Source organism: Rhizobacter sp. P2_D12, assembly GCF_056404395.1.
Window position 1 is genome coordinate 1 of sequence record NZ_JBFUEB010000054.1, and the last position, 43,758, is coordinate 43,758.

General features: G+C 71.3%; 35 protein-coding genes, 1 tRNA gene and 1 pseudogene. 22 read left to right on the forward strand and 15 right to left on the reverse strand.

The annotated features are described in order from the left end of the window. Positions 1-460, forward strand: a 460-nt coding sequence (locus AC1DYN_RS18315; RefSeq protein WP_477962116.1) for a hypothetical protein, incomplete at its 5' end; no start/stop codon positions are given. 7 nt (positions 461-467) lie between these two features. Here AC1DYN_RS18315 and AC1DYN_RS18320 read toward each other — a convergent pair. The 5 genes from AC1DYN_RS18320 to AC1DYN_RS18340 form a co-directional block, all read right to left on the reverse strand. Beyond that, complete coding sequence (locus AC1DYN_RS18320; protein ID WP_477962118.1) at positions 468-833, reverse strand: hypothetical protein; 366 nt, start codon at positions 831-833, stop codon at positions 468-470. A gap of 78 nt (positions 834-911) precedes the next feature. Then, the gene (locus AC1DYN_RS18325; protein ID WP_477962120.1) at positions 912-1,280 is read right to left on the reverse strand and encodes a hypothetical protein; all 369 of its coding nucleotides are present in this window, start codon (positions 1,278-1,280) and stop codon (positions 912-914) included. Then, positions 1,277-3,427: a TIR domain-containing protein gene (locus AC1DYN_RS18330; RefSeq protein ID WP_477962122.1), complete on the reverse strand. Its 2,151-nt coding sequence runs from the start codon at positions 3,425-3,427 to the stop codon at positions 1,277-1,279. The genes AC1DYN_RS18325 and AC1DYN_RS18330 overlap by 4 nt, the downstream gene beginning before the upstream one ends. After that, positions 3,424-3,999, reverse strand: coding sequence for a hypothetical protein (locus tag AC1DYN_RS18335; RefSeq protein WP_477962124.1), 576 nt, complete (start codon positions 3,997-3,999; stop codon positions 3,424-3,426). Before AC1DYN_RS18335 ends, AC1DYN_RS18330 begins: the two co-directional genes overlap by 4 nt. A gap of 102 nt (positions 4,000-4,101) precedes the next feature. Beyond that, on the reverse strand, positions 4,102-4,344 hold the full coding sequence (locus AC1DYN_RS18340) for a hypothetical protein (RefSeq protein WP_477962126.1): 243 nt from the start codon (positions 4,342-4,344) through the stop codon (positions 4,102-4,104). Positions 4,345-4,459: 115 nt separating this feature from the next. Between AC1DYN_RS18340 and AC1DYN_RS18345 the strand changes: the two genes are divergently transcribed. Beyond that, positions 4,460-5,386 (forward strand): alpha/beta fold hydrolase, encoded by a 927-nt coding sequence (locus AC1DYN_RS18345; protein ID WP_477962128.1) that lies wholly within the window; start codon positions 4,460-4,462, stop codon positions 5,384-5,386. A gap of 12 nt (positions 5,387-5,398) precedes the next feature. On the opposite strand, the gene AC1DYN_RS18350 is transcribed toward AC1DYN_RS18345, so the two are convergent. Both AC1DYN_RS18350 and AC1DYN_RS18355 read right to left on the reverse strand, forming a co-directional pair. Next, positions 5,399-6,157, reverse strand: coding sequence for a substrate-binding periplasmic protein (locus AC1DYN_RS18350; RefSeq protein WP_477962130.1), 759 nt, complete (start codon positions 6,155-6,157; stop codon positions 5,399-5,401). 38 nt (positions 6,158-6,195) lie between these two features. Further along, positions 6,196-7,734 carry a methyl-accepting chemotaxis protein gene (locus AC1DYN_RS18355; RefSeq protein ID WP_477962132.1) on the reverse strand — a complete coding sequence of 513 codons (1,539 nt, stop codon included), beginning with the start codon at positions 7,732-7,734 and terminating at the stop codon, positions 6,196-6,198. Between the two features lie 149 nt (positions 7,735-7,883). Between AC1DYN_RS18355 and prfB the strand changes: the two genes are divergently transcribed. The 9 genes from prfB to AC1DYN_RS18400 all read left to right on the forward strand — a co-directional run bounded on the left by prfB (position 7,884) and on the right by AC1DYN_RS18400 (position 19,865). Continuing rightward, positions 7,884-8,988, forward strand: a protein-coding gene (gene prfB / locus AC1DYN_RS18360; protein ID WP_477962134.1) for a peptide chain release factor 2 whose coding sequence is annotated in 2 segments (ribosomal slippage) — positions 7,884-7,964 and positions 7,966-8,988 — 1,104 coding nt in all. Because the reading frame shifts where the segments join, the coding sequence is not laid out codon by codon here. After that, on the forward strand, positions 8,988-9,650 hold the full coding sequence (locus tag AC1DYN_RS18365) for an HAD family hydrolase (RefSeq protein ID WP_477962136.1): 663 nt from the start codon (positions 8,988-8,990) through the stop codon (positions 9,648-9,650). The genes prfB and AC1DYN_RS18365 overlap by 1 nt, the downstream gene beginning before the upstream one ends. 18 nt (positions 9,651-9,668) lie before the next feature. Further along, on the forward strand, positions 9,669-12,365 hold the full coding sequence (gene pepN, locus AC1DYN_RS18370) for an aminopeptidase N (RefSeq protein WP_477962180.1): 2,697 nt from the start codon (positions 9,669-9,671) through the stop codon (positions 12,363-12,365). After that, positions 12,362-13,387 (forward strand): class 1 fructose-bisphosphatase, encoded by a 1,026-nt coding sequence (locus AC1DYN_RS18375; RefSeq protein WP_477962138.1) that lies wholly within the window; start codon positions 12,362-12,364, stop codon positions 13,385-13,387. Before pepN ends, AC1DYN_RS18375 begins: the two co-directional genes overlap by 4 nt. Before the next feature lie 27 nt (positions 13,388-13,414). Further along, positions 13,415-13,490, forward strand: a tRNA-Thr gene (locus tag AC1DYN_RS18380). 109 nt (positions 13,491-13,599) lie between these two features. Next, positions 13,600-14,721 (forward strand): AAA family ATPase, encoded by a 1,122-nt coding sequence (locus AC1DYN_RS18385; protein ID WP_477962140.1) that lies wholly within the window; start codon positions 13,600-13,602, stop codon positions 14,719-14,721. Then, on the forward strand, positions 14,718-15,164 hold the full coding sequence (locus AC1DYN_RS18390) for a bpX5 domain-containing protein (RefSeq protein WP_477962141.1): 447 nt from the start codon (positions 14,718-14,720) through the stop codon (positions 15,162-15,164). Before AC1DYN_RS18385 ends, AC1DYN_RS18390 begins: the two co-directional genes overlap by 4 nt. Beyond that, positions 15,161-17,023 carry a hypothetical protein gene (locus AC1DYN_RS18395; protein WP_477962143.1) on the forward strand — a complete coding sequence of 621 codons (1,863 nt, stop codon included), beginning with the start codon at positions 15,161-15,163 and terminating at the stop codon, positions 17,021-17,023. Before AC1DYN_RS18390 ends, AC1DYN_RS18395 begins: the two co-directional genes overlap by 4 nt. Beyond that, positions 17,010-19,865: a bpX6 domain-containing protein gene (locus AC1DYN_RS18400; RefSeq protein ID WP_477962145.1), complete on the forward strand. Its 2,856-nt coding sequence runs from the start codon at positions 17,010-17,012 to the stop codon at positions 19,863-19,865. Before AC1DYN_RS18395 ends, AC1DYN_RS18400 begins: the two co-directional genes overlap by 14 nt. Positions 19,866-19,874: 9 nt before the next feature. Here the strand turns inward: AC1DYN_RS18400 and AC1DYN_RS18405 are convergent, their stop codons facing one another. The 3 genes from AC1DYN_RS18405 to AC1DYN_RS18415 form a co-directional block, all read right to left on the reverse strand. Beyond that, the gene (locus tag AC1DYN_RS18405) at positions 19,875-21,443 is read right to left on the reverse strand and encodes a methyl-accepting chemotaxis protein (RefSeq protein WP_477962147.1); all 1,569 of its coding nucleotides are present in this window, start codon (positions 21,441-21,443) and stop codon (positions 19,875-19,877) included. A 128-nt stretch (positions 21,444-21,571) separates the two neighbouring features. Continuing rightward, positions 21,572-21,988: a hypothetical protein gene (locus AC1DYN_RS18410; protein WP_477962149.1), complete on the reverse strand. Its 417-nt coding sequence runs from the start codon at positions 21,986-21,988 to the stop codon at positions 21,572-21,574. 412 nt (positions 21,989-22,400) lie between these two features. Next, complete coding sequence (locus AC1DYN_RS18415) at positions 22,401-23,120, reverse strand: SDR family NAD(P)-dependent oxidoreductase (RefSeq protein ID WP_477962150.1); 720 nt, start codon at positions 23,118-23,120, stop codon at positions 22,401-22,403. Positions 23,121-23,374: 254 nt separating this feature from the next. Between AC1DYN_RS18415 and AC1DYN_RS18420 the strand changes: the two genes are divergently transcribed. The 4 genes and pseudogenes from AC1DYN_RS18420 to AC1DYN_RS18435 all read left to right on the forward strand — a co-directional run. Then, on the forward strand, positions 23,375-25,129 hold the full coding sequence (locus tag AC1DYN_RS18420) for a beta-1,3-glucanase family protein (RefSeq protein WP_477962152.1): 1,755 nt from the start codon (positions 23,375-23,377) through the stop codon (positions 25,127-25,129). A 115-nt stretch (positions 25,130-25,244) separates the two neighbouring features. Next, entirely contained in the window at positions 25,245-27,197 is a 1,953-nt protein-coding gene (locus tag AC1DYN_RS18425; RefSeq protein ID WP_477962154.1) for a TonB-dependent receptor plug domain-containing protein, read from the forward strand. Positions 27,198-27,201: 4 nt separating this feature from the next. Beyond that, positions 27,202-27,699, forward strand: a complete 498-nt coding sequence (locus AC1DYN_RS18430) for a YfiR family protein (RefSeq protein ID WP_477962156.1) — start codon at positions 27,202-27,204, stop codon at positions 27,697-27,699. A gap of 155 nt (positions 27,700-27,854) precedes the next feature. Beyond that, a pseudogene (locus AC1DYN_RS18435) lies at positions 27,855-29,486 on the forward strand (putative bifunctional diguanylate cyclase/phosphodiesterase); the annotation flags it as partial. Between the two features lie 47 nt (positions 29,487-29,533). Here the strand turns inward: AC1DYN_RS18435 and bla are convergent. Continuing rightward, positions 29,534-30,454 (reverse strand): class A beta-lactamase, encoded by a 921-nt coding sequence (gene bla, locus AC1DYN_RS18440; RefSeq protein WP_477962158.1) that lies wholly within the window; start codon positions 30,452-30,454, stop codon positions 29,534-29,536. A gap of 116 nt (positions 30,455-30,570) precedes the next feature. Between bla and AC1DYN_RS18445 the strand changes: the two genes are divergently transcribed. Next, complete coding sequence (locus AC1DYN_RS18445; RefSeq protein ID WP_477962182.1) at positions 30,571-31,434, forward strand: LysR family transcriptional regulator; 864 nt, start codon at positions 30,571-30,573, stop codon at positions 31,432-31,434. A 2-nt stretch (positions 31,435-31,436) separates the two neighbouring features. Here AC1DYN_RS18445 and AC1DYN_RS18450 read toward each other — a convergent pair whose 3' ends face one another. Continuing rightward, complete coding sequence (locus AC1DYN_RS18450) at positions 31,437-31,811, reverse strand: hypothetical protein (protein WP_477962160.1); 375 nt, start codon at positions 31,809-31,811, stop codon at positions 31,437-31,439. Between the two features lie 116 nt (positions 31,812-31,927). Between AC1DYN_RS18450 and AC1DYN_RS18455 the strand changes: the two genes are divergently transcribed. Both AC1DYN_RS18455 and AC1DYN_RS18460 read left to right on the forward strand, forming a co-directional pair. After that, entirely contained in the window at positions 31,928-32,416 is a 489-nt protein-coding gene (locus AC1DYN_RS18455; protein WP_477962162.1) for a hypothetical protein, read from the forward strand. A gap of 71 nt (positions 32,417-32,487) precedes the next feature. Then, positions 32,488-33,732, forward strand: a complete 1,245-nt coding sequence (locus AC1DYN_RS18460; RefSeq protein ID WP_477962164.1) for an MFS transporter — start codon at positions 32,488-32,490, stop codon at positions 33,730-33,732. Between the two features lies 1 nt (position 33,733). On the opposite strand, the gene AC1DYN_RS18465 is transcribed toward AC1DYN_RS18460, so the two are convergent. After that, on the reverse strand, positions 33,734-34,618 hold the full coding sequence (locus AC1DYN_RS18465) for an MBL fold metallo-hydrolase (RefSeq protein WP_477962166.1): 885 nt from the start codon (positions 34,616-34,618) through the stop codon (positions 33,734-33,736). Between the two features lie 102 nt (positions 34,619-34,720). Between AC1DYN_RS18465 and AC1DYN_RS18470 the strand changes: the two genes are divergently transcribed. The 4 genes from AC1DYN_RS18470 to AC1DYN_RS18485 all read left to right on the forward strand — a co-directional run bounded on the left by AC1DYN_RS18470 (position 34,721) and on the right by AC1DYN_RS18485 (position 42,289). Continuing rightward, the gene (locus AC1DYN_RS18470) at positions 34,721-35,680 is read left to right on the forward strand and encodes a LysR family transcriptional regulator (RefSeq protein WP_477962168.1); all 960 of its coding nucleotides are present in this window, start codon (positions 34,721-34,723) and stop codon (positions 35,678-35,680) included. Continuing rightward, entirely contained in the window at positions 35,677-36,834 is a 1,158-nt protein-coding gene (locus AC1DYN_RS18475; RefSeq protein ID WP_477962170.1) for an HD-GYP domain-containing protein, read from the forward strand. Before AC1DYN_RS18470 ends, AC1DYN_RS18475 begins: the two co-directional genes overlap by 4 nt. A gap of 167 nt (positions 36,835-37,001) precedes the next feature. Continuing rightward, positions 37,002-39,086 carry a LamG-like jellyroll fold domain-containing protein gene (locus AC1DYN_RS18480; protein WP_477962172.1) on the forward strand — a complete coding sequence of 695 codons (2,085 nt, stop codon included), beginning with the start codon at positions 37,002-37,004 and terminating at the stop codon, positions 39,084-39,086. 131 nt (positions 39,087-39,217) lie between these two features. After that, complete coding sequence (locus AC1DYN_RS18485; RefSeq protein ID WP_477962174.1) at positions 39,218-42,289, forward strand: response regulator; 3,072 nt, start codon at positions 39,218-39,220, stop codon at positions 42,287-42,289. Here AC1DYN_RS18485 and AC1DYN_RS18490 read toward each other — a convergent pair whose 3' ends face one another. Together AC1DYN_RS18490 and AC1DYN_RS18495 are read right to left on the reverse strand one after the other, a co-directional pair. Continuing rightward, positions 42,290-43,147 (reverse strand): substrate-binding periplasmic protein, encoded by an 858-nt coding sequence (locus AC1DYN_RS18490; protein WP_477962176.1) that lies wholly within the window; start codon positions 43,145-43,147, stop codon positions 42,290-42,292. Positions 43,148-43,213: 66 nt separating this feature from the next. Continuing rightward, positions 43,214-43,758, reverse strand: a 545-nt coding sequence (locus AC1DYN_RS18495; protein ID WP_477962178.1) for a hypothetical protein, incomplete at its 5' end; no start/stop codon positions are given.

Here is a 43,758-nt window from a genome sequence, read left to right on the forward strand (position 1 = left end):
CGGCGCGCTGCGGGCGCGTTCACACCTCGCCGACCTGGCGCTTGCGATGGGTGAAGTGGGCGAGGCCGTGCGGCAGGGCCAGGACCTCGTGCGAGACCTGCGCGGTCGCCGCTCGCCGACCACGCTGTGCGGCGCCTTGCTGAACCTGATGCATGCGCAGCTGGTGCGCGGGTCGATCGACGATGCAGCCGCGCTCGCCCATGAAGTGGCGCAACTGGCGAGCGATTGCGGGCTGCTGTGGCAGGCGGTCGATACTCTGGCATGGCTGGCAGCGTGCCGCGGTCGTGTCGAGCTCTCGGCACGGCTGGCTGCGTGGTCTGACAACGCCTACCGGAGCCGCGACGAGCCGCGCACCGGGCCGCGCGCGCATGCGCGGCAACAGGTGCAGCAGGTGCTGGGGGCGCTGCCGCAGGCCGTTGCCCCCCTCGGCGACGACGAGGTCGTCGCCGCTTTCCTCTAGCGCCTCATCACTTCCCTTCGTTCTGCACCAGCGGATCGACGGTGGCAAACAGCCCGGTCGCCTGGCTCTGCGTCTTGACGGTGTAGGGATAGGCCAGCCCGTCCTCGTTCTGGTTCAGCACCCACGCCGTGCGACCGTCCGGGGACACCATCACCGGCCCGAAGCTCGACTCGGCCGCCGGGTCGAAGACGATCGCGCCCGTCGGCGGAAAGATGTAGCCCACGGTGTCGAGCCGCCAGGTGATCACCTGGTCGCCGTTCGGGTAGTTGGTCATGTCGAGCACTTCGGGGGACACCCGCGTCTCGTGGCCTTCAACCCCGGGTCGCGTGAAGGCGACGACCTTGACCAGGGGGTAGGTGATGGAATTGCTCATGGTTTTACTCCTCGGTTGACAACAAGATTTCTTCCAGCGGGTCCGGCGGGTCCGGGGATCGGCCGCCACGTCGCGCGATCACTTGCCTTCGTTCTGCACCAAGGGATCGACACTGCTGACATGGCCCGTTTTCGGGTCCTTCACGAAGACCGTATAGGTGTATGCAAGCCCGTCGTTGTTCTGGCTCAGCACCGACGCCGTGCGGCCGTCATCGGACACCAGGGCCTTGCTGAAGACCTTGGCCGCGCACGATTGGAAGACGATCGGGTCATCCCGGAAGACATAGCCCTCGGTCTTGAGCTGCCAGGTGAGCACCTGGACCCCGTCGAAGTGGGTCATGTCGAGCACCTCGGGGGAAACCTTCGTCTCGTGCGGCTCCTCGGCATTCGACGGATCCTTCTTGCAGGCGAAGACGTTCACGACGGAGGTGGGGTTGGTGGTGCTCATGGTTTTGCTCCTGGGTTGTTGACAAGGGTCTTGCTGCCGCCGCCACGGGCGGCCTTCAGCTGGTTCAGCAGCTCGGCGTATGCGGGATGCCGGTACGAGGTGCTGCCGACACGCTCGGCGAGGGCTTGCGCCGCCGCCGCGTCGCCCAATTGCAGGCGCGCACGCGCCAGGGGCGTGAGGATGGCGCCGTCGTGCATGTCGGCATAGGGTCCGAGTTCGGACACCACGAATTCCCGGTTCCTGCGCGCTGCGGCGTCGTCCCGACCGCGCTGCAGCCCCGCCAGCGCGAGGGCGGCGTTGGACAGCTCCACCGCCAGCTTGGCCCGATCCGGCGTGTTCGCGACCAGCTGCGGCGCGTGCACGTCCAGGAACTGCCGCAGGCTGCGCTGCAGCTCGCTCGCCTGTGCGTCGGTCGACAGCGCCGCCGCCAGGCCGAGCCGCCGCCCCGTCAACCGGATCGCGTAGCGCATTCCGAGCGAACCGGCGGCGTTCAGCTCGTCGACGCAGGCCGCGACCCGGCCCAGGCCGGCGGCGGCACGATCGCGCTCCCCCTGCGCCAATTCGATCTCGACCAGCCGGATGCGGCTGAAGCACGCATCGCCGCGCCAGAAGAGGTTGTCGGGATCGACCTGGACCAGCCGTTCGGCGATGTCCAGCCCCTCGCGCACGCTCGCCAGGGCCTGCGGCAGCTGGCCCATCGCGAGTTCGTACTGGCTGATGGCGTTCCAGGCACTGAGGATGCCGCGCTGCGCTGCGCGGTTCTTCGCCGACTCGGGCACGCTGCGGAAGATCTCCATCTTGCGCCGCTGCTCGGCCAGTGCCGCCGGGTAGTCGCCCAGCAGCTCATAGGCATCGGCCTGCCAGCCGTGGCTGTGCGCGAGCTCCAGCGCCAGCTCCGGCCGCGCTGCCGCCAGCTCGGCCAGCAAGGCGCCCGAATTGCGCAGCGAGCGCAGGGCCTCGCTCGCCTGGCCGGTGGCGAGCTGCACCATGCCGACGTTGCCGTGGGCGAAGGCCACTTCGGCGCGCCAGTCCAGGTTCTTCGGGTCGAGGCGCACCAGGCGCTGGCTCAAGGCCAGGTACTCGTTGAACTGGGCACTCGCCGTGGCCGCATCGGCGCGCTTCCAGGCCGCGTAGCCGACCCAGTAGACGCTCTGCGAGTGGTCGAAGATGCGCTGGCCGTCCTGCGGCGATTGCGCCACCAGCCGGGCCGTCGTGGCAGCCGCCTGCTCGAACGCGGCCTGGGCCTGGGCCGGGTTGCCGCGCAAATCGCGGATCTCGCCGATCAGGTGCATGGCGCGCGAGCGGTGCCCGAGCGCCGTCGCATCCAGGCGCTGCGACGCCTGCGAGGCGTAGTACGCCAGCGCCTTCTCCCCCACCGAGTCCAGCACCTCCAGCCGCCCAACCGGCTCCAGCTTCTTGCGCAGGTCGCCCAGCATGAACTCGATCAGCCCTTCGGCCTGCGCGCGCTGGTGCTGCGCCTCGTTGCGCGCCTGCACCGCCAGCACCGCGAGCAGCGCGAACACCACCACGCCCACCACCGAGGCCCCGGCGATGCCGGCCAGCCAGCGCAACCGGCGCTGCGTGTCGCGCTGCACCAGGTCGTCGAAGCCGACGCCGATCATGCCGGCCAGCAGCTTCAGCGCCGCGCGCCGCGGTCCGTCGCCCTCGGCCCGCATGTCGGCCGCGATCGGCTCCAGCGGCTCGCCTTCGGCCAGCCCCTCGGGCGTCAGCGCGAAACGCAATGCCGGCGGGAAGCACTCGCTCGCCTCGCGGCCCGGCGTGTTGCTGGCGAACGGTTCGCCCGACGCGATCAGCGCCAGCACGCGGCCCTCGCCATGCAGGCGCTTGAACTCGACGATCTCGCGGTTGACCCACGGCGAGCGCGCGGCATCCGGCGTGCAGACGACGATCAGCCAGCGGCTGGCCGCCAGCGCCTCCTGCACGCTCGCCTTCAGGTCGGCGCCGGCGTTCAGCTCGTCGCGGTCGCGGAACAGCGGCGACAGCCGGGCCGGCACCGGCCCCTGCGGCGTCGCGCGGCCGACCAGCCGGCGCGGCACGCGGTAGGTCTCCAATTGGCGCTGCAGCCGCCGCGCCACCGCCTTGTCGTGGTGGCTGTAGCTGACGAAGGCCCAGTAGCGGGGGTTCATCGGCGCGCGCCCGCCAGCCGCGACAGCAGCGCATCGATGCGCCGCGCGTCGCAGCGGCGCCGGCGCAGCCCGGCCGGCTGCAGCCAGATCATCTGCGGGCCGCGCCGCGGGTTGGGCGACAAGTGGATCACCGGGACGCCGCGGCGGCAGGCCTCTTCGACCACCTCCGCCGTGCCACCGGTGCCGCGCGATGGTGCACCGTCCCACAGCGCCAGCAGCAGGTCGGCCTGGTCGAGCATCGCGTGCCCCGCGCGCAGGTAGTCGCGCCCGGCCAGCCCGGCGTGGCCATCCAGCTCGGTCACGCGGGCCGCGTCGGCCAGCAGCGCGCGGAACTGGCGCCGCGACGCCGGGTTCGCGAACTCGCGCGCATAGTCGTCGCGCGGACGCGGCAGCACCGCGTGCAGCGTGTAGCCGACGTGCAGGCCCAGCGCGGCCAGGTGGCGGTCGCTGCCTTCGGCCAGGTTGGACAGCAGCACCGGCTCGATGCAATGCGATGCGCGCGCCAGCCGGGCGAGCAAGGGCGCCACCTGCGGCGTGATCTGGTTCAGCTGATGCTGGGAGATTCGGTTCAAGCGATGCCCCGTGACGCCCACGTGCAGGCCACGTGGCGCCCTCCTCGGCGACACGCATCCCCCCCCGGGCAACACCACTTCGTTACTGCGGAACAACACGGGTCAGTCCAGCTTTTCCTTCACGGTGGACAGTCCCTCGTCCCCGAGCATAGGGCGTGAAGACCCCGTCCCCGATGACGGGGTGGTGCGGGCATTGCCGGCGGAGGTCGGAAGTGCGCAGGAAATCACGAGCGGCGCCGGGCGCGCCAAGGCGTGGAAGCCCGCGAACAAGGCGGCCATCGCCAGGACGGCGCCGGCGATGCGAACGTTCGAAGTGTTGATGAGGGTCTCCCGGATCGACTGCATGGGTCGCATCGTCCCGCCCGATGGGCCCCGCCGTCCTGAAGCCGGCCTGAATCGTCCTGAAGCGCTGTCCCTGCCTCGACAGACAGGCCCGGCGGGGGCTTCTAAGATCCCCTTCATGACCGACACCCCCTACTCCCCGCGCCGCCCCGGCCGCAGCCGCTTCGTCGACCTGCGCGGCCTGCGCTACCACCTGCACGAATGGGGCGACGCCAGCCAGGCCGGCCCCGGGCGGCCGACGCTCGTGATGCTGCACGGCTGGATGGACGTCGGCGCCTCGTTCCAGTTCGCGGTCGACGCGCTGGCCGCGATCGAGGGCGAAGTGCGCCACGTGATCGCGCCCGACTGGCGCGGCTTCGGCCTCAGCGATTCACCCGGCAGCGACTGCTACTGGTTTCCCGACTACCTGGGCGACCTCGATGCGCTGCTCGACACGCTGCCCGGCGCACCGCAGCCGATCGACCTGCTCGGCCACAGCATGGGCGGCAACGTCGCGATGGTGTACGCCGGCGTGCGGCCCGAGCGCATCCGCCGCCTGGTCAACCTGGAAGGCTTCGGCCTGCCCGAGACCCGGCCGGCCCAGGCGCCCAAGCGCTACCTGCAATGGCTGGACGAGCTGAAGCAGCCGATGGAGCTGCGCCCCTACGACAGCCTGGACGCGGTGGCCGAGCGGCTGCGCAAGACCAACCCGCTGCTGCGCCCGGACCGCGCGGCCTGGCTGGCCGGCCACTGGTCGCGCCCGGACGCCGACGGCCGCTGGCGCATCCTCGGCGACCCGGCGCACAAGCGCGCCAACCCGGTGCTCTATCAAAGGGCCGAGGTGCTGGCCTGCTGGCAGCGCATCGCCGCCCCGCTGCTGTGGGTGGAAGGCGACCAGACCGACGTCGCCAAGTGGTGGGGCGACCGCTACCCGCGCAGCGATTTCGAGGCCCGCCTCGCGCTGGTGCCGCAGGCCGAGCGCCAGCTGTTGTCGCCGGCCGGGCACATGCTGCACCACGACCAGCCGGAGGCGCTCGCAGCGCACCTGGCGCGCTTCCTGGGCTGAGAGCGTCCTGGGCTAGAGCTTCCAGCCGTACCTGGCCGCGATGTCCTTCCAGGCCGGGTCGGCCGGCATCTTCGCGACCACCGCGTCCAGCTCCTTGGCCAGTTCGGGCTGCTCCTTCGAGACGAACATGTGGCGCGTGAAGCTCGCGTGGTACTTGCCCGAGACGTGCAGCTTGTCGAGCCCGAAGCGCGCGTTGCTCGAGGTCTTCAGGTAGTAGCGGAAGATGCTCTCGGGCAGCAGGGTCACGTCGATCGTGCCGCTGGCCACGTTCTTCAGGTTGCTCAGCTCCGCCGAGGTGTCGGCGCTGCGCGGCAAGGCCTCCAGCCCGGCATAGCGGTTGCCGGTGACGCCGCCGAAGCGCAGGCCCCTCAGCGAGTCGGGGCCGTCGTACTCCACCTTGCGCGCCGGGTTCGACACGATCAGGTTGTTGTCGGTCATCAGCGGCGCGCTCCACAGGAACTTCTTCTTCTCGGCGTCGCCGACGAAGGGCGGCGCGAGGAACAGCGACACGCCGTCGAAGCGCGGCCCGGCCAGCATCTGGTTGAACTGGTCGCGCGGCAGCACCTCCAGCTTGAAGACGTACTTGCCGGCCAGCTTCGCGTTCAGGTAGTCCACCAGGTCGGCGGCCAGCCCGCCCTCGCCGCCCACCTGGAACGGCACCGACTGGTAGGTGTTGTAGGCGGTGACCGCCTTCTGCGCCTGGGCGGCGTGGCAGGCGAAGGCGGCGCCGGCGACGAACAGGGCGCTGGCGATGAGTTGACGTCGTGACATGGGGGACTCCGTGGGTTGGGACAGGGAAAACAGGGAGGTCAGGCCGCCTCGGGCAGCCTGAAGCGGCACACGACGCGCGCCAGCCGGCCGGCCTGGTCCTTCAGGACCTCGGACGCGGCCGCCGACTGCTCGGCCATCGCGGCGTTCTGCTGCGTCGCGCTTTCGAGGGCGCTCATCGACGCGCGCAGCTCGCCGAGCCGGCCGGTCTGCTCGGACGACACCTCGCTGACCTGTCGGATCAGCGCATGCACGCTGCTCACCGAGCCGACGATGTCGCGCATCGAGGCACCGGCATCGCTGACCAGGCGCGCACCGTTGCCGATCTGCTGCACCGATTCCTGGATCAGCTGCTTGATCTCGCGAGCCGCCGCGGCACTGCGCTGCGCGAGGCCGCGCACCTCGCCGGCCACGACCGCGAAGCCGCGGCCCTGCTCGCCGGCCCGCGCCGCCTCCACCGCGGCATTCAGCGCGAGGATGTTGGTCTGGAACGCGATCGCGTCGATCACGCCGGTGATGTCGGACACCTTGCGCGAGAAGGCGTCGATCTGCTGCATCGTGTGCACCGCCTCGGCGGCCACGGCGCCGCCGCGCCGCGCCACCTCGCAGGCCTGCAATGCCGAGTGGCTCGCCTGGCCGGCGGCCTGCGCGCTGCGCTCGATCGAATCGCCCAGCTGCAGCAGCGACCCGGCGGTCTGCTCCAGGCTGGCCGATGCATGCTCGGCCCGGGTCGACAGGTCCTGGCTGCCTTCGGCGATCTCGGTCGAGGCCTGGCGCACGCCGTCGCTCGACGCGCGGATCTCGCGCACCGACGCCGCCAGCTGGCCGACCGTGTCGCCCAGCGACGCCAGCAGCCGGCCGACCTCGTCCGCCCGGGCCGCCGGCACGCGCACGTCGAGGTGGCCGTCGGCCAGCGCGCGGCTGATGCCGAGCGCGATCGAGATGCGGGCCACGACGTCGCGCACCGACCATGCCGCCACGCCGATGGCAGCGGCGGCCGCGGCCAGCGTCAGCAGCACCATCGAGGTGTTGGCGCGGCGCGCGGTCGACTGCACGGCGGTCGCCGCCAGCGCGGCCTGGGCATCGCTGGTGGCCGCCACCTCGGCGACCGCCCGGGCGGCGGTGTTGAATTCACGGCCGGCCTGGGCCAGCAGGGACTGCGAGGTGCCCGGGTTGGCCGCCGCCGCCGCGACCGCGCGGGCCGCCAGGTCGCCGTAGCGCTGCAAGGCCTTCGCGGCGGCCTCGGCCCGGGCCGCATCGGCGGCGTCCAGCAGCGGCGCCAGCGCGCCGAAATCGGCCGCGATCGCGGTGGCCTGCGCCTGCACCTGCTGCCCGGCCGCCGCGATGCCGGCGGCGTCCAGGCTGTCGATGGTCACGATGCTGCGGTACATCGCCCCGTCGGCGCTCGCCAGGCGCTGCGACAGCTGCCCGAGCGAGGCCGCCACCTTCAGCTGGCGCGCCTGCAGGTCGGCAAAGCGGGCTTCGAGGGTGCCGATCGACGAGACGGCCACGCCGCCCGCCACCACCAGCATCAGCACGGCCAGCGACGGAGCGATCAGGATGCGGTGGAGCAGTTTCATGGAGCGCGAACCTCGGACGGACATGGCCAGGGATATCGGAGCCATCCGTCCATCACCCCCCGGGACAACCGCACTACCCGGTACACCCGTACCGGCCTGCGCTCCACCATGCGAAAATCCCGCGATTCACCAGATCACGGAACTGCACCATGGACGTCGAACACATCAATGCCATCGGCAACACCCTGGCCGACCTGACCCAGCGCACGGTCGGCCTCCGGGGGTATCTTTGACTACGATCGCAAAGCACTGCGACTGAACGAGGTCAACGCCGCGCTCGAGAACCCCAAGGTCTGGGACGAGCCGAAGCGCGCGCAGGAACTGGGGCGCGAGAAGCGCACGCTGGAGCAGGTCGTCGAGACCATCGACCACCTCACCGGCAACCTGGCCGACAACACCGAGCTGTACGAGATGTCGAAGGCCGAGGGCGACTTCGACGGGCTGCAGGCGATCGAGGCCGAGACGGCCAAGCTCGCCGAGATCGTCGACGGCCTCGAGTTCCGCCGCATGTTCAACAACCCGGCCGACCCGAGCAACTGCTTCCTCGACATCCAGGCCGGCGCCGGCGGCACCGAGGCCTGCGACTGGGCCTCGATGCTGCTGCGCCAGTACCTGAAGTACGCCGAGCGCAAGGGCTTCAAGGCGACGCTGGAGGACGAGTCCGAGGGCGACATCGCCGGCATCAAGAGCGCGACCATCAAGATCGAGGGCGAGTACGCGTTCGGCCTGCTGCGCACCGAGACCGGCGTGCACCGCCTGGTGCGCAAGAGCCCGTTCGACTCGGCCGGCGGGCGCCACACCAGCTTCGCGAGCGTGTTCGTSTACCCCGARGTCGACGAYWCSATCGAGATCGAMATCAAYCCGKCSGACGTGCGSAYCGAYACCTWCCGCGCGWSCGGCGCCGGYGGYCAGCACATCAACAAGACCGACTCGGCGGTGCGGCTCACGCACATCCCGACCGGCATCGTCGTGCAATGCCAGGACGGGCGCAGCCAGCACAGCAACCGCGACGTGGCCTGGAAGCGCCTGCGCTCGCGCCTGTACGACCACGAGATGCGCAAGCGCATGGAAGAGCAGCAGAAGCTCGARGACWCCAAGACCGACGTCGGCTGGGGCCACCAGATCCGCAGCTACGTGCTCGACCAGAGCCGCATCAAGGACCTGCGCACCAACGTCGAGATCTCCAACACCCAGAAGGTGCTGGACGGCGACCTCGACCAGTTCATCACCGCCAGCCTGAAGCAGGGCATCTGATGACGCAGCTGAAGGCCCTGCTCTTCGACCTGGACGGCACGCTGATCGACAGCATGCCGCACCACCACGATGCCTGGGTCGAGTGGCACAAGCGCCGCTCGCTCACCATCGACGCCGAGCGCTTCTTCGTCGAGACGGCCGGGCGCACCAATGCGGAGATCCTGGCCGACATGCTGCCCGGGCAGTCGCACGAGGCGCTGGCGGCACTGGCCGACGAGAAGGAAGCGATCTACCGCGACATCGCGTCGACCCGGCTGGCACTCATCGCCGGCACGCTGGAGCTGCTCGATCGGGCCGCTGAGCGCGGGCTGAAGCTGGCGGTGTGCACCGCGTCGACGCCGAAGAACATCGCGCTGGCCTACCAGCGCTTCGGCATCGGCGACAAGGTGCAGACCACCGTCAGCCCGGCCGACGGCCTGCGCGGCAAGCCGCACCCGGACATCTTCCTCGAGGCCGCCCGGCGCCTCGGCGTGGACCCCGCCGAATGCCTGGTGTTCGAGGACGCGCCGCTGGGCGTCGAGGCCGCGCGCCGCGCCGGCATGAAGGCCGTCGCGCTGACGACGACGATGGGCGCCGATGCATTCGCGGCGTTCGGCAACGTCGTGGCCGTCGTGGCCGACCTGCAGGACATCGAGTTGTCCCTCCCGTCCCATCATTCCTGACGAAAGAAGAACACCATGATGCGTGAAGGCACTGCACCGCTGATCCGCCGCGAGGACTATTCCGCGCCCGCGTTCTGGATCCGAAGCGTCGACCTGACGTTCGACCTCGACCCGGCCAAGACGCTGGTCATCAACCGCATGCAGATGGAGCGCAACACGCGGCTGCCGCCGCAGCCGCTGCGCCTGCACGGCGAAGAGCTGACGCTGACGCGCGTGCTGGTGAACGGCGAGTCGGTGGCATTCCGCCACGAGGACGGCATGCTGGTGATCGACAGCCTGTCGGACGTGCCCGAGGGCATGTTCACGCTGGAGATCCGCAACACCTGCGCGCCCGAGAAGAACACACAGCTGTCCGGGCTGTACACCTCGGGCGGCGGCTTCTTCACGCAGTGCGAGGCCGAGGGCTTCCGCCGCATCGCCTACTTCCTGGACCGCCCGGACGTGATGGCGGTCTACACCGTCACGCTGAAGGCCAGCAAGAAGGCCTACCCGGTGCTGCTGTCCAACGGCAACCTGGTCGAGCAGGGCGAGCTGGACAACGGCCGCCACTTCGCGAAATGGCACGACCCGTTCCCGAAGCCGAGCTACCTGTTCGCGCTGGTGGCCGCCGACCTGGTGGCGCGCGAGCAGCACATCCGCACGCGCTCGGGCAAGGACCACCTGCTGCAGGTGTACGTGCGCCGCGGCGACCTCGAGAAGACCGAGCACGCGATGAACTCGCTGATCGCGAGCGTGGTGTGGGACGAGGCGCGCTTCAAGCTGCCGCTCGACCTGGAGCGCTTCATGATCGTCGCGGTGGGCGACTTCAACATGGGCGCGATGGAGAACAAGGGCCTGAACATCTTCAACACGAAGTACGTTCTCGCCAACCCGGCCACCGCGACCGACGTCGACTACGCCGGCATCGAGAGCGTGGTCGGCCACGAGTACTTCCACAACTGGACCGGCAACCGCATCACCTGCCGCGACTGGTTCCAGCTGAGCCTGAAGGAGGGCCTGACGGTCTTCCGCGACCAGGAATTCAGCATGGACATGGCCGGCAGCCCGACCGCGCGCGCCGTCAAGCGCATCGAGGACGTGCGCCAGCTGCGCCAGATCCAGTTCCCCGAGGATGCCGGCTCGATGGCCCACCCGGTGCGCCCGGACAGCTACGTCGAGATCAACAACTTCTACACCGCGACGATCTACGAGAAGGGTTCCGAGGTCGTGCGCATGATGCAGACGCTGGTGGGCCGCGAAGGCTTCGCGCGCGGCATCACGCTCTACTTCGACCGCCACGACGGCCAGGCCGTCACCTGCGACGATTTCGCGCAGGCGATCGCCGATGCCAACCCCGACAGCGAGCTGGCCAAGCAGCTGGGGCAGTTCAAGCGCTGGTACAGCCAGGCCGGCACGCCGCGCCTGAGCGCGCGCGGCCGCTACGACGCGCCCACCCGCACCTACACGCTGGGCATCGAGCAGAGCTGCCCGCCGTCGCCGGGCCAGCCGGCCAAGGAGTCGTACGTGATCCCGGTCGCGATGGGCCTGGTGGGCCGCGACGGCCAGGCGCTGCCGCTGCAGCTCGAGGACGAGCCGGCCGCCGGTGCCACCGAGCGCGTGCTGGTGCTCAACGAGTCGCGCAGCTTCTTCACCTTCGTCAACGTCGACGTCGAGCCGGTGCCGTCGCTGCTGCGCGGCTTCTCGGCGCCGGTGATGCTGGCCGACCACCTGAGCGACGAAGACCTGCTGGTGCTGCTGAAGCACGACCCCGATCCGTTCAACCGCTGGGAGGCCGGGCAGCGCCTGGCGCTGAACCGGCTGCTGGCGGCGGTGTCGGGCGACGCCCCGGCGACCCTCGACGGCGCCTTCATCGAGGCGATGCGCGCGGTGCTGCGCCACCCGGAGCTCGACGCCGCCTTCAAGGAACTGGCGCTGACGCTGCCGAGCGAGACCTACGTCGCCGAACAGCTGGGCGTGGTCGACCCGCAGCGCATCCATGCCGCGCGCGAATCGATGAAGCGCCAGCTGGCCGAGGCGCTGCGCGACGACTGGCAGTGGGCCTTCGACGAGCACCAGGTGCGCGGCGGCTACTCGCCCGACCCGGTGTCGTCGGGCAGGCGCGCGCTGGCCAACCTGGCGCTGGCGATGCTGTGCCTGGATTCGACCCGCCGCGGCGACGCCGTGTGGCCGGGCCGCGCGTTCCAGCGCTTCAAGGACGCCGGCAACATGACCGACCGGCTGGGTGCGCTGACCGCGCTGGTGCATGCGCACGCCGAGCTGGCCGAGCCGGCGCTGCAGCGCTTCCACGAGATCTTCAAGGGCGAGCCGCTGGTGATCGACAAGTGGTTCGCGCTGCAGGCCGGTGCGCCCGAGAAGGACGGCCGCGTGTTCGCACGCGCCCGCCAGCTGCTGCAGCACCCGGATTTCTCGCTGAAGAACCCGAACCGCGCGCGCAGCCTGATCACCAGCCTGTGCATGGCGAACCCGGCCGCCTTCCACCGCGCCGATGCGGCGGGCTACGTGTTCTGGGCCGACCGGATGATCGAGCTGGACAGCCTGAACCCGCAACTGGCCGCGCGCGTCGCACGCGTGATGGACCGCTGGAGCAACCTGGCCGAGCCCTACCGCACGGCGGCCTGCGAGGCGCTCAAGCGCGTCGCCGCCAAGCCCGACCTGTCGAGCGACGTGCGCGAGATCGTCGGGCGCGCGCTGCAAGCCGGCGAGGTGGCGGCATGACGGAGCGCAGCACGCGGCAACGCATCAGCCTGACCCAATACCTCGTCGAGCAGCAGCGCCAGCACGGCCACATCCCGGCGCAGCTGCGCTTGCTGATCGAGGTGGTGGCGCGCGCCTGCAAGCGCATCAGCATCAGCGTCAACAAGGGGGCGCTGGGCGGCGTGCTCGGCAGCGCCGAGACCGAGAACGTGCAGGGCGAGATGCAGAAGAAGCTGGACATCATCGCCAACGAGGTGCTGATCGAGGCCAACGAATGGGGCGGCCACCTGGCGGCCATGGCCAGCGAGGAGATGGAAGGCATCTACGTGGTGCCCAACCGCTTCCCGCAGGGCGAGTACATGCTGCTGTTCGACCCGCTCGACGGCTCGAGCAACATCGACGTCAACGTCAGCATCGGCACCATCTTCTCGGTGCTGAAGAAGCCGGGCAGCCAGGAAGGCGTCAGCGAGAGCGATTTCCTGCAGCCGGGCTCGCAGCAGGCGGCCGCCGGCTACTGCGTGTACGGCCCGCAGACCATGCTGGTGCTGACGGTGGGCGACGGCGTCGCGATCTTCACGCTCGACCGCGAGGAAGGCGCCTGGCTGCTGACGCAGGACGGCGCGAAGATCCCCGAGGACACGAAGGAGTTCGCGATCAACATGAGCAACATGCGGCACTGGGCGCCGCCGATGCAGCGCTACGTCGAGGAATGCCTGGCCGGCAAGACCGGGCCGCGCGGCAAGGACTTCAACATGCGCTGGATCGCCAGCATGGTGGCCGACGTGCACCGCATCCTGACGCGCGGCGGCGTGTTCATGTACCCGTGGGACCAGCGCGAGCCGCACAAGGCCGGCAAGCTGCGGCTGATGTACGAGGCCAACCCGATGGCCTTCATCGTCGAGCAGGCGGGCGGAGCGGCGACCAACGCGAAGCAGCGCATCCTCGACCTGCAGCCCACGGCGCTGCACGAGCGGGTCAGCGTGATCCTGGGGTCGAAGAACGAAGTTGAACGCGTGACGGCCTACCACCGCGAAAACGCCTGATTCCCGGGCTATACTCTGCGGCTTCACGCCGGTGTAGCTCAGTTGGTAGAGCAGCGCATTCGTAATGCGAAGGTCGGGAGTTCGACTCTTCTCACCGGCACCAGATCGACGAAAGGGCCCGGCACACGCCGGGCCCTTTTCGTTTTGGCGTTTTCGTTTCGGCATCGACTCCTGGCAGACTTGCGCCTTCGCTTGCGCGCACGCCCCCGACCATGAGCCTCTCCCTGCACGAATCCGCCGTCCACGTCCGTGACGGCATCCGCAGCGCCACCGCGGGCCTGGTCGGCCGCGAGCAACTGGCCGAGCTGATCGTGCTGGCCGCCGTCGCGCAGGAGCACCTGCTGGTCATCGGCCCGCCGGGCACCGGCAAGAGCGCCGTGGTGCGCCGCGTCGCGCAGGCGCTGGGCGGACGCTACTTCGAATACCTGCTCGGCCGCTTCACCGAACCGTCCGAGCTGTTCGGCGCGGTCGACCTGAAGAAGCTGCGCGAAGGCACCGTCGAGACCGACGTCAGCGGCATGCTGCCCGAGGCCGAGGTGGCCTTCCTCGACGAGGTCTTCCTCGGCTCGACCGCCATCCTGAACACCTTGCTCGGCGTGCTGAACGAACGGCGCTTTCGCCGCGGCCACACGCAGATCGACTGCCCGCTGCGGGTGTGCGTCGGCGCCGCCAATGCACTGCCGGACGACGAGGCGCTCGCGGCCTTCGGCGACCGCTTCCTGCTGCACGCCTTCATCGATCCGCTGCCCGACCACCAGCTCGAGGCGATGCTGGCCGCCGGCTGGCAGTCCGACCGCCAGCCGGTGCAGCCGCAGGGCGCGATGGCCCACCTCGACGTGCTGTGCCGCGCGCTGCCGCTGGCGCAGCTCGAGCTCGCCCGGCCGGCGCTGGCCAACGCGATCCGCCAGCTGCGCCAGGCCGGCATCCAGCTGAGCGACCGCCGCATCGTGCGCGCACAGCGCCTGATCGCCGCCGCCGCGGTGCTGGCCGGCCGGCTGCAGGCGACGCCGGCCGACCTGTGGCCGCTGCTCTACGTGCTGCCGACGCGCGAGTCGCAGCACGCGGCGCGCGAGACGCTGCGCGAGCTGTTCGCGAACGCCACCCACCCCCACCTGCTGAGCGCGGTCGAGCAGGCCACGCTGCAGCCGATGTCGCGCCTGGGCCGGCTGCTCGAATCGGCCCAGTCGTGCATCGCGCGCAGCGACGCCGGCCGTGCACAGGTTGCCGAGGCGCTGCTGCGCGAGATCGACGCCAACTTCGCCGCCGAGGCGATGCCGGCCGACCTGGCCCTGTGGCGCGCGCGGCTGGTCGAAGCCCTGGTCGTCGCGGCGTGAGCCTGGCGCACAGCCTGGACTGGCACTGGCGCGCGCGCGCCGAACCGGTGGCGCCGCGTGCACTCGTCGCCTGGGGCGATGCGGCACGCCGCCTGCACGCGCGGCTGGTCGCGCGCGACACCGATGCCGGCGCAGCGCTGCAGGCGACGGCCAGCGGCGACATCCTGGTCGTCGGCGGCGACGCTGCCGCGCTGCCCTGGGTCGACGGCGGCCAGTACGCTGCGCCGTGCGCCGACGCGCCCGGGCTGTGGCTGCCGACGCTGTGGGAACCCGACGCGCCGCACGACCTGCTGGCGCGCGCGCTGCAACGCCGCCACGCCCGCCAGCCGCTGCTGCTGTGGCGCGAGCCGGCGGCGGTGGTGCCGCTCGACCGGCTGCTGCCGCTGACGCCGGCGCTGCTGGCGCGCATCGCCGCCCACTGGCACGCGTCGCCGGTGCCATGAGCCGGGGCACCGCACTGCCGGCCCCGCTGCAGCCGTGGGCCGACTGGCTGGGCTGGTTCGGCGCGCCGCTCGCGCCCGTCGTCGCCGAGCTGCTGCAGCGCATGCAGCCGCTGCTCGGGCCGACGCGCGGCCAGCAGCAGGCCGGCGCGCCCGAACCCGACGGCGTCGACGACCTGCGCCGCCGCGGCCCCTACGAGCGCCTGCTGGCCAGCGAATGGCTGCTGGCCGGCGAACTGCCCGACGAATTCATCCGGCGCGCCGCCACCGGCGAGCACCTGTTCCTCGCGCCACGTCCGCGCGCGCGGCGCAGCGGGCACCTGATCGTCGCGCTGTTCGACGCCGGGCCGTGGCAGCTGGGCGCACCGCGCCTGGCGCACCTGGCCTGGTGGATCCTGCTGGCGCGGCGTGCCCAGGCCGCGGGCGGCAGCCTGCGCTGGGGCGTGCTGCAGCAACCGGGCCAGTGGCATGCGGCCGACGACGTGAACGACCTGCGCCGGCTGCTGGTGGCGCGCCGCTTCGACAGCGTCGAGCCCGCGCACCGCGAGCAATGGGCCGCCTGGCTGGCCGCGCAGGTGCCGGAGCTGGGCGAATGCTGGCTCGTCGGCGGAGAGCTGCAGCAACTGCCCGCGCCGCTTGCCGGCGCCGCCCAGGCGATGGCCTTGCGCGCCGACGGGGGCGGCGACGCGTTGCAGGTGACCGTGCGCAGCGGCGCCCGGCTGCGCGGGTTGCAGCTGCCGCTGCCGGCGCCACGGCCGGCGGCCCAGTTGCTGAAGGGCGAATTCGACGAGCGCCCGACGGCCTCGCCGAAACTGCACACCCAGCATGCCCAGCGCCTGTCGCTGAAGTTCGCGCCGGTCATCGCGGACAGCGGCACGCGGGTCGCCGTGCCGCTGCTCGACGGGCACGGCGCGATGATCTTCCACGTGCCGCGTGCCGGCGACCGCCAGCCCGGCCGCCCGAAGCTCGTCCGCTGGGAGCGCGCCGGCCAGCCGCTGGCCGCGGGCTTCGTCGGCAAGTCGCTCGGCGTGCTGCTCAGCGTGCGCGACGCGCTGCTGTTCTGGCAGGTGCCGGGCCTGGGCACGCAGGCCCGGCCGCCGCGCGAACAGTTCGAGGCCACGGCCGGCAGCGCGACGCTGCTGCCCTGCATCTGGCACCGCAACGGCGGACAGACCCGCGCCTATGCGCTCGATGCGGCGCGGCGCCTCGTCTACTGGGTGCCCGAGCCCGGCGGCCGGCCGCGCGGTCCGATGCTGCTGAACGAGGACGTGCTGGCGATGGCACCGGCCGCGGAGCAGAGCATCGTCTTCGTCTACCAGCTCGCCGGGTGGATGTGGCTGCGCAGGGCGGGCCCGTCGGGCCGCGACGAGACCGCCCTGCAGCTGCCGGGCAGCGGCGCGGCCGACAAGGTGCTGCTGAGCGGCGGCCCCGCGTGGGCCCGGCAGCTCGGTGCGTGCGCGCTGCGCCTGAAGAATCACGGGCCCGACGATGCCGGCGAGAGCTGGCACGTGCTGCCCGCGCCGCTGCTGCCGCCCGCTGACGACACCGAACCCTGGACGGTGCACCTGCCGGCGGGCGCGCGTGCCATCGGCCTCGTGCGCACGATGCGCTGCACGCAGGCGCGGCTGGTGGTGCGGCCGGCGCACGGCACCGGCATCGCGCTGTACGGCAAGCTCGGCGCCGAAGCCACCTACGGCGTCCAGCAACCGATCGTGCGCGCCAGCGTCTGCCCGACCAGCGGCCTGGTCGCGCTGCTGACGAAGGGGCGCGAACTGCACGTCTATTCGGTGCCCGACAACGCGGCCCGGCTGGTCGCCCATGACAGCGCCGACACCCCGGCGAGCGACGATGCAAGCGCCTGAACGCCCGAACGCCCCGCCGGCCGCGGTGCACGCCCCGCTGCTGCAAGGCCGCCAATGGGTGGGCGCGCTGTGGTTCCCGGCCGCCGACTTCCCTGCCGCCGAGCGCGCGCGCCGCCTGCTTGCGCAATGGCACGCCGGCGCGTCGGCGCTGCGCTTCGCGCAAGGCGAGCTGCTGCTCTATGCGGCACCGCGCGAACAGCACTGCGAGGCGTTGGGCGGCTGGGCGCTGTGCCGGCAGGGCCGCGGGCTGTGCTCGGCGCCGCTGAGCCCGCACGAAGCCGCCGCGCTGCCGGCCGCCGACGTCTGGCTGGTGCAGGGCGGCGCGGTGATCGGCCTGGACCTGCGCGACGGCCAGCCGCTGGACCCGGCCGACTGGCTGCGGGTGGACGGCGCCGCGCTGCACGACACCCACGATTGCCGCGAGGCGCTGCCGCAGGCCGTGGTGCTGCTGCCGCAGGAAGCGCGCGAACTGCGCGAGGTGCTGGGCGACCGCGTCGGCCCGCCGAGCGAATCGCAGCGCGAGTTCCTGCAGGCGATGGCCGGACGGGCGCGCGATGGCGTCGCGCCCGGTGCGCCGGGCCGCCGCGGCGGCGGGGCCCTGCCGCGCTGGCTGCTGCTGTTCGTGCCGGTCGGCATCTTTGCGCTGATGGGCTGGCTGTCGACGCTCTCCGGCACATCGGACCTGGCCGCCCTGCTGGGATGGGCCATCGTGCTGGCGATCGCCATCGCACTGTTGCGCTCGCTGCGCGGCTCGGCCGGCGCGGCCGGACGGGCGGTCCCGGCCCGGCCCGCCGCGCCAGCGCCCGCAGCGCTGCCCGAACGCGCACGCCACGGCATCAGGCCCCACGCCTGGCGGCAATGGCTTGCGCGCCTGGCCATCGTCTCGCGGCTGTCGAAGGCCATCGGGCGGCGCCAGGCCGCCTACATCGGCAAGATGCTCGACATGTTCGACTCGGGCCGCCTCGACGAGGCCCTGCGCCATGCGATCCCGCTGGGCGGTGCCGCCGACACGTCGGTCGGCCAGGCCTTCGGTACGCCGGGCGCACGCAGCGACCTGTCGCTCAGCCGCGGGCCCACCGCGTCGACCCGCATCGAACTCGGCGACGAGCTCGACCGCCACCTGCGCAGCCTGTACCGGCGCGCCTTCGAGCAGCTGGACCGCGCCGGGCGCATCGACGAGGCGGTGTTCGTGCTGGCCGAGCTGCTGCATGCGCGGCAGGAGGCGCTGGACTACCTCGAGCGCCATGCCCGCCACGCACAGGCGGCCGAACTGGCGCTGGCCTGGGACCAGCCGCCCGCGGTGATCGTGCGCCTGCACTGCCTGGCCGGCGACTGGCGCCGCGCGATCGCCGTCGCGCGGCGCGACGATGCCTTCCAGGACGCGGTGCTGCAGCTCGGCGCCAAGTGGCCGCAGGCGGCGGCGCGGCTGCGCGAGGAATGGGCGCGCTCGCTCGCCGCGAAGGGCGAGTGGCTGGCCGCCGTCGACGCGCTGTGGCCGCTCGAGAACCAGCGCGCCCTCGCCGTCGACTGGTTGCTGCAGGCCGAAGCCGAGGGCGGCACGCTGGGCGCGCGCGCCCTCGTCAAGCGGGCGGTGCTGCTGCCGGACACCCTCTCCCGCTGCGCCGAGCCGCTCGACGCGCTGGCGCGCGACGCGGGCCTGCAGCACGAGCGCGAAGGCTTCGTCGATGCGCTGCTCGCGCTGAAGCAGCACCCGGCACCGCTGCCGCAGCTGGCCCGGCGGGTGCTGCCTGCCGTGCTGGCCGACCAGGGCGCGGGCCGCGGCCGCCTCGCGCGCAACGTGGTGCAGCGGCTGGTGACGCTCGCGAACGATCCGTGGCTCAACGCCGACCTGCCGCCGGGGCCGCTGCCGTCGCCGACCCTGCAGGCGCTGCGCGACCGTGCCGGCATGCTGCAGGGGCAGGTGCCGGCCGGCGGCGGCCTGCCGCTGCTCGACGCGGTGGTGCTGGACGACGGGCGCTACCTGGTCGCGCTCGGCGAGGCCGGCGCGGCCGTCGTCGATGGCCACGGCCGCGTCGTGTCGCGCTTCGCGGTGCCGGCCGAGCGGCTGGTGATCGCGCACAACCGCCGCGTGGCACTGTGCCTCGCGCAGCGCGACGGCCTGTGGCGCGTGAGCCGGCTCGACATCGGGCTGCGCCGCGCCACCGACCTCGGGCTGGGGGCGTTCGACGTGATGGCCGATGCGTTCGACGGCATCGCGTGGACGGTGGCGCGCGAGCGGCGCATCAGCGTGCTCGACACGCAGCGCTCGCTGCACGAGGCACTGTGGCAGGTGACCGACCTGCCGGGCGACGCACGCGCAATGTCCAGCGAGGGGAGCACCGAGCAGTTCGCGCTGGTCGACGGCCGCGGCCACGCCGAGCTGTGGCGCTACGTGCTGCCGCAGCGCCGGCTCGGCGCGCGCGGCGAAGCGATCCCGGCGCGGACGGTGCCGGGTGCCCGGCAGCTGCTGCACGGCAACGGCGGCGTCGTCGAGTTGTGGGTGCAGGACGAGGCCGGCACGCCCACGTTCGGCTTCAACCTGCATGGCCGCACGGGCTCGATCCCGCTGCCGCCGTGGAACGGCGTGCGGCTGGACGAACCGGCCAGCACGGCCGGTGGCTGGCTGCTGGCGCCGCTGAGCGACGATGCGTCCACGCACTGGCAGCTGGTGTCGCTGGGCACCGCACGGCTGCATGCCGGCGTGGCGGACTGGCCGCGCGCGTCGCTGCCGCGCGGCCGGTTGCAGGCGGGGCACGTGCTGTTGTTCGACCAGGCCGGCCGGCTGTGGCACCTGGACACGGCCAGCAGCGCGGTGCAGGCGCTGACCGTGCGCGTCTCCTAGAGCGGCCGCTCAGGCGGGCGCCAGCGCGTCCCCGCGCAGCTTGAACACCGCCACCGCCTCCACCAGCATCCGCGCCTGCTGCCTCAGGCTCTCGGCCGCCGCGGCGCCCTCTTCGACCAGCGCGGCGTTCTGCTGCGTGGTCTGGTCCATCTGCGACACCGCGTCGCCGACTTGCGTGACGCCCGAACTCTGCTCGACCGCCGCGGCGCTGATCTCGCCGACGATGTCGCTGACGCGTCCGATCGCCGCGACGATCTGCTGCATCGAGTGCCCGGCCTGGTCGACCAGCACCGTGCCCTGCTCCACTTGCTGCACGCTGTGGCCGATGAGCGACTTGATCTCGCGCGCCGCCTGCGCGCTGCGCTGGGCCAGGCTGCGCACCTCGCTCGCGACCACCGCGAAGCCGCGGCCCTGCTCGCCGGCACGCGCCGCCTCGACGGCCGCATTGAGCGCCAGGATGTTGGTCTGGAACGCGATGCCGTCGATCACGCCGATGATGTCGCCGATCTTCTTCGACGAGTCGTTGATGCCGCGCATGGTGTCGACCACGCGGCCCACCACCTGGCCGCCATCCTGGGCGGCGCTCGCGGCGCTGAGCGCCAGCTGGTTGGCCTGGCGCGCGTTGTCGGCGTTGCTGCGCACCGTGGAGCTCAGCTCCTCCATCGTCGCCGCGGTCTRCTGCAATGCGCTCGCCTGCTCTTCGGTGCGCTGGCTCAGGTCGAGGTTGCCCTGCGCGATCTGCGCGCTGGCGGTCGCGACGCTCTCGGCATTGCCGCGCACGCTGCCGACGATCTGCACCAGGCTGTTGCGCATGCGCTGCAGCGCACCGAGCAGCTGGCCGGTCTCGTCGCTGGATTCGACCTTCACCGACGCCGTCAGGTCGCCTTCGCTGACCTGGTCGGCGACCGCGGCGGCCTGCTTCAGCGGGCGCACGATGGAGCGCGTGACGGCCCAGGCGATGGCCGCGCCGAACAGCGCCGCGAGGCCGGCCAGGCCGAGCATCAGCACGCTGTCGGCACGCGCGGCGCCCTGGATGTCGCTCGCCACCCGGCGCATCTCCTGCTGCTGCGATTCGACCAGCGCATCGACCGCCTTGAAGTAGGCGTTCTGCACCGGCCGCACCTCGGTCAGCAGCATCGTGGTCGCGGCGGCATCGTCGTCGCCCAGGCCGAGCGCGATCGCCTTGTCGAGGGCCTGCTCGTACGGCGGCAGCGTGGCCGACACCGCCTTCAGCAGCTCGCGGCCGGCGCTGCTGCGCAGGCTGGCGTCGAGGGCGGCGATGATCTCGGCGTTCTTCGCGCGCATCTCGTCGATGCGCTTCTTCTCGGCCTGCATCGCCGCCGCGTCGGACAGCAGCACGATGTTGCGCACGCCGCGCGCGACGACGTTCTGGTTGTCCTTCATCTGCGACAGCTGCAGCACCTTGGCCATCTCGTGCTGGGTCAGGTCGCCCACCTGCTGGCTGATGGTGGCCATCTGCTGCCGGGCCGACAAGGCCATGGCCACCGCCACCGCGATCGTGATCAGGAAACCGGTGCCGAGTCGCTTGCCGATCGTGAAATTTCCGAGGAATGCCATGGCCGTCGTCCGCGGTACGCCGTGGCGGAAGCCACTTCCAGCGTACTCATCGCGGTATCGACGGCCCATGCACGCGCCTGAAGCGGGCAGATGTCAGCCAATGTGAACATCTCCCGCCCCGGTGGGACTTACTGCGCGTTGTGCGTCGCAGCGCGTTGCGCGCTCAGGCGGTTGCTGGTCTCGACGTTGTAACCGGCCAGTTCGCCTTGCTGCACGGTGCGGCCGATCAGCTTCATGCGCTGCTCGAACTGCTGCTGCGCGCTGCCGGCGAAGGTGCTGTCCGCCGGGGTGACCGAGGTTTCGCCGTAGGCGGCGGTGCGGCCGATCAGGGCCATGCGGGCCGCGTGTTGCTGGCGCTGTTCGGCGGCGCTCAGCAGCTTGCCGCTGTTGCTGTCCACATACTGGGCCGGGGCTTGTTCGCCGGCTTGGGCGGTGCGGCCGATCAGGCGCATTCTTTCGGCGTACGACGAACCGGTGTCGGCGAACACCGCGCCGGAGGCGGCGGCAAGGGCGAGGGAGACGGCGATGAGAAGCTTGCTGTTCATGATGAGTTCCTTGAGCAATGGTGGCAATGGGGCTGGGTTTCTTGCGGGTCGCCACGCTTGCTTCGCGTGTCCGGCTCGTTCGAACTCGACGGGTCGTCTGGGGAGACAAAGCATCGATGGGGTGAACTCTAGTGGTTAACCCTGGATTGATCGATGGCGGTTTGGCGAATTGATCATTGCTGAAAGGAGAACAATCAGCCCCTTGAACTCACTTCGAGGAGATCCCGCTGCACAACGAGGATGGCGAGGCCGGCGTGCCGGCACCGTGGAAGGCGTTCCGCGAGTGCGTGGCGCGCGCCGACGCGGTCAGCTGCTCGCCGGGTGCGATTGGCGGCTTCGGCAGCAACCACTACCTGCGGCAGTGCTGCAGAAGTTCGAGGCCTGGATCCAGCGCAACCGGCGCGCCGGCTGATCAGGCGCCGCCGCGCACCGGGATGGCCGCGCCGTGGATGGCGCGGGCCGCGTCGCTGCACAGGAAGACGATGACGCGCGCGATGTCGTGCGGCGAGGTCCACTGGCCGAAATCGGCCTTCGGCATCGCCGCACGGTTGGCCGGCGTGTCGATCGTGCCGGGCAGCACCGAGTTGGCGCGCACGCCGCTGCCGCGCAGTTCTTCGGCCAGCGCGGCCATCAAGGCCAGCACGGCGGCCTTCGAGGCCGCGTAGACGGCCGCGCCGGCCGCCGGCGCGACACCCGCCATCGCCGCCACGTTGACCAGCGAGCCCGCGCCGCGCGCCTGCATCGCCGGCACCACCGCGCGCAGCAGCGCATGCGTGGCGCGCAGGTTCATGTCGATCATCTGGTCGAAGGCGGCCGCATCCTGCTGCCACAACGGCATGCCACCAGCCCAGCCGCCGATCGCGTTGACCATCGCGTCGAGCCGGCCATGGCGTGCCAGGATCTGCGCGACGCTCGCGCGCACGGCCGCCTCGTCGGTCGCATCGAGCTCGATGCCCTGCACCGGCACGGCGCCGACACGCAGCTGCTTCTGCAGCTCGTCGAACGAACGGCGCTGCCGGTAGCTCACCAGCACGGTCGCGCCGGCATCGACGAAGGCCTGCGTCACGGCGCCGCCGAGCGCGCCGGTGCCGCCGGCCACGAGCACCACGGGGGAAGGCTGGGGTGGGGTCATGCGGGATTCCTCCAAAGAGGAGCGGATTCTGCCCCGGGATCGGGGTTGCAACGGGATGTAGCCCGCGATGGATGCCCCTGCGATCCCCGACAGGACCAACCGGATACCTGTGGGCCACGGCATGCCATGCCGGCACGCCCGCCTTGAAAGCGCTTTCGCACTTTGTTGCAAGCCGCCCGGGCGCAGCGGCGGGCGCCCTCCCAGAATCGCCCCCGAACGTCCGGCGCGGCCGGYGACCACACGAGGGAGCAGGGATGATGCGCATCGGCAAGGGATTCTGGGGATGGCTGCTGGCCGCACTGGCGGCGACGGCCTTGTTCGCCGCACCGGCGGCGGCGGCCGACTTCACGCAGGGCGTGACCAGTTCGGGCAGCAACGCGACGATCTGGTTCAAGTCCAGCGTCGCGACCACCTGGGTCGATGTGCACTACCAGGTCAACGGCGGCCCGCAGCAGAACCTGCGCATGCCGTACAACAGCGGCGCGGCCCGCCACGAGCAGCCCGTCACCGGCCTGGCCGCCGGCAACACGCTGAGCTACTTCTTCACCTACAACAACGGCGCACCCGCCTACGACACGCCGCGCTACAGCGCGACCATCGGCGGCGGCACCACGCCGCCGCCGGCCAGCGGTGCGATCTGCTTCTTCGAGCACGTCGACTACCAGGGCGCATCGTTCTGCGCCGATGCCGACAACGCCTGGGTCGGCAGCACCTGGAACGACCGCATCTCGTCGGTCAAGGTCAGGAGCGGCTACCAGGTCGACCTGTTCGACGACATCAACTTCGGCGGCCGCTCGCTGGCGCTCGGTGCCGACACGCCCAACCTGGTCGGCGTCAACTTCAACGACATCGCGTCGTCGTTCCGCGTGCGCCAGGGCGGCGGCGGCGTCGACCTGCCGGTGGGCAACGGCGTGATGACGATCAAGCTGGTCAACGCCACCAACGGCGCGTTCGCCGATTCGCAGGTGTACTGGTCCATCATCGGCTACGACCCGGTGACGCGCGTGCTGTCGCACGTCGACAGCAGCGGCCGGCTGATCCCGTCGGCGCTGGCCGACAACGACGCCGGCAACCGCGTGGTCAAGAACGGCCAGAACTACGCGAACTACTTCAACAAGCTGAGCGACGCCGGCTGGGTGTCGATCCCGAAGATCGATTCGGGCCGCATGTTCATCAGCCTCGGCTCGCCGATGTTCATCAAGATCAACACCGCCGGCGACGGCCGCCTGGGTTTCGCCGGCCCCGACCTGAACAACCCCGGCGACCCGAACCAGGACGTGAACTTCGAATGGATCGAGTTCACCGTCGACAACAGCGGCTACCACGGCAACACCACGCGCGTGGACCAGTTCGGCTTCCCGCTGAAGACGCGCCTGCTCGGCGAGGACGGCTACGACCGCACGCTCGGCGAGAACCAGTCGCGTGCGCAGATCTTCGCCGACTTCGAGGCGCTGCCGCAGGCCGAATTCCGCGCCCTGGTGCAACGGCCCTACCGCATCATCGCGCCGGCCAAGTCGGTGTTCGGCGCCGGCCGCGCGCAGGGCAACTACTTCCAGTCCTATGTCGACCAGGTCTGGAGCCGCTACGCCGGCACCGACCTCGTCTTCAGCGCCGAGGCCGGCACCTTCCGCGGCCGCGTGATCGGCAACGACTTCGTGTTCTCGAAGGACGGCGGCCCGCAGAACCTCTACATCCGCGGCAAGCCGACCACGCAGGGCATCCTCGAGGCCTCGGGCAACCTGGCCAGCGGCAACTCGCAGGAGCTGGTGGTGCAGGCGCAGATCGCCGCCGCCTTCAACCGCCACCTGCTGATCAGCGTCGACCCGTCGCAGTGGAGCAACTCGGCCGCCTACTACCCGGCGGGACCTGCCAACTACTACGCGAAGTTCTGGCATGACCACAGCATCGACGGCCTGGCCTACGGCTTCGCCTACGACGACGTGCGCAGCAAGAGCACGCTGCTGGAGCACCCGAACCCGCGCGGCATGATCGTCACGGTGGGCTGGTAGCCCGGCGGTACGCCTGTCCGCCCGGCCTGCGCTCAAGCGCGGGAGCCCGGGGCCGATAAGTGCAAGAGCGCCGCCCGCATGTCGCGGGCGGTGCTCTTTGCACATCTGACAGACCGTGAAACGCCGTTCCGCTTCGCGCCCGCCGATCGGCCTTGCCGCGCTGCTTGCCTTTGCCGCCACCTGCAGTGCGGCGCAGGACCTGGCCTCGATCCCGCTCGACCAGTTGCTCGACCTGGAGGTCTCCGGCGCGTCGAAGATGCCGTCGCGCCTGAGCCAGTCGGCCTCGTCGGCCACCGTCGTCTCGGCCGACGAGATCCGCGCGCTCGGCTACCGCACGCTCGGCGAGGTGCTGCAGTCGGTGCGCGGCCTGCTGGTGTCGTCGGACCGCACCTACGCCTACGTCAGCGTGCGCGGCGTCGCCCCGGCCGGCGACTACAACACCCGCATCCTGCTGCTGATCGACGGCAACCGCGTCAACGACACGGTGTTCGACCAGGCTGCCGTCGGCAGCGAGTTCCCGCTCGACCTGGCGCTGGTCGAGCGCGTCGAGTTCGTGCCCGGCCAGGGCTCGGCGGTGCATGGCGGCAACGCGCTGTTCGGCGTCGTCAACGTGGTCACGCGCCGCGCGGCCGGGGCGCCGGGCGGCGAGCTGGCGGTCGCGCTCGGCCACGGGGCCGAACGCGAACTGCGGCTGACCGGCCGGCAACGCGTCGGCAGCGACGGCGCGCTGCTGCTGTCGGCGAGCACGCGGCGCATGGCCGGCACCGACGCCGGCTACCCGTCCGGAACCAGCCACGACACCGACCACGAACGCGGCGACCGCGTCTACCTGAAATACCAGCAGGGCGAGCTGAACGCCTCGCTGGTCTGGTCCGACCGCATCAAGGGCCTGAGCGCATTCGCCGGCGCGGTGTTCGGCGATCCCGGCAACCTGTACCGCGACACCTACACGCTGGCCGACGCATCGCTGGCCCACCGGCTGGACAGCGGCGACCAGCTGAAGCTGCGGGCCTACGCCGGCAGCTATGCGTTCCGCGGCGATTTCGTCGTCGACTACCCGCCGGTCACGCTGAACCAGGACCGCGCCGAGTCGCGCTGGTGGGGCGTCGAGACCAACTGGCTCGTCAACCGCATCGACGACCACGCGCTGGTGCTGGGCGCCGACCTGCAGGTCTCGCCGCGGCGCGACCAGTCCAACGCCGACGTCGATCCGGCACCGGCGGTCTACCTCGACGACCACCGCCGCAGCACCCGCCAGTCGGTGTTCGCCGAGGACCAGTGGGCGCTCGCGCCGGCGGTCTCGCTGACCACCGGCCTGCGCTTCGACCGCAATGCCGGCGACACCACGTTCACGCAATGGAGCCCGCGCCTGGCCCTGGTGGCGCGCCCGAGCGGCGACCTGGTGCTGAAGCTGATGCACGGCCGCGCCTTCCGCGCACCCAACGCCTACGAGTCGTACTACGCGATCGCCGGCACCGTCGGCTACAAGGGCAACCCGGCCTTGCAGAACGAATCGGTGCGCGGCAACGAAGCGGTGCTGGAATACCGCCCGTCGGCCTCGACGCGCTGGACGCTGTCGCTGCACGAGACGCGCGCCGACCGGCTGCTGGTGCAGGCGCTCGACCCGTCGGACAACCTGCTCGTCTACAACAACGCCGGCGCGCTGCGCACGCGCGGGCTGGAACTCGAGGCCGAGCAGGCGTTCCGCAACGGCGTGCGCCTGCGCGCCAACTACAGCCTGCAGCAGGTGCGCGACACCTCGGGGCTGGACCTCGCGTCGCGCACCGCCTCGCGCCTGGGCAAGCTGGTGCTGGTCGCCCCCGTCGCGCCCGCCTGGACCGCCGGGGTGCAGACGGTGCTCGTGAGCCGGCGCGGCGAGGTCCCGGGCTACGGCGTCACGCAGCTGACGCTGTCGCATGCCTGGGCGGCCGAGCGCGGCCGGGTATCGCTGAGCGCGTACGACCTGTTCAACCGCCGGCCCGACGATCCGGGCGGCGATTCGGTGCTGCAACCGGTGGCCCCGCAGGACGGACGCAGCCTGCGGCTGGCGTTCGAGTGGAAGTTCTGAACCGATGCGCTGGAGATCCGCTGTCCTGCCGTGGCTGCTGGCGCTGGCCTGCATGCCGGCGGCTGCCGTCGAGGAGCAGGAGCTGAAGGCCGCGATCGTCTTCAACCTGTTGCTGTTCGTCGAGTGGCCGGCCGACGTGCTGCCGCCCGGCGCCACGTCGCTCGGCTTGTGCGTCGGCCGGGCCAGCCCGCTGCAGCCGGCGCTGAAGGCGCTGGAAGGCCGCATCGTGCGCAGCCTGCGGCTGGACGTGCGCGAGCTGCCGGCCAGCGGCACGCCCTGCCATGCGGCCGTGCTGGACGATGCCGCGGCCGTGCCGACGCGCATCGCCCCCGGCCTGCTGCTGATCGCCGATGGCGACGCGGCCCCGGCCGCCGTGGCCGCGGTGGTGCTGCACCGCGCCGGCACGCGGGTGGTGTTCGACGTCAACCTCGGCGTCGCCCGCCAGGCGCGGCTGCAGCTGAGCTCGAAGCTGCTGCGCCTGGCACGCACGGTGACCGAATGAACGACGCCGAACGCCGCCGCGACCCGTTCCGCGTGCACAGCGGGCCGCAGCTCGGCCATCGGCTGATGCGCGCCGTCGCGCTCAGCGTGTGCGCGGCGCTGCTGGTGTCCGGCCTGAGCTTCGACACCTATGTGTATTTCTCGCTGCGCGCCGCGATGGTCGACGACGTCACCGCGCAGGCGCGCATCGCCGCCGACAACAGCTCGGCCGCGGTGCTGTTCGGCGACAGCGCGGCGGCGGCGCAGACGCTGTCCGGCCTGCAGGCCTCGACCAGCATCGAGCGTGCCGACCTGTACGACCTGAAGGGCCGCACCGTGGCCACCTGGGCCGCGCTCGGCCTGCGCACGCAGCGCGCCGATCCGCCGCCGATGCTGCAGGACGAGGGCCACCGCTTCGCCGCCAGCCACCTGCACGTGCGCGTGCCGGTGCGCGAAGGCGAGCGCGTGGTCGGCCACGTGCACCTGATGGCCAGCCTGGTGCCGCTGTACGAGCGCGTGGCCGCGTTCGCCGCGATCACGCTGGTGGTGAGCCTGGTGTCGTTCGCGCTCGCCTTCGCGCTCGCGGTCGGCATCCGGCGGCAGATCGACCGCACCGAGAAGCGGCTCGACTACCTGGCCTACTACGACCCGGTCAGCGGCCTGCCGAACCGCCATGCGGCCAACGAGCAGATCCAGCGCCTGATCGGCACGGTGGGGCGGTCCAGCGAAGGCTTCGCGCTGCTGCTGCTCGACCTGGACGACTTCAAGGTCGTCAACGACACCTGGGGGCACGGCGCGGGCGACGAGCTGCTGCGCACGCTGGCCGAGCGGCTCACGCGCTTCATGCGGCCGACCGACGTGGCCTTCCGCTTCGGCGGCGACGAGTTCGTGATCCTGTCGCCGCGCATCGGCGATCCGCTGCAGCTGCAGGCGCTGGCACGCGCCGCGATGCGCGCCCTCGACGAGCCGTTGGCCGTCGGTGCGCAGCAGCTGCGCGTGCGCGGCAGTGCCGGCATCGCGCTGTACCCGCACCATGCGGCCGATGCCGCCGGCCTGGTGCTGGCCGCGGACACCGCGATGTACGAGGCCAAGCGCCTGGGCAAGAACACCTTCGCGGTGTTCCGCCAGGACATGCACCACGACGCGGCGCACCGCATGCGCATCGAATCCGAGCTGCGCGAGGCGGTGGCGCGCAACCAGCTGCGCCTGCTGTACCAGCCGATCGTCGAGCTCGCGACGCAGCGGATGGTCGGTGTCGAGGCGCTGTTGCGCTGGGAGCATCCGCAGCTGGGCATGGTCTCGCCGGTGGAGTTCATCCCGATCGCCGAGACGAGCGGGCTGATCGTCGACATCGGGCAATGGGTGCTGCATGCCGCGTGCCGCCAGGTCAAGGCCTGGAACGATGCCGGGCACGGTGTGCACGTCGCGGTCAACGTGTCGGCGCTGCAGATCCGGCGCGGCATCCAGGCGCAGATCGGCGCGGCCCTCGAGGCCTCCGGCGCCGACCCGCGCTCGCTGCAGATCGAGCTGACCGAGCACTCGATGATCGAAGACCTGGCCAGCAACGTCGCGCAGCTCGAAGCGGTGCGCGCGCTGGGCATCCAGGTGGCGGTGGACGATTTCGGCACCGGGCTGTCGTCGCTGGCCTACCTGAAGCGGCTGCCGATCGGCAAGCTGAAGATCGACCGCGCCTTCGTGAAGGACCTGCCCGACAGCAGCGACGACGCGGCCATYGCGTCGGCCATCATCTCGATGGCCCACAGCCTGTCGCTGTGCGTGGTGGCCGAGGGCATCGAGACCGTGGCGCAGCGCGACTTCCTGGCCGCGCAGGGCTGCGACTTCGCGCAGGGCTATCTTTACAGCCGGCCGGTGGCGCCGGAGGCGATCGGCGCGCTGCTGGCCGCGGCACCGGCCGCCACCTGCCTGGCCACTTCCCGGCCCACGTCGGCCAGCGCCGCATTGCGCCGGCCGGCATCCGCGTCCGACCCGGTCAGGTAGGCCGCCACCACCAGCGGCGCGCGCTTCGGCGGCCACACCACCGCGACGTGGTTGCTGGTGCCGCGCTCGCCGGTGCCGGTCTTGTCGGCCACGCGCCAGTCGTCCGGAAAGCCGGCGCGCAGCCGGTCGAAGCCGGTGGTCGCGGCCAGCAGCCACTGCACCAGCTGGGCCCGGCCGGGCTCGGACAGCGCCGGGCCCAGGGCCGCACTGCGCAGCGCTGTGGCCATCGCGCGTGGCGTCGTCGTGTCGCGCGGATCCCCCGGCCGCGCCTCGTTCAGCCCGGGCTCGGTGCGGTCCAGCCGCGTCTGTGTGTCGCCCAGCGCGCGCGCATGGCGCGTGATGGCCGCCGGGCCGCCGAAGCTCTTCAGCAGCAGGTTGGCGGCCGCGTTGTCGCTAACGGTGACCGCGGCCTCGCACAGTTCGCCCACCGTCAGGCCCTCGCCGCCGACGTGCTTCTCGGTGACCGGCGAGTGGCTGATCAACACCTCGCGGCCGTAGACGATGCGGCGGTCCAGCCGCTCGCTGCCGGCATCGACGCGCTGCAGCACCAGCGAGGCCACGAGCCACTTGAAGGTGCTGCACATCGGGAAGCGTTCGTCGAGGCGATGGCCGACGACGCTGGCGCTTGTCGTGTCGAGCAGCGCCACGCCGAGCCGGCCGCCGACGGCGGCCTCGATCGCCGCCCAACGGGCCGGTCCGCTCGCCTGGCCAAAGCTTTTCTGGGTCGATGCGCCGGCCAGGGCCAGTGCGACCGCGGCATTGAACTGTCTTCTTTGCATGGGTGGATTCCTCGTGTCGATGAAAGCGGAGCGCGCACGATAGCCACCATGCCGGCCCGGCTCAAACGCTGATTTCGGGGGCGAGACCCCAGATAATCCGGGGCATGCCATCGCCGTTGAAATTGCCGCTGAACGCCCTGCGTGCGTTCGAGGTGTCGGCGCGGCACCTCAGCTTCACGCGTGCCGCGCTGGAGCTGTGCGTGACGCAGAACGCCGTCAGCGCGCAGGTCAGGAACCTCGAGGAACGCCTGGGCGCGCCGCTGTTCCGCCGCCTGCCGCGCGGGCTGGCGCTGACCGACGAAGGTGCGGCGCTGCTGCCGCTGCTGAGCGACAGCTTCGAGCGCATGCACGCGGTGCTGGAGCAGTTCGAGGGCGGGCTGCAGCGCCAGGTGCTGACGGTGGCGGTGGTCGGCACCTTCGCGGTCGGCTGGCTGCTGCCGCGGCTGGCCGCCTTCCGGCGCGACCACCCGTTCATCGACCTGCGGCTGCTGACGAACAACAACCGCGTCGACCTGGCCGCCGAAGGGCTGGACTGCGCGATCCGCTTCGGCGACGGCGCCTGGCACGGCACCGCGGCCGAGCCCTTGCTGCAGGCACCGCTGTCGCCGGTGTGCGCGCCGGCCATCGCGCGCCGGCTGCGCACGCCGGCCGACCTGGCGCACGAGACGCTGCTGCGCTCGTACCGCGCCGACGAGTGGACGCGCTGGTGCGCCGCCGCCGGGCTGCCGGCGCCGCTGCTGCGCGGGCCGGTGTTCGATTCGTCGATCACGATGGCGGCAGCGGCCGCCCAAGGCATCGGCGTGGCGCTGCTGCCGCCGGCGATGTTCGGCGAAGAGCTGCGCACCGAGCGGCTGCTGCAGCCGTTCGCGCTCGGCGTGTCGACCGGGCGCTACTGGCTGACGCGGCTGAAGTCGAAGGCCGAGACGCCGGCGATGAAGACCTGGCGGGCCTGGCTCGTCGGCGAAGCGGCGCGCGGCTGAGTTCAGAGCCGCACCGGCGTGTCGCTCCAACCGGTGCGCCGACGGCAGCCTTCCTGCTCGGCCACGTCGTCGGCGGTGTCGCACTGCACATCGGTGGCGGCCACCACGCTGACCACCGCGCCACCGCGGCGCACCGTCTCGGCATAGGCGGCGGCATCGTGCGGCGAGTCGCCCCATTCGAAGACACCCTGGAACAGCTCGAGCAGGTTGCCAACCAGGCCCCCGGTCACCAGCTCGTCGGCCTCGGACGCGATCGCGTGGTGCGGCCCGTCGCCGCGCGTGTGCAGTTCGACGGCCGGCAGGCCTTTCGCGCGCAGGCGGTCGGCGGCGCGCCGGCCGTCTTCGGGATCGTCGAATGCGAACAAGGCGTTGCTCATCGAGAGTCTCCTGCAGCGGTATCCCCGTGTCGGGCAAGCCGCGTTCCCGGCCAATGCATGACAACTGTATGCCCATACAGTACCATCGCGCATCATCGCCACTTGCCCGACCTGCCATGACCGACACCGCCCTCGACTCCCCCGAGCTCATCCAGGAACCCCGCCACTGGGAAGACGAGACCTGGATCGCGCAGGTGATCAAGAACGAGGACGACGACGGCTGGGCCGTCGCGATGACGCTGCGCGGCGAGGCCGAGCCGGCGCTGATCGGCCCGTGGACCATGGGCCGCGACAAGAAGAACCCGAAGCCGATGGATGCACCGTCGTTCCACACGCTGGTGAAGACCGCCTACGAGGTGAGGCGCCGCCACGAGCAGCAGCTGCAGGCACGGCTGCACAAGCAGGTGTCGGTCATGACGCCGGCCGGCAGCTTCGTCGTCTCGCTCGACATCGTGCCGGACGAAGACGAGCCCTACGCGATGCTGAGCGCGCGCGACGCCGACGGCACCGAATGCGCCCGCAAGCGCGTCGAGGCGGGCTTCCGCCTGGGCGCCGATGCGGCGACGGCCTGGCTGCAGCGCGAGCTGGGTTTCGAGGCGTCCTGAGCCCGCCGGCGCGAGCCGGAAGCTGCCGCCGACAGGCGCACAAGCACGGTCGCCTCGAGAACAATGCGGGCATGCCACCGACCCCGAGGACATCGCTGTCGCGCCTGCTGCTGCCCGCCGGTGTGGCGCCGCAGGCCGGGCCGCTGCTCGCGGCGCGCGCGCTGCGGGCGCTCGGCGATGGCTACATGGCCGTGCTGCTGCCGGCCTACCTGCTGGCAATCGGCCTGGGCACGCTGCAGGTGGGCATCGTCAGCACCGCGACGATGCTCGGCTCGGCCCTCGCAACGCTCGCCATCGGCGCCTGGGGCCACCGCTTCGCATCGCATCGCCTGCTGCGCGGCGCGGCGCTGCTGATGGCGGCCACCGGCCTGGGTTTTGCGGGCTTGTCGTCGTTCTGGCCGCTGCTCGCCGTCGCGTTCGTCGGCACGCTGAACCCGAGTTCGGGCGACGTCAGCGTGTTCCTGCCGCTGGAGCACGCCCGGCTGGCCGGTGCGGCCCAAGGCAGCGCCCGCACGGCGCTGTTTGCCCGCTACAGCGTGACGGGTGCCTTCTGCGCCGCGCTGGGCGCGCTCGCCGCCGGCCTGCCGGACTGGCTGGCACGCGACGGCGGCATCTCGCGCCTGGCGGCGTTGCGCGGCATGTTCGTCGTCTACGCGCTGCTGGGCGGGATCGTGTTCTGGCTCTACCGGCGCATGCCCTCGCCGGATGAAGCGCAGGGCCGGCACGAGGTGACACCGCTCGGGCCCTCGCGCGGCGTGGTGGTGCGCCTGGCGGCGCTGTTCAGCGTCGATGCCTTTGCCGGCGGCCTGGTGGTGAATTCGCTGCTGTCGCTGTGGCTGTTCGAGCGCTTCGGCCTGTCGCTGGCCCAGGCCGGCGCGTACTTCTTCTGGGCCGGGCTGCTGAGCGCCGCGTCGCAGCTGGCAGCACCGAAAGTCGCCGAACGCATCGGGCTGCTCAACACGATGGTCTTCACGCACCTGCCGGCCAACGTCTGCCTGGTGCTCGCCGCCTGGGCGCCCAGCCTGCCGGTCGCGCTGGCGCTGCTGTTCGTGCGCAGTGCCTTGTCGCAGATGGACGTGCCCACGCGCACCGCCTTCGTGATGGCCGTGGTGACGCCGGCCGAACGCAGCGCCGCCGCGAGTTTCACCGCGGTGCCGCGCAGCCTCGCCGCGGCACTGAGCCCGACGCTGAGCGGCGCGCTGTTCGCCGCGGGCTGGATCTCGCTGCCGCTGGTGGCCTGCGGTGCCCTCAAGATCGCCTACGACCTGGCGCTGTGGCGCGCAATGCGGCGACACCGGGTCGACGGGCCCGGATGACTCACTGCGGCCACTTCATCTCGCCCTTGATCACCTTGGCGCTGAGCTCCAGGCCGCCGAGATCGGTGAACTGCGGGTAGGCCTTCTTCATCGCGTCGACCAGCTCGGCCGAGTTGCGTGCCTTGGCCGCCTCGGCCTCGAAGACCTTCAGGTAGCCGGCCGTGAACTTGACGGCGTCCAGCCCCTTCGGCTCCTCTCCGGCGAAGTGGCCCGGCACCACGCGGCGCGGCTTCAGCGCCTCGATGTCCTTCAGTGCGGCCAGCCAGTTCCTGCGCGAGGCCGGCGTCTGCGTGTCGGCGATCCACACATGCGATCCGCTGGACACCACGACGCCACCCACCACCATTTTCAGCGACGGGATCCACACGACGCTGCGTTCCGGGCTCGCGCCGTGCAGCCCCTTGACCTGCAAGACCTGGCCATCGACGGCCAGGCTCTCGCCCTTCAGCACCTGCGGCAGCACCAGCTGCTTCGGTGCGTTCTCCTTCAGCACCGGCCCCCAGTAGRCGAGCTTGCCGTCCATCGTCGCCTTGATCGCCGCGACGGTGGGCGCGGTGCCCACGATCTTCGCGTCCGGGAAGGCGGCCTGGATCAGGTCGAGCCCGAAGTAGTAGTCGGGATCGCTGTGGCTGATGTAGACGGTGGTGAGCTTCCTGCCCGTCGCCTTGATCCTGTCGACCAGCGCCTGCGCATCGTTGCGCTGGAACTGGGCGTCGATCAGCACGACCTCGGACGGGCCGCTGACGATCTCGGAGCTGACCGGGAACATCGACTTCCCTGCGGGGTTGTAGACCTCGACCGAGAGCGATGGTGCAGCCGCCGCCCCCGTCGCCGTGGCGAGCAGGGTGATGGCGGCACCGAGGGTGAGAAGCAGGCGACGGTACATGGCAGGTTTCCTTGGATGGGGTGAGCCGGCGAGGATATGCTGCATGGATCGCACGAAAAACAGCCTTCTTCTCAACTGTTTGTTTCTTCCATCGATCAAATCATGGACCGTCTCCTTGCCGCCCAGGTGTTCGTCGCCATCAACGAGCGCGGCAGCCTCATCGGCGCGGCCGGCGCGCTGGACATGTCGCGCGCGATGGTCACCCGCTACCTCGCGCAGATGGAGCAATGGGCCGGGGCGCGCCTGCTGCACCGCACGACCCGGCGGCTGGGCCTCACCGCCGCGGGCGAGGCAACGCTGCAGCGTTGCCGGCAGATGCTGGACGTGGCCCGACTGGTGCCGCTGGCGGGCGACTCCGAAGCCGAGGAGCCGCGCGGCATGCTGCGCATCGCCTGTTCGCAATCGCTGGCGCAGGCCACGCTGGTGCCGGCCGTGGCCGCCTACCTGCGCCGGCACCCGCTCGCGGCGGTGGACCTGCAGATCGGCAACCGCGCGGTCGACCTGGTCAGCGAGCGCATCGACCTGGCGCTTCGCATCACCAACCAGCTCGATCCCAACCTGATCGCGCGCGTCGTGGGCCGCTGCGAATCGGTCGTCTGCGCAGCGCCGGACTACCTTCGATCGCACGGCACGCCGCTGCGCGTCGAAGACCTGGCCCGCCACAACTGCCTGACGTACTCGTACTTCGGCAAGAGCCTGTGGGAGTTCACGCGCGACGGCGCGCCGGTCAGCGTCCCGGTGAGCGGCAAGCTCAGCGCCGACGATTCGGTGGTGCTGCTGCGCGCCGCGGAGGAAGGCGCGGGCATCGTGCTGCAACCGGTCTTCTCCGCGGCACCGCTGATCGCCGACGGCCGCCTGGTGGCACTGCTGCCCGGCGTGCAGCCGCAGACGCTGGGCATCCACGCCGTCTTCGCTTCGCGCTCGCAGATGTCGGCCACCCTGCGCACGATGCTCGATTTCCTGGCCGCGTGGCTGGTGGATCCGCACCCGCAGCACGCGCCGCAATCGCTGGACTTGCAGGCACGGCGGCCCCACACTCGGGACCGAAGGGCACCCCCATGACCTCCGCCTCGGATCGCATACCGCTGACGCAAGTGCGAGACCTGCTGCACGTCGGGCAGGAGCTCCCGTTCAGGGTGCTCGACGAGCATGCGCGGCTGCTGCTGAACGCCGGGCAGATGCTGCACGACGAAGGCCAGCTCGAAGGCCTGATCGAGCGCGGCGCCTGGGCCGAGCGGCCGCTCGTCGAAGCCACCCGCCAGGCGCGCGCCGCCGCCGCCAAGGCGGCACTGCAGGCGGCACCGCTGTCGCTCTTCGATCGCTGGGAACGGCTGCTGCATCAATTCGAAAGGCTGGCGCGCGCCATCGCCAAGAAGGAGGAGCCGGGCACCGCGGTGCCGGCCTTCTTCGCGGCCTTGCTGGCCCTGGTCGACCGCGACCCGGACGTGGCCTTGTTCCTGTGCGTGCGGCAGGAAGACCGCCGCTTCGCGCTGTACCCGGTGAAGCATTCGATCCAGTCCGCGGTGCTGGTGCTGCTGACCGCGCGCTCGCTGGCCTGGGATCCCGATCGCTGCGCGTCGGTCACGTGCGCCGCGTTGACGATGAACCTGTCGATGCTGGACCTGCAGGCCACGATGGCCGAGCAGGACACGCCGCCGACGAAGAAGCAGCTCGAGCAGGTCCGCGCGCACCCGCAGGCGACGGTGTCGATGCTGCGTGCGGCCGGCGTGGCCGACGAGGTCTGGCTGGCCGCCGTCGCGGACCACCACGAACACGTGGGGGGTGGCGGCTACCCGCGCGGCGAAGGGGATGTGAACGCCGAAGCGCAGCTGCTGCGCGCCGCGGACGTGTTCATGGCCAAGATCAGCGCGCGTTCGAACCGGCCGCCGATCACGCCGCACCTGGCGATCCGCCAGTTGTTCCAGCAGAGCGCCGGGGCCCCGCTGGCGATGGCGATGGTGAAGACCCTGGGGGTGTACCCGCCCGGCAGCCTGGTGCGGCTGCATTCCGGGGAGATCGGCGTGGCGATCCGCCGGGCCGCGGCCGGCCCGCATCCGCTGGTCGCGACGCTGAGCGACAAGAACGGCAAGCCCACCGGCGAGACCCATCGCCGCAACAGCGCCGAAGCGGGCTTCGCGATCGACGGCCCGGTCGAGGCGCCGAACGCGTTCGCGCGCGTGCTGCCCGAGCGGGTGTACGGGCTGATCGGGGCCTGAGTTCAGCGCTTGCGCGCATGCGCCAGCGCGTACTCGACGAAGGGCGGCCGGGCTTCTTGCATTCTGTTTCAGGTCGTCTCGCGGCACCAACGCGCCCCGCCCTGTTCATGGAATGTTCAAGGTTTCGTCAAGTCTTCCGGCATCGCGATCCACACAATCGCTCGGCCATGCATCACGACGATCAACCCGGTCCCTTCCCTTTCTCGCGCCGCGCCTTCCTGCTGGGATTGAGCGGGTTGAGCGCCGTCGGCCTGCAGGCTTGCGCCAATGGCGAAGGCACCAGCGCCGACGAGCCCTCGTCCGGGACACCGCCCGAGGAACAGCCCAAGGCCTTCGTCCACCCCGGCCTGCTGCACACCGAAGCCGACTTCACCCGCATGCGCGAGCAGGTCGCCGCGGGCGCGCAGCCGTGGCTCGCCGGCTGGAACGCGCTGACGTCGAACGGCCGCTCGCAGCTTGGCGCCTCGCCGCGCCCGCTCGCCACGGTGGTCCGCGGCGGGGACGGATCGAACTTCGCGCAGATGTACATCGACATCGCGCGCAGCTACCAGCTCGCGCTGCGCTGGAAGGTCTCGGGCGACGTGCGCTATGCCGACCAGGCCGTCGTGTTCCTCAACGCCTGGTCGGGCACGCTGACGTCGATCACCGGCAACGCCGACCGCTACCTCGCGGCCGGCATCTACGGCTACCAGTTCGCCAACGCGGCCGAGATCATGCGCAGCTACAGCGGCTGGGCCGCGGCCGACTTCAAGCGCTTCCAGGACATGATGCTGGCGGTGTTCTACCCGCTCTCCAGCCGCTTCCTGAAGGAGCACAACGGCGCCGTCATCACCAACTACTGGGCCAACTGGGACCAGTGCGCGCTGGCCTGCGTGCTGAGCGTGGGCGTGCTGTGCGACCGGCGCGACATCTACGACGAGGCGATGGCCTACTACCGCAATGGCCAGGGCAACGGCGCCGGCCTGCAGGCGGTCTACCACGTCCACCCGGGCAAGCTCGGGCAATGGCAGGAAAGCGGCCGAGACCAGGGCCACGCCACGCTGGGCATCGGCCTGGCGGGCGCCTTCATCGAATCGGCATGGAACCAGGGCGACGACCTGTACGCCTACGACGACCACCGCTTCCTCGCCGGCGCGGAGTACGTCGCCAAGTCGAACAGCACCGATGCCGGCGGCGCCTTCCCTGCGATGCCCTACCTGCCCTACAGCAACAAGCAGGGCACCAGCACCGGCGTGTCGCCGGCAGCGCTCGGGATCGGGCGTCCGGTCTGGGAACTGGTGCTGAACCACTACGAGGGCCGGCTGGGCATCGCCGCCCCCTTCGTCAGGCAGCAGGCGCTGCAGATGCGGCCCGAGTGGGACGGCTCGAACGGCGACCAGCTGGGCTTCGGCACGCTGACCTTCGCACGCCAGCCCATCGCCGGCGCACACCCGAGCGGCCTGACCGCGCACCGGCAGGACACGCAGGTCGAGCTGTCGTGGTGGGGCGTGCCGGACGCGGTCTCGTACACCGTCAAGCGCGCGGCCCGAAGCGGTGGCCCGTACACCGTGCTGGCCAGCGGCTTGAACGGCACGCTGACCTGGGTGGACCCGGCCCCCGCCGCCTCGTCGTGGTACGTGGTGACGGCCGCCACCGCCTCCGGCGAAAGCGCGGCCTCCAACGAGGCGGGGGTCTCGATGACACCCCAGCTGGTGCTGCAGCCGGTCTCGGCAGCACGCGGCAGCGTGGCGGCCGGCACCCCGGCCGACGTTGCGGGTTCGCCGTCCGTGCCCACCGCCGCCCTCACCGCCCTCAGCGACTTCACGATCGCGGCCTGGGTGTTCCTCGACGCGGCCGAGACCTGGTCGCGCGTCTTCGACGTCGGCTCCGGCCCGCGCCGCAGCATGTTCCTCACGCCGCGCAATGCGGCCGGCGTCGTGCAATTCACGATCGACACGGTGCATGGCTACGTCGCGCAGAACGTCACCGGCCACGCGCCCCTGCGCACCGGGGCGTGGACCCATGTCGCGGTCACGCTGAGCGGCAAGCGCGCGACCCTGTACGTCGACGGCGTGGCCGTCGGCAGCAAGCCCGACATGGCCTTCGCACCCTGCGACCTGGGCATCGGCATGGAGGGCTGGATCGGCAGGTCCCAGTACGCGGGCGACCCGCTGCTCAAAGGCAAGGTCGACGACTTCCGGGTTTACACGGGGGCCCTGGAGCCCGCGGCGATCGCCGCCCTGGCGGCGCCGCGCGCCTCATCGTCCGGCTGAACATCGCAGGGCGCGCGGCGCCGTGATTCGCTGCCCGACKGGCGGGCATTCGACTATGCTCGGCCGGCAGACGTGCGCCATTTGTTGCGGCGCGCCCCGCGAGTTCACCGATGACCCATCCCGCCCCTGAGTTGGACACACAGCCGCGGCGCCGCGGCTGGCTGGCATCGGTGTCGCGGATCCCGGGCGGCGGCATCGCGATGGCGCTGCTGATCCGCGTGCTGCTGTTCAGCACCGCGGTCACGCTGCTGCTCACCGTGCTGCAGCTGACGCTGAGCTACCGCAGCGAGCGGGCCCGCCTGGAAAGCCGCTTCGGCGAGATCGACCAGGCCAGCTCGCGCAGCCTCAGCGAAAGCCTGTGGGCGCTGGACTCCAAGCAGCTCGAGGAACAGCTCGAAGGCATCGTGCGGCTGCCGTCGATCCGCGCCGCCGAGGTGCGCGAGACGGCCTCGTCCGCCCATTCGCTGACGGTGCTGCGCGGCGAGCGGCAGACCCGCCGGACGGTGGTGAAGGAGTTCCCGCTCGCCTGCTGCGGCGCGAACCCGCAGGTCATCGGCGTGCTGCGCATCGAGGCGACGCTCGCGGACATCTACCGCGAGCTGGCGACGCAAGCCGTCGTCATCCTGCTCAGCAATGCCGCCAAGACCTTCCTGGTCGCGCTGTTCATCCTGTTCGTCGTGCACCGGCTCGCCACGCGCCACCTGCTGGACATCGCCGCGTCGGTCGGCAGCGTCACGCCGCAGGCGGACGCGCCGCCGCTGCAGCTGCGGCGCCCGCAGACCCGGGACGACGAGCTCGACCAGCTGGTGCAGGCCCTGAACGCCATGCGCGAGCGCCTGGCCCAGCATGCCGCGGAACTCGGCAACGCCAATGCCCGCATGTCGACGCTCCTCGACAACATCCCGGACCTGGCCTGGGTGAAGGACGCCGACGGCCGCTACCTCGCGGTCAACCGTGCGCTCGCCACCACGCTCGGCTTCGAGCAGCCCGGCCAGATGATCGGCCTGACCGACCTGGACGTCCATCCGCCCGAGCTCAGCCGGGCGTACCGGCTCGACGACGCCGAGGTGATGGCGTCGAACGGCAGCAAGCGCATCGAGGAACAGCACGTCCGCCCCGATGGCAGCAGCGCGCTGGTGGAGACCATCAAGACGGCGCTGTGCGACCGCGACGGCCGCGTGACCGGCACGGTCGGCATCGCGCGCGACATCACGCAGCGCCGCCAGGCCGAGACCGACCGCGTGGCGCGCCGTTCCGCCGAGGCGGCCAACCAGGCCAAGAGCGACTTCCTGGCCAACATGAGCCACGAGATCCGCACGCCGATGAACGCCATCCTCGGCATGTCGTACCTGGCACTGCAAAGCGGGCTCAACCCGCAGCAGCTCAACTACGTCCAGAAGATCCACGGCGCGGCCGAATCGCTGCTGGGCATCATCAACGACATCCTCGACTTCTCGAAGATCGAGGCCGGCAAGCTCGACATCGAGGCGATCCCGTTCAACCTCGGCGACGTGATGGAGGGCCTGGGCCACCTGGTCGGCATGAACGCCGAGCAGAAGGGACTGGAGCTGCTGTTCGCGCTGCCGCCGCGCCTGCCGCAGGCGCTGGTGGGCGACCCGTCGCGGCTGCGCCAGGTGCTGCTCAACCTGGGCAACAACGCCGTCAAGTTCACCGAACGCGGCGAGGTGGTCGTCGCGATCACGGTCGCCGGGCGCGAGGACGAGGCCATCGCGCTGCGCTTCGAGGTGCGCGACACCGGCATCGGCATGACGCCCGACGAACGGCAGCGCCTGTTCCAGCCGTTCACGCAGGCCGATTCGTCGACCAGCCGGCGCTACGGCGGCACCGGCCTCGGGCTGTCGATCAGCCGGCACCTGGTGCAGCTGATGGGCGGCGAGATCGGCGTCGACAGCACGCCGGGCCAGGGCAGCCGGTTCCACTTCACGCTGCGCTTCGGCCTGCAGCCCGAGCCGGTCGACGCGCCGCTGCCGCGCGAAGACGACCTGCACGGCCGCCGCGTGCTGGTGGTCGACGACAACGCCAGCGCGCGCGAGGTGCTGGCCGGCATGTGCCGCGCGTTCGGCCTGGGCACCGACAGCACCGCCGATGGCCAGGACGCGCTGCGCAAGGTGCAGCAGGCGGATGCGGGCGACACGCCCTACGACCTGGTGCTGCTCGACTGGCAGATGCCCGGACTCGACGGCGTCGAATGCGCGCGCCAGCTCGGCCAGGACGGCCCGCGGCGCCATGCTGCGCCGACCGTGCTGATGGTGACGGCCTTCAGCCGCGACGACGTGCAGCAGCAGCTGGCACGGCAGCAGGTCAGCGTCGGCGCGCTGCTGACCAAGCCGGTCACGCCGTCGACGCTGCTCGACGCCTGCAGCGATGTGCTGGGGCTGTCGGTGCCGCGCACGACGCGTACCACGCAGCGCGAGGAAGCCCTGCTCGCGCACCAGGCAAGCCTGCGCGGCGCGCAGATCCTGCTGGTGGAGGACAACCCGATCAACCGCGAGATCGCGCTGAGCGTGCTGGGCAGCGCCGGCATCGCCGTCAGCGTGGCCTGCGATGGCCGCGAGGCGCTGCAGATGCTGGCGCAGCAGCGCTTCGACGGCGTGCTGATGGACTGCCAGATGCCGGTGATGGACGGCTACGCCGCCACGCGCGCGCTGCGCCGGGAGCCGCAGTGGCGCGAGCTGCCGGTGATCGCGATGACCGCGAACGCACTGGTCGGCGACCGCGAGAAGGTGCTGGCCGCCGGCATGAACGACCACGTCGCCAAGCCGATCAAGGTCGACGAGCTGTTTGCCACCCTCGCCCGCTGGATCCATCCGGCCGATGCGGCGCCGGACGCATCGAACGGCATCGACCGCACCGCCGGCATCGCCGCGACGATGGGCGACGAAGACCTGTACCGGCGCCTGATGCGCATGTTCCGCGACCGGGAGGCCGATTTCCCGGAGCGCTTCCGCGCCGCGCGCGCGGCCGGCGACACAGCGACGGCGATGCGCATGGCGCACGACCTGAAGAACGTGGCCGGCACGCTGGCCGTGCGCGCCGTGCACCTGGCGGCGACCGAACTGGAACGGGCCTGCATCGACGAACTCGATGACGGGTGCGTCGAGCCGCTGGTGCGCAAGGTGGCCCGGCTGCTGCGGCCGGTCATGGCCGAGCTGCGCGAACCGGGCGATCAGCGGGTCAGCTGATCAACGGCCGCGCCGCGCGTCGTACCACAGCTCGGGCCGGCCGGACGGCGTGCCCGGCGTCAGCAGGGGATTGCGCAGCTCGATCACCGTGCGCGTGTCCAGCCGCGCCTTGCGCAGCCGTTCGCCGAAGTACTGCTGGAAGACCTTGTCGAACGAGCCGTCGGCGATGGCCTTCTCCAGCCCGTCGCGGATGTCGTTGGCGAGCCGGGTGTTCTGGCGGTTCACCATGAAGTAGGAATCGTAGAAGTAGTGCAGCGCCAGGTGCGGCTCCACCTCCAGCGTGTCGGCATTGAGGGCCTGCTCGTCCCAGATCTCCATCATGCTGCGCGGGAAGTAGTCGAAGCGCTTGCCGGTGAGCATCTTGAACAGGCCCTCGTAGCGCGGCGCGGTGATCACGTCGATGCCATTGGCCCGCAGGATCTGCGTGTCCGGCCACTCCTGCCCCTGCGCGAGCCGCAGCCGCTTCAGGTCGTCCAGGGTGTTGATGCCTGCGACCAGCCCTCGGTCGCCCTTGCGGATCAGGCCAAGGCGCCAGCCGAGCAGGCCCTTGTTGATCGGGATGTAGATCGGCAGCAGGCGCGCCTCGCGTTCGGCGGAACTGGGGATCGGGCCGACGTCGATCGTCCGCCCGGCCTCGAGTTCCAGCACCTGCCGCTCCTGGTTCATCGGGGTCTCGGCCACCTGGATCCGGTACTTGGTGCCGCTCTTCGACAGCGCCAGCTGCAGCAATTGCAGCGGGTAGTCGTAGCGGCGATCGCCCTCGAACTCGGGCTTCGGAATGCGGACGATTTCGACCGCGAAGGCACCCAGGTGTGCCGCGAACACCAGGCAGGCCAACAGGCGAGACACCATGCGCATGATCACCTCCTCGTCCCTCGGGGACGCAGGCCATGATACGTGCGCAAGGCGCCCCGTGCGTGGCCGTCAGGGCCGCCAGGTCAGCGTCGTCCTCTTGTTGACGTCGGTGGCCGAGCCGACATTGGACGCCGCGTCGACGAAGCCCGACTTGCTGCCCGAACCGAGGTTCAGGCCCGCGCCGCGGTACTCGACGTCGCCATGCAGGTCCAGCGTGCCCGAGGCGCCCTGGTTGGCCTCGAAGAAGCCCAGTGGGTAGAAGGTGGTGCGCACCTGCGCCGAGCCGGAGACGGTGAAGGCGTTGTTGCCCCACGGGCTGCCGGTCTCGCCGATCACGCTGAGCCCGCCGACGGTGCCGCCGGTGACCGCGCCGTTGGCGATGATGGCCTGGTCTTCGATGCGCGCGCTGCCGGTGGCGCGGCCGCCGGGCAGGATGGTCGCGTACGGTCCCACATACACCGTGGCCGGCGTGCTGGTGGGCGCACAGCCGCCGCCATTGGCATGGCGCGCAGTGCCCGACGGGCAGGCGTCGCGCTGCCCGTTCTGGAAGCCCTGCGGCCACGCGTTGGCCAGCTCGACCATGTACGGGTAGCGCCAGATGGTTTCATAGGCCT

Bases quoted from the DNA above. Each gene is read 5' to 3' on its own strand.
- AC1DYN_RS18320 (WP_477962118.1), bottom strand. From the start codon at position 833: ATGAGCAATTCCATCACCTACCCCCTGGTCAAGGTCGTCGCCTTCACG.
- AC1DYN_RS18325 (WP_477962120.1), bottom strand. From the start codon at position 1,280: ATGAGCACCACCAACCCCACCTCCGTCGTGAACGTCTTCGCCTGCAAG.
- AC1DYN_RS18330 (WP_477962122.1), bottom strand. From the start codon at position 3,427: ATGAACCCCCGCTACTGGGCCTTCGTCAGCTACAGCCACCACGACAAG.
- AC1DYN_RS18340 (WP_477962126.1), bottom strand. From the start codon at position 4,344: ATGCAGTCGATCCGGGAGACCCTCATCAACACTTCGAACGTTCGCATC.
- AC1DYN_RS18345 (WP_477962128.1), top strand. From the start codon at position 4,460: ATGACCGACACCCCCTACTCCCCGCGCCGCCCCGGCCGCAGCCGCTTC.
- AC1DYN_RS18350 (WP_477962130.1), bottom strand. From the start codon at position 6,157: ATGTCACGACGTCAACTCATCGCCAGCGCCCTGTTCGTCGCCGGCGCC.
- AC1DYN_RS18355 (WP_477962132.1), bottom strand. From the start codon at position 7,734: ATGAAACTGCTCCACCGCATCCTGATCGCTCCGTCGCTGGCCGTGCTG.
- AC1DYN_RS18365 (WP_477962136.1), top strand. From the start codon at position 8,988: ATGACGCAGCTGAAGGCCCTGCTCTTCGACCTGGACGGCACGCTGATC.
- pepN (WP_477962180.1), top strand. From the start codon at position 9,669: ATGCGTGAAGGCACTGCACCGCTGATCCGCCGCGAGGACTATTCCGCG.
- AC1DYN_RS18375 (WP_477962138.1), top strand. From the start codon at position 12,362: ATGACGGAGCGCAGCACGCGGCAACGCATCAGCCTGACCCAATACCTC.
- AC1DYN_RS18385 (WP_477962140.1), top strand. From the start codon at position 13,600: ATGAGCCTCTCCCTGCACGAATCCGCCGTCCACGTCCGTGACGGCATC.
- AC1DYN_RS18395 (WP_477962143.1), top strand. From the start codon at position 15,161: ATGAGCCGGGGCACCGCACTGCCGGCCCCGCTGCAGCCGTGGGCCGAC.
- AC1DYN_RS18400 (WP_477962145.1), top strand. From the start codon at position 17,010: ATGCAAGCGCCTGAACGCCCGAACGCCCCGCCGGCCGCGGTGCACGCC.
- AC1DYN_RS18410 (WP_477962149.1), bottom strand. From the start codon at position 21,988: ATGAACAGCAAGCTTCTCATCGCCGTCTCCCTCGCCCTTGCCGCCGCC.
- AC1DYN_RS18415 (WP_477962150.1), bottom strand. From the start codon at position 23,120: ATGACCCCACCCCAGCCTTCCCCCGTGGTGCTCGTGGCCGGCGGCACC.
- AC1DYN_RS18420 (WP_477962152.1), top strand. From the start codon at position 23,375: ATGATGCGCATCGGCAAGGGATTCTGGGGATGGCTGCTGGCCGCACTG.
- AC1DYN_RS18430 (WP_477962156.1), top strand. From the start codon at position 27,202: ATGCGCTGGAGATCCGCTGTCCTGCCGTGGCTGCTGGCGCTGGCCTGC.
- bla (WP_477962158.1), bottom strand. From the start codon at position 30,454: ATGCAAAGAAGACAGTTCAATGCCGCGGTCGCACTGGCCCTGGCCGGC.
- AC1DYN_RS18450 (WP_477962160.1), bottom strand. From the start codon at position 31,811: ATGAGCAACGCCTTGTTCGCATTCGACGATCCCGAAGACGGCCGGCGC.
- AC1DYN_RS18455 (WP_477962162.1), top strand. From the start codon at position 31,928: ATGACCGACACCGCCCTCGACTCCCCCGAGCTCATCCAGGAACCCCGC.
- AC1DYN_RS18460 (WP_477962164.1), top strand. From the start codon at position 32,488: ATGCCACCGACCCCGAGGACATCGCTGTCGCGCCTGCTGCTGCCCGCC.
- AC1DYN_RS18470 (WP_477962168.1), top strand. From the start codon at position 34,721: ATGGACCGTCTCCTTGCCGCCCAGGTGTTCGTCGCCATCAACGAGCGC.
- AC1DYN_RS18475 (WP_477962170.1), top strand. From the start codon at position 35,677: ATGACCTCCGCCTCGGATCGCATACCGCTGACGCAAGTGCGAGACCTG.
- AC1DYN_RS18480 (WP_477962172.1), top strand. From the start codon at position 37,002: ATGCATCACGACGATCAACCCGGTCCCTTCCCTTTCTCGCGCCGCGCC.
- AC1DYN_RS18490 (WP_477962176.1), bottom strand. From the start codon at position 43,147: ATGCGCATGGTGTCTCGCCTGTTGGCCTGCCTGGTGTTCGCGGCACAC.